General features: G+C 38.7%; 52 protein-coding genes, 1 pseudogene and 3 riboswitches (1 of these 56 cut by a window edge). Of the genes and pseudogenes, 38 read left to right on the top strand and 15 right to left on the bottom strand.

What is annotated here, in order from left to right:
• Positions 1 to 170: 170 nt before the first annotated feature.
• From ACO1DI_RS21465 to sigI, 5 genes are all read left to right on the top strand, one after another.
• Positions 171 to 326, top strand: a complete 156-nt coding sequence (locus tag ACO1DI_RS21465; protein ID WP_423145597.1) for a response regulator — start codon at positions 171 to 173, stop codon at positions 324 to 326.
• A gap of 35 nt (positions 327 to 361) precedes the next feature.
• A complete protein-coding gene (locus tag ACO1DI_RS21460; RefSeq protein WP_423145596.1) occupies positions 362 to 835 on the top strand; it encodes a LytR/AlgR family response regulator transcription factor in 474 nt (157 codons plus the stop codon).
• A 144-nt stretch (positions 836 to 979) separates the two neighbouring features.
• Positions 980 to 4018 (top strand): PAS domain S-box protein, encoded by a 3039-nt coding sequence (locus ACO1DI_RS21455; protein ID WP_042992261.1) that lies wholly within the window; start codon positions 980 to 982, stop codon positions 4016 to 4018.
• Positions 4019 to 4105: 87 nt separating this feature from the next.
• Positions 4106 to 4201, top strand: a riboswitch (yybP-ykoY riboswitch).
• 96 nt (positions 4202 to 4297) lie between these two features.
• Positions 4298 to 5113, top strand: a complete 816-nt coding sequence (locus tag ACO1DI_RS21450; protein WP_014461100.1) for a TerC family protein — start codon at positions 4298 to 4300, stop codon at positions 5111 to 5113.
• 363 nt (positions 5114 to 5476) lie between these two features.
• Positions 5477 to 6187 carry an RNA polymerase sigma factor SigI gene (gene sigI, locus ACO1DI_RS21445; protein WP_042992260.1) on the top strand — a complete coding sequence of 237 codons (711 nt, stop codon included), beginning with the start codon at positions 5477 to 5479 and terminating at the stop codon, positions 6185 to 6187.
• 52 nt (positions 6188 to 6239) lie between these two features.
• On the opposite strand, the gene ACO1DI_RS21440 is transcribed toward sigI, so the two are convergent.
• The 3 genes from ACO1DI_RS21440 to phaQ form a co-directional block, all read right to left on the bottom strand.
• Positions 6240 to 6437 carry an alpha/beta-type small acid-soluble spore protein gene (locus ACO1DI_RS21440; protein ID WP_014461098.1) on the bottom strand — a complete coding sequence of 66 codons (198 nt, stop codon included), beginning with the start codon at positions 6435 to 6437 and terminating at the stop codon, positions 6240 to 6242.
• A 143-nt stretch (positions 6438 to 6580) separates the two neighbouring features.
• Positions 6581 to 7093, bottom strand: coding sequence for a polyhydroxyalkanoic acid inclusion protein PhaP (gene phaP / locus ACO1DI_RS21435; RefSeq protein ID WP_014461097.1), 513 nt, complete (start codon positions 7091 to 7093; stop codon positions 6581 to 6583).
• 168 nt (positions 7094 to 7261) lie between these two features.
• Positions 7262 to 7702 carry a poly-beta-hydroxybutyrate-responsive repressor gene (gene phaQ / locus ACO1DI_RS21430; protein ID WP_013055935.1) on the bottom strand — a complete coding sequence of 147 codons (441 nt, stop codon included), beginning with the start codon at positions 7700 to 7702 and terminating at the stop codon, positions 7262 to 7264.
• Positions 7703 to 8094: 392 nt separating this feature from the next.
• Between phaQ and phaR the strand changes: the two genes are divergently transcribed.
• The 8 genes from phaR to ACO1DI_RS21390 all read left to right on the top strand — a co-directional run bounded on the left by phaR (position 8095) and on the right by ACO1DI_RS21390 (position 13358).
• Positions 8095 to 8694 (top strand): polyhydroxyalkanoic acid synthase subunit PhaR, encoded by a 600-nt coding sequence (gene phaR / locus ACO1DI_RS21425; protein ID WP_013055937.1) that lies wholly within the window; start codon positions 8095 to 8097, stop codon positions 8692 to 8694.
• An 81-nt stretch (positions 8695 to 8775) separates the two neighbouring features.
• Positions 8776 to 9519, top strand: a complete 744-nt coding sequence (gene phbB, locus ACO1DI_RS21420; RefSeq protein ID WP_014461095.1) for an acetoacetyl-CoA reductase — start codon at positions 8776 to 8778, stop codon at positions 9517 to 9519.
• A gap of 76 nt (positions 9520 to 9595) precedes the next feature.
• A complete protein-coding gene (locus tag ACO1DI_RS21415) occupies positions 9596 to 10684 on the top strand; it encodes a class III poly(R)-hydroxyalkanoic acid synthase subunit PhaC (protein WP_013055939.1) in 1089 nt (362 codons plus the stop codon).
• A gap of 120 nt (positions 10685 to 10804) precedes the next feature.
• Positions 10805 to 10984, top strand: coding sequence for a hypothetical protein (locus ACO1DI_RS21410; protein ID WP_014461094.1), 180 nt, complete (start codon positions 10805 to 10807; stop codon positions 10982 to 10984).
• A gap of 223 nt (positions 10985 to 11207) precedes the next feature.
• Positions 11208 to 12587 carry a TrkH family potassium uptake protein gene (locus ACO1DI_RS21405; RefSeq protein ID WP_255256020.1) on the top strand — a complete coding sequence of 460 codons (1380 nt, stop codon included), beginning with the start codon at positions 11208 to 11210 and terminating at the stop codon, positions 12585 to 12587.
• A gap of 131 nt (positions 12588 to 12718) precedes the next feature.
• A complete protein-coding gene (locus ACO1DI_RS21400; RefSeq protein WP_423145602.1) occupies positions 12719 to 12859 on the top strand; it encodes a hypothetical protein in 141 nt (46 codons plus the stop codon).
• A gap of 164 nt (positions 12860 to 13023) precedes the next feature.
• Positions 13024 to 13182 carry a hypothetical protein gene (locus ACO1DI_RS21395; protein WP_025749458.1) on the top strand — a complete coding sequence of 53 codons (159 nt, stop codon included), beginning with the start codon at positions 13024 to 13026 and terminating at the stop codon, positions 13180 to 13182.
• 2 nt (positions 13183 to 13184) lie between these two features.
• Positions 13185 to 13358, top strand: coding sequence for a hypothetical protein (locus ACO1DI_RS21390; RefSeq protein ID WP_014461091.1), 174 nt, complete (start codon positions 13185 to 13187; stop codon positions 13356 to 13358).
• A gap of 27 nt (positions 13359 to 13385) precedes the next feature.
• Here the strand turns inward: ACO1DI_RS21390 and ACO1DI_RS21385 are convergent, their stop codons facing one another.
• Positions 13386 to 15155 (bottom strand): B12-binding domain-containing radical SAM protein, encoded by a 1770-nt coding sequence (locus ACO1DI_RS21385; protein WP_014461090.1) that lies wholly within the window; start codon positions 15153 to 15155, stop codon positions 13386 to 13388.
• Between the two features lie 193 nt (positions 15156 to 15348).
• On the opposite strand from ACO1DI_RS21385, the gene ACO1DI_RS21380 reads away from it, so the two are divergent.
• The 8 genes and pseudogenes from ACO1DI_RS21380 to ACO1DI_RS21345 all read left to right on the top strand — a co-directional run bounded on the left by ACO1DI_RS21380 (position 15349) and on the right by ACO1DI_RS21345 (position 24802).
• The gene (locus ACO1DI_RS21380; protein WP_014461089.1) at positions 15349 to 16068 is read left to right on the top strand and encodes a FadR/GntR family transcriptional regulator; all 720 of its coding nucleotides are present in this window, start codon (positions 15349 to 15351) and stop codon (positions 16066 to 16068) included.
• Positions 16069 to 16206: 138 nt separating this feature from the next.
• Positions 16207 to 17727 (top strand): nicotinate phosphoribosyltransferase, encoded by a 1521-nt coding sequence (locus tag ACO1DI_RS21375; RefSeq protein WP_371905458.1) that lies wholly within the window; start codon positions 16207 to 16209, stop codon positions 17725 to 17727.
• A 35-nt stretch (positions 17728 to 17762) separates the two neighbouring features.
• Positions 17763 to 18592 (top strand): annotated as a pseudogene (gene nadE / locus ACO1DI_RS21370) (ammonia-dependent NAD(+) synthetase).
• Between the two features lie 392 nt (positions 18593 to 18984).
• A complete protein-coding gene (locus ACO1DI_RS21365; protein ID WP_115655129.1) occupies positions 18985 to 19704 on the top strand; it encodes a (Fe-S)-binding protein in 720 nt (239 codons plus the stop codon).
• A gap of 17 nt (positions 19705 to 19721) precedes the next feature.
• A complete protein-coding gene (locus ACO1DI_RS21360) occupies positions 19722 to 21161 on the top strand; it encodes a LutB/LldF family L-lactate oxidation iron-sulfur protein (RefSeq protein ID WP_014461085.1) in 1440 nt (479 codons plus the stop codon).
• Complete coding sequence (locus tag ACO1DI_RS21355; protein WP_042992258.1) at positions 21139 to 21852, top strand: LutC/YkgG family protein; 714 nt, start codon at positions 21139 to 21141, stop codon at positions 21850 to 21852. The genes ACO1DI_RS21360 and ACO1DI_RS21355 overlap by 23 nt, the downstream gene beginning before the upstream one ends.
• A gap of 276 nt (positions 21853 to 22128) precedes the next feature.
• Entirely contained in the window at positions 22129 to 24285 is a 2157-nt protein-coding gene (locus ACO1DI_RS21350) for a PAS domain S-box protein (protein WP_371905459.1), read from the top strand.
• Positions 24286 to 24304: 19 nt separating this feature from the next.
• Complete coding sequence (locus ACO1DI_RS21345; protein ID WP_014461082.1) at positions 24305 to 24802, top strand: methylated-DNA--[protein]-cysteine S-methyltransferase; 498 nt, start codon at positions 24305 to 24307, stop codon at positions 24800 to 24802.
• A 3-nt stretch (positions 24803 to 24805) separates the two neighbouring features.
• Here ACO1DI_RS21345 and ACO1DI_RS21340 read toward each other — a convergent pair whose 3' ends face one another.
• The 5 genes from ACO1DI_RS21340 to ACO1DI_RS21320 form a co-directional block, all read right to left on the bottom strand.
• On the bottom strand, positions 24806 to 24970 hold the full coding sequence (locus ACO1DI_RS21340) for a hypothetical protein (RefSeq protein ID WP_014461081.1): 165 nt from the start codon (positions 24968 to 24970) through the stop codon (positions 24806 to 24808).
• Positions 24971 to 25044: 74 nt separating this feature from the next.
• Complete coding sequence (locus ACO1DI_RS21335) at positions 25045 to 25218, bottom strand: hypothetical protein (protein WP_014461080.1); 174 nt, start codon at positions 25216 to 25218, stop codon at positions 25045 to 25047.
• Positions 25219 to 25412: 194 nt separating this feature from the next.
• The gene (gene mtnA / locus ACO1DI_RS21330; RefSeq protein WP_013055954.1) at positions 25413 to 26471 is read right to left on the bottom strand and encodes an S-methyl-5-thioribose-1-phosphate isomerase; all 1059 of its coding nucleotides are present in this window, start codon (positions 26469 to 26471) and stop codon (positions 25413 to 25415) included.
• Positions 26472 to 26506: 35 nt separating this feature from the next.
• A complete protein-coding gene (gene mtnK / locus ACO1DI_RS21325) occupies positions 26507 to 27679 on the bottom strand; it encodes an S-methyl-5-thioribose kinase (RefSeq protein WP_423145594.1) in 1173 nt (390 codons plus the stop codon).
• Positions 27680 to 27814: 135 nt separating this feature from the next.
• A riboswitch (SAM riboswitch) is annotated at positions 27815 to 27965 on the bottom strand.
• A 91-nt stretch (positions 27966 to 28056) separates the two neighbouring features.
• The gene (locus ACO1DI_RS21320; RefSeq protein WP_014461078.1) at positions 28057 to 28839 is read right to left on the bottom strand and encodes a carbon-nitrogen family hydrolase; all 783 of its coding nucleotides are present in this window, start codon (positions 28837 to 28839) and stop codon (positions 28057 to 28059) included.
• Positions 28840 to 28950: 111 nt separating this feature from the next.
• Between ACO1DI_RS21320 and ACO1DI_RS21315 the strand changes: the two genes are divergently transcribed.
• The 10 genes from ACO1DI_RS21315 (at position 28951) to ACO1DI_RS21270 (ending at position 39171) form a co-directional block, all read left to right on the top strand.
• A complete protein-coding gene (locus ACO1DI_RS21315; protein WP_243550301.1) occupies positions 28951 to 30123 on the top strand; it encodes a pyridoxal phosphate-dependent aminotransferase in 1173 nt (390 codons plus the stop codon).
• 130 nt (positions 30124 to 30253) lie between these two features.
• Positions 30254 to 30360, top strand: a riboswitch (SAM riboswitch).
• A gap of 79 nt (positions 30361 to 30439) precedes the next feature.
• A complete protein-coding gene (mtnW, locus tag ACO1DI_RS21310; protein WP_423145593.1) occupies positions 30440 to 31684 on the top strand; it encodes a 2,3-diketo-5-methylthiopentyl-1-phosphate enolase in 1245 nt (414 codons plus the stop codon).
• Positions 31681 to 32346 (top strand): 2-hydroxy-3-keto-5-methylthiopentenyl-1-phosphate phosphatase, encoded by a 666-nt coding sequence (locus ACO1DI_RS21305; protein WP_014461075.1) that lies wholly within the window; start codon positions 31681 to 31683, stop codon positions 32344 to 32346. The genes mtnW and ACO1DI_RS21305 overlap by 4 nt, the downstream gene beginning before the upstream one ends.
• A complete protein-coding gene (locus ACO1DI_RS21300; RefSeq protein WP_042992255.1) occupies positions 32343 to 32981 on the top strand; it encodes a methylthioribulose 1-phosphate dehydratase in 639 nt (212 codons plus the stop codon). Before ACO1DI_RS21305 ends, ACO1DI_RS21300 begins: the two co-directional genes overlap by 4 nt.
• 15 nt (positions 32982 to 32996) lie before the next feature.
• Complete coding sequence (locus ACO1DI_RS21295) at positions 32997 to 33512, top strand: 1,2-dihydroxy-3-keto-5-methylthiopentene dioxygenase (RefSeq protein ID WP_013055961.1); 516 nt, start codon at positions 32997 to 32999, stop codon at positions 33510 to 33512.
• A 122-nt stretch (positions 33513 to 33634) separates the two neighbouring features.
• A complete protein-coding gene (locus ACO1DI_RS21290; protein WP_014461074.1) occupies positions 33635 to 34711 on the top strand; it encodes a sugar ABC transporter substrate-binding protein in 1077 nt (358 codons plus the stop codon).
• Between the two features lie 16 nt (positions 34712 to 34727).
• Positions 34728 to 36233, top strand: a complete 1506-nt coding sequence (locus ACO1DI_RS21285) for a sugar ABC transporter ATP-binding protein (protein WP_154973293.1) — start codon at positions 34728 to 34730, stop codon at positions 36231 to 36233.
• Positions 36230 to 37264 (top strand): ABC transporter permease, encoded by a 1035-nt coding sequence (locus tag ACO1DI_RS21280; RefSeq protein WP_042992251.1) that lies wholly within the window; start codon positions 36230 to 36232, stop codon positions 37262 to 37264. Before ACO1DI_RS21285 ends, ACO1DI_RS21280 begins: the two co-directional genes overlap by 4 nt.
• Before the next feature lie 86 nt (positions 37265 to 37350).
• Positions 37351 to 38691, top strand: a complete 1341-nt coding sequence (locus ACO1DI_RS21275) for a CoA-disulfide reductase (protein ID WP_140450307.1) — start codon at positions 37351 to 37353, stop codon at positions 38689 to 38691.
• Between the two features lie 240 nt (positions 38692 to 38931).
• Complete coding sequence (locus ACO1DI_RS21270; protein WP_013082228.1) at positions 38932 to 39171, top strand: aspartyl-phosphate phosphatase Spo0E family protein; 240 nt, start codon at positions 38932 to 38934, stop codon at positions 39169 to 39171.
• 64 nt (positions 39172 to 39235) lie between these two features.
• Here the strand turns inward: ACO1DI_RS21270 and ACO1DI_RS21265 are convergent, their stop codons facing one another.
• Both ACO1DI_RS21265 and ACO1DI_RS21260 read right to left on the bottom strand, forming a co-directional pair.
• Complete coding sequence (locus tag ACO1DI_RS21265) at positions 39236 to 39967, bottom strand: ZIP family metal transporter (RefSeq protein ID WP_014461072.1); 732 nt, start codon at positions 39965 to 39967, stop codon at positions 39236 to 39238.
• 156 nt (positions 39968 to 40123) lie between these two features.
• The gene (locus ACO1DI_RS21260; protein WP_014461071.1) at positions 40124 to 40891 is read right to left on the bottom strand and encodes a DUF4931 domain-containing protein; all 768 of its coding nucleotides are present in this window, start codon (positions 40889 to 40891) and stop codon (positions 40124 to 40126) included.
• Positions 40892 to 41090: 199 nt separating this feature from the next.
• Here ACO1DI_RS21260 and ACO1DI_RS21255 point away from each other — a divergent pair, with 199 nt between their 5' ends.
• Together ACO1DI_RS21255 and ACO1DI_RS21250 are read left to right on the top strand one after the other, a co-directional pair.
• Positions 41091 to 41561 carry a MarR family winged helix-turn-helix transcriptional regulator gene (locus ACO1DI_RS21255; protein ID WP_014461070.1) on the top strand — a complete coding sequence of 157 codons (471 nt, stop codon included), beginning with the start codon at positions 41091 to 41093 and terminating at the stop codon, positions 41559 to 41561.
• Positions 41562 to 41731: 170 nt separating this feature from the next.
• Positions 41732 to 43426, top strand: coding sequence for a M3 family oligoendopeptidase (locus ACO1DI_RS21250; RefSeq protein ID WP_042992250.1), 1695 nt, complete (start codon positions 41732 to 41734; stop codon positions 43424 to 43426).
• A gap of 80 nt (positions 43427 to 43506) precedes the next feature.
• On the opposite strand, the gene ACO1DI_RS21245 is transcribed toward ACO1DI_RS21250, so the two are convergent.
• Together ACO1DI_RS21245 and ACO1DI_RS21240 are read right to left on the bottom strand one after the other, a co-directional pair.
• Positions 43507 to 43641 (bottom strand): hypothetical protein, encoded by a 135-nt coding sequence (locus tag ACO1DI_RS21245; RefSeq protein ID WP_014461068.1) that lies wholly within the window; start codon positions 43639 to 43641, stop codon positions 43507 to 43509.
• Between the two features lie 133 nt (positions 43642 to 43774).
• Positions 43775 to 45358 (bottom strand): PAS domain S-box protein, encoded by a 1584-nt coding sequence (locus ACO1DI_RS21240; protein WP_371905461.1) that lies wholly within the window; start codon positions 45356 to 45358, stop codon positions 43775 to 43777.
• A gap of 340 nt (positions 45359 to 45698) precedes the next feature.
• Here ACO1DI_RS21240 and ACO1DI_RS21235 point away from each other — a divergent pair, with 340 nt between their 5' ends.
• Positions 45699 to 45965, top strand: a complete 267-nt coding sequence (locus tag ACO1DI_RS21235; RefSeq protein ID WP_014461066.1) for a hypothetical protein — start codon at positions 45699 to 45701, stop codon at positions 45963 to 45965.
• Between the two features lie 51 nt (positions 45966 to 46016).
• On the opposite strand, the gene ACO1DI_RS21230 is transcribed toward ACO1DI_RS21235, so the two are convergent.
• The gene (locus tag ACO1DI_RS21230; protein ID WP_014461065.1) at positions 46017 to 48131 is read right to left on the bottom strand and encodes an ATP-dependent Clp protease ATP-binding subunit; all 2115 of its coding nucleotides are present in this window, start codon (positions 48129 to 48131) and stop codon (positions 46017 to 46019) included.
• A gap of 419 nt (positions 48132 to 48550) precedes the next feature.
• Between ACO1DI_RS21230 and nhaC the strand changes: the two genes are divergently transcribed.
• The 3 genes from nhaC (at position 48551) to ACO1DI_RS21215 (ending at position 51321) form a co-directional block, all read left to right on the top strand.
• Positions 48551 to 49933: a Na+/H+ antiporter NhaC gene (gene nhaC, locus ACO1DI_RS21225; protein WP_014461063.1), complete on the top strand. Its 1383-nt coding sequence runs from the start codon at positions 48551 to 48553 to the stop codon at positions 49931 to 49933.
• Positions 49934 to 50226: 293 nt separating this feature from the next.
• Complete coding sequence (locus tag ACO1DI_RS21220) at positions 50227 to 51108, top strand: alpha/beta hydrolase family protein (RefSeq protein ID WP_014461062.1); 882 nt, start codon at positions 50227 to 50229, stop codon at positions 51106 to 51108.
• Positions 51109 to 51195: 87 nt separating this feature from the next.
• A complete protein-coding gene (locus ACO1DI_RS21215) occupies positions 51196 to 51321 on the top strand; it encodes a DUF6254 family protein (RefSeq protein ID WP_013082238.1) in 126 nt (41 codons plus the stop codon).
• Positions 51322 to 51386: 65 nt separating this feature from the next.
• Here ACO1DI_RS21215 and ACO1DI_RS21210 read toward each other — a convergent pair whose 3' ends face one another.
• Positions 51387 to 52106: a 3-ketoacyl-ACP reductase gene (locus tag ACO1DI_RS21210; protein ID WP_013082239.1), complete on the bottom strand. Its 720-nt coding sequence runs from the start codon at positions 52104 to 52106 to the stop codon at positions 51387 to 51389.
• 207 nt (positions 52107 to 52313) lie between these two features.
• Here ACO1DI_RS21210 and ACO1DI_RS21205 point away from each other — a divergent pair, with 207 nt between their 5' ends.
• A protein-coding gene (locus ACO1DI_RS21205) for a spore germination protein (protein WP_014461061.1) crosses the window boundary here: on the top strand, positions 52314 to 53384 show its 5' portion. 528 nt of this gene lie beyond the right edge of the window; only the first 1071 of its 1599 coding nucleotides appear in the window; its start codon is at positions 52314 to 52316; its stop codon lies beyond the right edge, outside the window.

The raw sequence follows: 53384 nt of genomic DNA, 5'->3' as shown, positions 1-53384 counted from the left end.
TGTTATGTACTGATCATTATTGGTTGTGAAACCGATATTAACCCTACTTTACGAAGCTGAGGGACTGGTTTTTGGTACGTGAAACGTTTCTGCACATTTTCGTCCGCTCACCGATGATAACGAAGATTCGGTTGAAATTTTTTTTTAGATTACTTTATAGAACAGCTTCCTTGGAATTTGAAGTTATCGGAATCTGTAAAGACGGAGAGCAGCTCGTACAGGAAGTGATGGTTAAAAGTCCAGACCTTTTGCTTGTAGACATTAATATGCCTACGATTAACGGTGTAGATGCAATAAAAAGTGTCTGCGCATTAAGCCGAATTTAAAGTTCATTTTTATTACAGGTTATGATGAATTTGCTGTGAAGGCATTTGAACTGTCGGCACTCGACTACATTGTAAAACCGATTGAAAAAACAAGGCTTTATATGGCTTTAGAGCGGGCTAAAAATTCCATTGGAATTGATAAAAATCAGTTGAAAAAGCCAAGTGATCAATTAAAGAGGCTGCCTGTAAAATTTAATGGGTCTACTTATTACATTCCAATTGATCAAATTATTTTTATCGAAAAATCAGGGAAGAAATGCTTAATTTATACTCAATCACGTGTCTATGAGACATATGAAAATATCAGTGATATCTATATGTATTTGAATCCTTCGGTATTTAGTCAAACACATCGGTCTTATATCGTAAATTTACAGAAAGTTTCACACATAACGCCGAAAAATGAGACATATCTTGTTTATTTTTTAGAAATTGATGAATATGCTCATATCTCAAAATTAAAAATCCAAGACGTTCAAAAACAGCTGCATCAGTTAATGACAAATTAAGAGATGCTGCTGCTTCTAAAATAGTCATGTTGATAAAAGGACGAAGCTTATGTAAGTTTCGTCTATTTTATGTGTCTGCTTTTGGAAAAAATGATAGTAATATAGTTTTTATGAGGAAAGTTAGATAGAAGAAGTAACGTTGAATTGAAAGGAAAGAAAATGATTTCAATTACTGGTCACTATAATGAATTTACCGTATTTCTTGCTGTCATTGTAGGGATTCTTGCCTCTTATACAGCACTTGATATTATGAGCAAAATGATGAAAAAACAGCGGAACAATTATTTATGGCTTACTCTGTCAGCAACTTCAATGGGGATTGGAGTAGGAGCGATGCACTATATTGCGATGCTTGGTTATTATGTTCCTGTTAGCTTTCATTTTGATGTTGTACTTTCTGCACTTGCTTTGATAATAGCGATTAGCGGATCACTAGGTGCGTTTTGGACATTTTGGAAATGGCGCACGTCGGTATGGTCAGGGCTTATTTTGGGAAGCAGTATTGTGGGCACACATTATATTGCCATGGCAGCAATCGAAACAGAAGCACACATTCATTATTCCGTGCTATCTGTTTTGCTTTCTATCATCATCGCTCTGGTCGTTGCATTTTATGCGATGCACTTGTTTTTTCGGTCAAAAAATGTAAAAGCTAATCCATTCCTTAAACTTGTTAGCTCTATTTTGCTGGGTATTGGCATTTCAGCTATGCATTTTATCAGTATGTATGGAATGAAGCTCCATATTGAACACTCAGTTGTTAGAAGGTGGGGCCAGTGGCTGCCGTATCAAGCGCCATTTTCCAATATGATTGCAAGTATCACGATTACGCTACTTATTGTCTTCCTGCTTGTTGCTGCTTTTAAGCGTCAGGAAGAAGTGAGGGACAGTCAATTAAAAGAAGAGTATTATCAATCTCTTTTTAACTACAATCCCAATATTGTGTGTGCAGTTGATTTGTACGGCAATATTCAAACGATTAATCCAAAAGGAATCGAGCTGACAGGATACACGTTAAATAAAATGGAGAAAATTCCGTTTCCCTATATGTTTAGAGAAGCTGAAAAAGCTGAAGAATATATGTGGAAATCCCTGAGTGGAGACTCTGTTTATTATGAGGCAACGCTCATTCGCAAAGATAATCAGCCTGTATATGTTGAAGTAACGCAAATGCCTATTATTGTTCATGGTCAAATTAAAGGCAGTTACGTCATCGCCAAAGATGTAACAGACCGAAAAAAGGCTCAACAGCAGCTTTTGAATTTACAAAAAGATTTAAAACGAACGCTTTCACAGCAAGATGGTACTATTTTTAAGTTTGTGAAGAACAGTAAAGGATATGTCTATACGATGTGCGAAGGCAAAATGATTCGTGAAATGGGATATGAGGAAATAGATGTTGTCGGAAAAACACCTGATGAATTTTTACCTGAATCCTACGCAAGAGATAATAGGAGTTACTATGATAAAGCATGGGCGGGAGAGAAAGTGTCGTATGAAGTGCTTTTGAACGACTTTGCTTACTATACGAAGTTAACGCCTCATATCTACAAAGGAGAAGTACAAGAAGTTATTGGTTCTATAGTAGATATTACTGATCTTCACGAAGCAAGAGAAAAGCTGGCTAAAAGTGAAAGCATGTATCGATCCGTTCTTTCTACAATGTCAGAAGGCGTGGTGTTTCATGACCTTGAAGGTAACTTAATTGCTGCCAATGCGTACGCTGCTAAGATTCTAAACGTGCCTTATGACCAAATGTTATCGGTTAACCCGTTTGGTTTAGACTGGGAAATTATTCATCCTGACGGCACAGCTTTTGCACTCGAAGATATTCCATCAGTCCGCTGTCTTCATACAAAAGAGCCTGTGCGAAATACAGTCATGGGCATTTATTTAAATGAGAAAAAGTTGACGTGGCTTTCGGTGAATGCTGAACCTCTTCAAGAGAGTAAATATTATAAAGGCGTAGTTGTCACATTTTATGATATTACGAAGCAGCAGGAACAAGAAAAAGACCTGCTTCATTCTAATCAGCAAATGATTATAGCAAAAGAAGAAGCCGAAAAAGCAAATCAAGCCAAGTCTGAATTTTTATCAAAAGTCAGCCACGAACTTCGTACGCCTTTAAACAGTATTTTAGGCTACGCGCAGATATTGGAAGAGCAAGGGGAAAAAGATTTAACAGAAAAACAATTGAATCGTATACGGAAGATTTTAAAAGCAGGCAATCATCTTCTTTATTTGATCAATGAAACGCTTGATTTATCAAAAATTGAATCCGGTCACTTAGCGATCAATCTTGAACCAGTGTCAGTAAAAGAGGCTATTGAAGACGCACTTAAAATTATGAAACCATTAGCAAAAGATAAGCATAGTATATTTTATACTCGCTTTCACGCCTACCAAGAAGTCTTTGTTGAAGTAGATGAACTTCGGTTTCAGCAGATCTTATTAAATCTGCTTACAAACGCCATTAAATATTCGCCTGCTTATCGCGATATAACGATCTATACCGACATCACTCAGCATCACGTAACCATATCGATTGAAGATAAGGGCTTTGGAATTCCCCATTCAGAATTGCATCGGATTTTTGAGCCTTTCTACCGTGTAAATAGACTAGAAAAAGACGGAACAGGAATTGGGTTGGCGCTTGTAAAACAGCTTGTTGTATTAATGAATGGAACGTGCGGAGTGCGAAGTGAAGAAGGAAAGGGCAGTACATTTTGGGTTCGTTTTCCTTTAGTACACCCACCTGTTCCTAAACAATTATCCAATGAAGGGGAAGCCGAGCTATTTTTAGGTTTTTCCATGCCGACATCGATTGTATATATTGAGGATAACGATACAAATATTGAGCTTATGCAATCGATTCTTTCTCCATATAAAAACGTTAAGCTCTTAGTTGCCAAAACAGGTGAAAACGGCATCCAGCTGATCAGATCCATTTCACCCGATATGATCTTAATTGATATTGATTTACCGGATATGAATGGTTTTGAGGTATGCAAACAGCTTCAGCTGGAAAAAGAATTGAGGCATATTCCTCGAATTGCCCTGAGTGCAAGCGCGATGCAAAGCGATATCGATCAAGCTTTTTTAGTCGGTTTTAGTGAATACGTAACAAAGCCTATTCATATTTCAACGTTTTTGAACGTATTAAAACGCTTAACAAAAGCTTAACAAAAGCTTAACAAAAGTTTAGAGGGCTTTTCATTGACTTATTAGCGAACCTTTTATAAAATTAAAACAACTTAATACATTTACTTCTTACGGAGTAAAGGGGAGTAGCGTCAGGGAAACCTGAAACAAAGTCGTCATTACATGGAGTATTCCATCGGCTTTGTTGGCATAATGATTATGCTTAGCAAGACCTTTGCCATATTTGGCAAAGGTCTTTTTGTGTTTTATTCCGGTAATGAGGATAAATAAACTTATACAAAGAAACGAGAGGGGATTTTTATGGATGCATCACTTTTGTTAGAGTATGGATGGGTATTGCTAGTGCTGGTTGCATTAGAAGGAATTTTGGCAGCGGATAATGCTCTTGTGATGGCTATTATGGTCAAACATTTACCGGAAGAACAACGCAAGAAGGCATTATTTTACGGATTAGCCGGTGCCTTTATTTTTAGATTTGGTTCATTGTTTTTGATTTCATTTTTGGTAGATGTATGGCAGCTTCAAGCCATAGGAGCCATTTACTTATTGTTCATTTCCATTAATCATATTGTGAAGCGATATGTGAAAAAAGGCGATCATGAAAAAGTAAAAGAAGCGGACGGAAAAAAGGGCTCAGGTTTCTGGATGACGGTTTTAAAAGTAGAAGTAGCGGACATTGCTTTTGCGGTTGATTCAATTTTGGCTGCTGTGGCTCTTGCCGTTACGTTGCCAACAACCACTCTTCCTAAAATTGGCGGACTCGATGGCGGACAATTCTTGGTGATCTTTGCCGGAGGAATTATGGGATTAATTATTATGCGTTTTGCTGCAACTTGGTTCGTCAAGCTATTAAATACGCGCCCGGGTCTAGAAACGGCGGCTTTTGCTATCGTAGGCTGGGTAGGGGTTAAGCTAGCAGTTTACACTCTTGCTCATCCGGAGTTAGGTATTATTAATGAACACTTCCCTGAATCAAAAGTATGGAAAATTACGTTTTGGGTTGTGTTACTTGGCATAGCAGTTTCAGGCTGGTTTCTATCTAAAAACAAAGAACAAACTGATCTTGAAGGCTCAGAGAAAGAAAAAGACTCATTAAAGAAAATTGAAAATCAATAATACAAAAAAACGCGCTTTTAATGCGCGTTTTTTTTGTATTAAGATAAAATACCTAGTTTAAATCGTTTCGAGAAAGGGTAAAAGAACTAACTGGTGTTTAATTACTGTATATCCGAATGTTTTGCTTTTTCGCTCATATTCTGTAAAGAACAGAAGCAGCGTTGGATAATTCAGTTCAATGAAGTTTATTTCAGTTCATAAACATATATTTCAAATGTATGTTAATTGGTAAAATTGAGCTATTATGGGTTATAATAAAGAGAAATTAAAAGGAGCAGAGTGCTTCTCAACCCTGTTCGTCATCAAAAGAATGGATATTAACATGGTATAAAGCAACTGAGTATAGTAAAAGAGGTGAAGCCAATGCTCACAAAAGTTCAAACGCCTCCATCGCTTGAAACGCTTGTACTGACGATTCAGCAAGGGGATAAACAATTACATAACGAAATGATTCAACAATATAAACCGTTTATTGCTAAAGTTGTTTCAGCTGTATGTAAACGTTATATAAGTGAAGCTGACGATGAATTTAGCATTGGTCTGATTGCGTTTAATGAAGCCATCGAAAATTACACAATCCAAAAAGGACGATCCCTTCTTGCGTTTGCGGAACTGATTATTAAAAGAAGAGTCATCGACTATATTCGAAAAGAGAAGCGAAACCAAACGCTGCTCTATAACCGGATTGAAAATGAAGATTTTATTCAAGGTAAGATAGAAAGGGATATATCGCTTTCTAACTATAAAAGGCAAAGTGAAACTTCATATATTCAAGAGGAAATGACTTATTTTTGTCAGACGCTAAAATTGTTTAAATTAACTCTTGAAGACATTATTAACACGTCTCCTAAACATAAGGATGCAAGGGGAAATGCTGTGGAAGTTGCATCTTTTATCGTCAATGAAAAAGAATTAAAAGATAAGCTGTTTTTAAAGCGGCAGCTTCCTATTCGCTTGATTGAAAAACATGTTAAAGTGAGCCGAAAAACAATTGAAAGAAACCGTAAATATATTATCGCGATGGTTATTATATTAGCGGGGGACTACGTGTATTTAAAAGACTATATTATGTAAGAAAAAGGCACACGCAGGTGCCTTTTTTTTAGCCATGTTATGAAGTTATGTTTTATTTTTGTGTGCTGCCGTTTAAGTGAGCTTGAGCTTGTTGCACCAAGCGTTTTGTGATTTCTCCGCCTACTGAACCGTTGCTGCGTGCAGCAGTGTCAGAACCTAGAGTTACCCCAAATTCTTGAGCGATTTCGTATTTATATTGATCTAAAAATTGTTCTACGCCTGGTGTTAATAGTTTATTTGTTCTAGCCATGATTAGTCATCTCCTTTTTTAGTTGTACAGCAGTTCACTGCTGTACCTGTATTATTTGCTGTTTACTATTTTGCATACTGGTAATGGTTTGCAAGAAAGTATAAAAAAGCCCAGCTTTCAAAGAAGCTGGGCTTTTTTATATATTATTTTACAACCGCATATTGCTCAAGAGACTGAGCAAATGACTTTTGAAGAGATTTTACTTGTTCTACGTATGCATCAGATACGTGTTGGAATTCTTGGCGCGTTTTCTTTTGCTCTTCTACTAATTGTGTTACTACTTGATGATATTGTTCTTGAGCTTGCTTTACTAAAGAATAGCTTGATTTGCTTTGGTTAAGAGAAAGCTCTTGTAATTTATTTAATGCTTCATGCGTGCGGTTTGTCCATTCTTCATAAGAATCGGCAACAGCGTTTCCAGCTGTTTTACGTAAGTTTTCAACTGTTTTTTGTTGAAGATCTTCTAATTCAGCTTTCCATTGTTTGTCTGTTGCTTGAAGCTGTTCTACTGCTTTTGTTACAAATTCTTGCTGTTGCTCAAGTGCTTTTAACGTCCATTGCTCAATTTGTTTGTTTCCGTCTGCAATGTTTTGTAACCCCTTTGTCCATTGTTCCCACATTGCATCAATTACTGTATCATACTTTACTGTTGACATAATCAAATTCCTCCTTGAATAATTTGGTCTGGCGAACAGTTATTGTAATGAACAAAACGTTAAAGAAGAAATTCGTAGTTGTGTGATAAACCTAACATTCCGCGCTCGCTGGTTGACCGTGAAATTTAACATTATATTAGGAAACGCAGATGTACTGCGTGAATCCCTTTAATCGTTTTCTTCCTCTTTTGATTCTTTTGACTTTTTAGAAGAAGAAGAGCTAAAAGGGAACAACATGTCGGTATACATGTGAAAAAATGAATCTAACATGTTTTGATACTGTTCAAGTGAATTAGCCCACATGCTTAAATATTGTTCACCGGCATCTGTTAATGAATAAATCCGGCGTGCAGGTCCTTCAGCTGACGTATCCCATTGCGATGTAATCAAGTTGTCTTTTTCAAGCTGTCTCAGCGTGCGGTAGACGTTTCCTTGATCAACTGATGTGAATCCAAAGCTCATTAGTTGCTGAATGAGCTTGTAACCATGTAGATTCCAACCTCTTAAACTTAAAAGAAGAAAAGGAACCATCAAGTTTTTTGGTGCACCGCTAATCGATTTTTCTAAGTTGTTTGAATTAGAGGTGTTATCTTTTTCACTTGATCCCAAGGTAATCACCCCTTCGAAAAAAGAGAATTTGTTTTCTATATGTGTAATTTACACCTAGATGAAAAAATTGTCAACACTTTAAAACATGTCTTTCAAATACAGGAAAAAAGAACGATTTTTTGGATTTCGACAAAAAGCGTCAAAAAAATTCAAAAATAAACAAAGATTTAGAATTGTTTATTTTGGGAAACGAATTTATAATAGTACATGTAGGTAATTTTTATAACATTTATAATTTGTTGGTAAGTGAATTGTGAAAAGATTTACATTATCCAATAAATAAACGCAAAATTGGTTGCGTTTACTTAGAGCTTCTAATATGTCGCTTGTCACATTAAGTGTCCATATTGAAAGCCATCACTTTTAACGTACACAAGAAAGGAGATGGAGTTTTGGAACAGCAAAAAGTATTTGATCCGTTTCAAGCATGGAAAGACGTATATGACAAAACCGAATCTTACTGGGGTAAAGTTATTGGGGACAATATGAATCGTGAAGAATTTTCCCAGCTAATGGGAAATGTGCTAAATATGAACCTTCAATATCAACAAGCAGTAAATGAAGTAACGGGGCGCTATCTGCACCAAGTAAATGTACCAACAAAAGAAGATGTAGCAAACGTTGCGTCATTAGTCATCAATGTGGAAGAAAAAGTAGAATTATTAGAAGAGCAATTTGACGATCGTTTCGATGAATTAGAAGCGCAGCAAGAAAGTGCATCCGCTTTGAAAAAAGATGTAACTAAGCTGAAATCTGATGTCAAATCGTTAGACAAAAAACTCGACAAAGTTTTGTCTCTTCTTGAAGGGCAGCAAAAAACACAAGACGAGTTAAAAGAAACTATCCAAAAACAAATTAAAACTCAAGGTGAGCAGCTTCAGGCTCAGCTGTTAGAAAAACAAGAAAAATTAGCTGAAAAGCCAAAGGCAGAAGCTAAATCTGAAGCAAAACCATCAAACGCTCAAAAAACTGAGCAGCCAGCTCGCAAGTAAGGTATAGGGGATTTTATAACAACATTAACTGCTGTATTTACAGTAAAAATCATCGCTGAAGAAGCAAGGGGGAAATTTTTCATGACAACATTACAAGGTAAAGTAGCAATCGTAACAGGCGGATCTAAAGGTATCGGGGCAGCAATTACACGTGAGCTTGCTTCTAATGGAGTAAAAGTAGCAGTAAACTATAACAGCAGTAAAGAATCTGCAGAAGCAATTGTAAAAGAAATTAAAGACAACGGCGGAGAAGCTATTGCGGTTCAAGCTGACGTGTCTTATGTAGATCAAGCAAAACACCTAATCGAAGAAACAAAAGCTGCGTTTGGTCAATTAGACATTCTAGTAAACAATGCTGGAATTACGCGCGACCGTTCATTCAAGAAGTTAGGTGAAGAAGATTGGAAAAAAGTAATTGATGTAAACTTACATAGCGTATACAACACAACATCAGCTGCGCTAACGCACCTTTTAGAATCTGAAGGCGGTCGTGTTATCAATATTTCATCAATTATTGGTCAAGCGGGCGGATTTGGTCAAACAAACTACTCAGCTGCTAAAGCAGGTATGCTAGGATTCACTAAATCATTAGCTCTTGAGCTAGCTAAAAGTGGCGTAACGGTTAATGCAATTTGCCCAGGATTTATTGAAACAGAAATGGTAATGGCAATGCCGGAAGAAGTACGTGCAAAAGTTGTAGCAAAAATCCCAACTCGTCGCTTAGGCCACGCTGAAGAAATTGCACGTGGAGTTGTTTACTTAGCAAAAGACGGCGCGTACATTACAGGACAACAGTTAAACATTAACGGCGGCTTATACATGTAATAAATGCTGGCCCTGACTTTTGTCGGGGCTGTGCTTGTTAACTAACTACTAATGAAATGAAAGGGTGTGTATATTCGTGGCAATTCCTTACGTGCAAGAGTGGGAAAAATTAATCAAATCAATGCCAAGTGAATATAAAAGTTCTGCAAGACGTTTTAAGCGTGCATATGAAATTATGACAACAGAAGCGGAACCGGAAGTTGGATTAACACCAAAAGAGGTTATTTGGAAAAAGAATAAGGCAAAATTATATCGCTATACGCCAGTAAAAGATAACCTGCATAAAACACCAATCTTACTCGTATATGCACTGATCAATAAACCGTATATTTTGGATTTAACACCTGGAAACAGCCTTGTTGAATACTTATTAAACCGCGGTTTTGACGTGTATTTGCTTGACTGGGGAACTCCTGGGCTTGAAGACAGCAATATGAAGCTAGATGATTATATTGTAGATTATATTCCAAAAGCGGCGAAAAAGGTGCTTCGCACTTCTAAATCTCCTGATTTGTCTGTTCTTGGTTACTGCATGGGCGGAACTATGACATCTATTTTTGCTGCATTAAATGAAGACTTGCCGATTAAAAACTTAATTTTTATGACAAGTCCATTTGATTTTTCGGATACAGGTTTATACGGAGCATTTTTAGACGATCGCTACTTTAATTTAGATAAAGCAGTAGATACATTCGGAAACATCCCTCCAGAGATGATTGACTTTGGAAACAAGATGTTAAAGCCAATCACGAATTTTTACGGCCCGTATGTAACGTTGGTGGACCGTTCGGAAAATCAGCGTTTTGTCGAAAGCTGGAAGCTAATGCAAAAGTGGGTTGCTGACGGAATCCCATTTGCTGGCGAAGCTTATCGTCAGTGGATTCGTGACTTCTATCAACAAAACAAACTAATCAATGGTGAACTTGAAGTTCGCGGACGCAAAGTAGATTTAAAAAATATTAAAGCTAATATTTTAAACATTGCTGCTAGCCGTGATCATATTGCGATGCCGCATCAAGTGGCAGCTTTAATGGACGCTGTTTCAAGTGAAGATAAAGAGTATAAATTGTTGCAAACAGGTCACGTATCTGTTGTATTTGGTCCAAAAGCAGTGAAGGAAACATATCCTTCAATCGGCGATTGGCTAGAAAAACGCTCTAAATAAAATAAAGACGAGGCTGAGACAAAAATATTTTAGCCGAAGTAAAAAACGAACCACTAATATCAGTGGTTCGTTTTTTGTTATGGTGAACGCAGGTTTCAAGTATGTGGTTGCTTCTAGCTGTTGATTGGAGGGCAAGACGAAGACTCCTGCGGGAAAAGCGGAACAGGTGAGACCCCGCAGGAGCGTCAGCGACGAGGAGGCTCACGGGCCGCCCGCGGAAAGCGAAGTCTTGCACGGAAATCAACAGCGGTGTCACAAGCGGTTCAGCTCATGTATCCCATTTGTTCGTCTTTAGATTGATTCATTTAATGATGTCTCAATCTCGTTTTTTTGTGTAAACAGACCATATTGAGTGACGGTTCTTTATGCAGGCTGCTGGGATTTATGATATCTAATGACAAGTGAGGTGACTTCTTTTATACTAATGTAGTCACCTTCTTGAACATGGGATTTTTTACGTGGATATTTTGATTCATGTAACAATGAGTATGCTTTGGGAAGAAAGAAGAAAACTATTAGTATTATAACAAAAAAGGAATGTCAGATTATGCCGCAACCATGGAAACGACGAGTAAGGCAGATGTCTTCAGCTCAAATTATTGTTACATTTTACATAGTGGCTGTTACGCTTGGATTTCTATTACTTAGTATTCCAGAAGCTTTAAAGCCTGGAGTGAAGTTAGCATTTATTGATCGCTTATTCATTGCCGTTAGTGCGGTAAGTGTAACAGGGCTGACACCTGTCTCTACTCCGGATACATTTAGTACGACGGGCTATTTTTTGCTCGCTTTTATTTTTCAAATCGGTGGTATTGGTGTAATGACACTCAGTACATTTATTTGGATGATTTTGGGTAAAAAAATCGGTTTAAAGGAACGTCAGCTCATTATGACAGACCATAACCAATCCCGCTTATCAGGATTAGTTGACTTGATGAGAAATATTTTATTTATTATTTTTGCCATTGAACTAGTTGGCGCCATTATTTTAGGATTACATTTTCTCCGTTATTATTCGAGTTGGACAGATGCGTTTCTGCATGGTTTCTTTGCTTCTGTCAGCGCTACAACAAATGCTGGCTTCGATATTACAGGATCTTCATTTATTCCGTATGCCCATGATTATTTTGTACAAGTGGTAACCGTTATTTTAATTACGCTTGGAGCGATTGGATTCCCTGTATTAATTGAAATTAAGCACTATTTTTTAACATTTAAAGATAAGCGTAAATTTCAATTTTCGCTATTTACGAAGCTAACGACCATTATGTTTTTTCTGCTGTTAGCAGGAGGAACAATCTTGATTCTTGTGCTAGAGCATTCAGGATTTTTAGCAGATAAGTCTTGGGATGAATCGTTTTTTTATGCGTTTTTCCAATCCGCTGCCACAAGGAGCGGAGGAGTGGCGACCATGAATATTAATGAGTTTTCGCTTCCTACGTTAATTATGATGAGCGCGATGATGTTTATCGGGGCTTCACCGAGCTCAGTAGGGGGAGGAATTCGTACGACGACGTTTGCATTAAATATTCTTTTCCTGTTTTATTACGTAAGAGGAAATAAGACGATTAAAATCTTTCGCCGCGAAATTCATGAAGATGACATTATTAAATCAGTAGCTGTATCGATGTTAGCCGTAATCATTTGCTCGATTTCTCTTCTTATTTTAAGTATTACAGAACATTTTTCTCTCATTGAGCTTATTTTTGAAGTGTGTTCAGCTTTTGGGACAACAGGTTTATCAATGGGAATTACAGGAGGGCTTTCTGATATCGGTAAATGCGTTATTATGATTTTAATGTTCATTGGCCGAATCGGCATGTTTTCATTTATCTTAATGCTTCGCCGTCCAACGTCTGGACCGGATTATCACTATCCGAAAGAACGTATTATTATTGGGTAAAAAAGGCTTGGACAAAGTATGTTAGTTTAAGGAAAATCCGAGCGAGTTTGATTCTTAGTCAAGAATTAAACTCGCTCGGATTTTTTTGTGGTGGTGAACATAAGTCTCATGTGTTTAGCTGCTTCCAGCTGTTGATTGGAGGGGGAGGGCAAGGCGAAGACTCCTGCGGGGAAAGCGGAACAGATGAGACCCCGCAGGAGCGTAATCGGCGAGGAGGCTCACCGCCCGCCCGCGGAAAGCGAAGCCTTGCACGGAAATCAACAGCGGTGTAACAAGCGGTTCAACTCATTTATCCCATTTGTTCGTCTTTAGATTAAAGTAATTTCGTTATGTTTCAACTGCTTTTTTACAGCTTTTTCTGCTTATATTGCTCATGAGAAGGCGCATTCTAAGAAAAGGAAGTTCAATGGACTTCCAAGTATAGGAGGGATACATGATGGCAAAGCGTAAAGTAGGGTACAAATCAGCACTAACTAACAACAATACACCAAAAGAGAGCCTTTCAGATGCAGAATTCGCTGCTGAATATGCTGGCGGCGAGGAGCCGGCTAAAGGCGCGAATCGTAATTCTAAAAAAGGAAAGCAAGGTAAGTAACGATGAGCAAACATAAACAAAATAATAAGCACATCGCGAGCACTGAAGCAAAACAAAAACAATTACTGCAAGAAGAGTTTGGAACGGAAATGGGCGATCCGAACGCAGCTAAAATATATGAATCCCTAGGAAAGACAAAGTCTGATAAAGAGCATGAAAAGAAAAAAGAATGTTAAAGAAAAAAACCTCGGATATCCGAGGTTTTAGCTTACAACTGGAAGACCAAATGCTTCTACAGGTGCTGAATAAAGTTTTGTATCATTTGCTTTTTGATCATAATAAGCAAGAAGAACAGACGGTTGTTCATTGATTTGGCCCGTTTGTTTATAATACATATAGTCAAATGGAAGAATCTCTAAAACAGTGTGCTTGTATAATTCTTTTTCAGCAAGCTGTTCAGCTTCAAAAGCCTGTCCCATGATAGAAGGATTAGCAAGCATTTGCTGATAGTAATGAGAGCGGACTTGTTTTTCTACTTTATCGTCCCACCAAGGTTTACGAGGCTTATGCTTTTGGTTTTGTAAATAATCAATTTTCATAAACCCTTCAATTACTTCTTCATTTGAAAAATTCTCTGTTTCAATATACTGTCTAAGGCGTCTGAATAAATCTTCAAGCTGATGACCGATTCGAACCCAGCCCATTTCATCCCAATACGTCCCGAAGTTTTGGAAGAAATCAAAAGGTGTATCATAGCAGTGCTCTACTAAAAACTCGATCGTTTCATCCATTCGGTGGTCATTCCAAAACTTTTCTAAAATATCTTCTACATGTTTAATACGTACGACATCTGAAAATGGCAGGACGTTATTGCTTAAAATTTCATAAGGCGACTGATCCATGTATTGATAATTATAGCGAGGCGCACTTAAGCGTAAGCCGGTGCCGCGAAGCATTTTTAAAAAGCCTAGCTGAAGCTCTTCAGGGCGAAGTGCAAATACATCATTAAACGTATTCTTAAATGAGTTATAATCTTCGTCTGGCAGTCCTGCGATTAAGTCTAAATGCTGGTCGATCTTTCCGCCTTCTTTTACCATTGTTACGGTACGTGTTAATTTTTTAAAGTTTTGTTTGCGTTTGACCAGTTCATTGACAGCATCATTTGTAGATTGAACGCCAATTTCAAAGCGGAATAATCCTTTTGGCGCATTGTCATTTAAGAACTGAATAACTTCTGGGCGCATAATATCGGCAGTAATTTCAAATTGAAATACCGTACCTTCGCGGTGTTCATCAATTAAAAATTGGAACATTTCCATGGCGTAGCTGCGGCTGATGTTGAACGTGCGGTCTACGAACTTAATCGTGCGCGCTCCGTTATCCATCAAATAGCGAATATCTTCTTTTACTTTTTCTCGGTCGAAATAACGAACGCCTACTTCAATAGAAGAGAGACAGAACTGACAGCTAAACGGACAGCCGCGGCTCGTTTCAATATACACAACGCGTTTTGAAAGTTCTTGGCGGTCTTCTTCAAAACGAAAAGGAGAAGGCATTTCGCGCAGATCAATTTTATTGCGCTGCGGGTTAACAACTGGTGTTCCCTCTTTTCGGAAAGCCACGCCGCTTACGTTTTCAAACTGACGAGCGCCGTGAAGTTCGTCTAACAGCTGCTTGAATGTTTCTTCTCCTTCACCGATCGCGATAAAGTCTGCTTCAGGAATACGCTCTAGCCAGTGAGTTACATCATAGGTTACTTCTGGTCCACCGAATATAATGATGAGCTCGGGATTGATCTTTTTAAGCATTTGTGCGACTTTAATCGTTTCTTCAATATTCCAAATGTAACAGCTGAAACCAATAATATCTGGGTTGCGTTTATATAAATCCGTGACAATGTTCATAGCAGGATCTTTAATCGTATATTCGGCCATATCCACTTTATAGTCAGGCTCGGCATAGGCTTTTAAACATCGAAGGGCTAAAGAAGTATGAATATACTTCGCATTCAATGTACTGACAACAATGTTCATTCAAAAAGCTCCTTTTAACTCGTAATATGAAATCAATTTACTATTTTAGCACATTTGAGAAATAAAGTATAAATACCTTGGCACTTTTGTTGTGGAGGGGAAAAGATTTCGGTAAAATGTAACAGAAACGTAAAAGAAGAAAGAGTCTCGGTTAATATGAACCTTGGTGAACGAAAAAAATGAGGTGGAAAACGTGGAATATAAGCGAATTAAGCCAAAAAAAATATACGAAGAAGTAGCCGAAACGCTTCTTGAAAATATAAAAGAAGGCAGTTTAAAGCCTGGAGACCGTTTGGATTCAGTGCAGCAGCTGGCGGAAAACTTTCAGGTAGGACGCTCAGCTATCCGTGAAGCTCTTAGCGCTTTGCGAGCGATGGGGCTTCTGGAGATGAAGCAAGGAGAAGGCACATTTGTACGCGAATTTAACTCAGATATGCTGTCTTTGCCTGTAACTAGCGCTGTATTAATGAATAAAAACGATATTGAGCATTTGCTTGAAGTGAGAAAAGTATTGGAAATTGGAGCTGTTCGAGCGGCAGCTCAAAAGAGAACGGATGCGGATCTCAACCAGCTGTCCGATAGTCTGGAACAAATGAAAGGAGCGTTTGGCAATGAAGAACTGGGAGAGAAAGCAGATTTTGCTTTTCATTTAGCCATTGCCAAAGCCTCACAAAACCCTCTTTTAGTGAAGCTTATGAATAACGTATCAGAAATGATGATTGAAACGATGAAAGAGACAAGACGCATCTGGCTTTATGCAGAAGAAAAAACGGCTGAACGAATTTATAAAGAGCATCAGCAAATTTATGAAGCTATTCTCTCTCAGCATGCAGAAGATGCTCAGCATTTTATGATGAGTCACCTTGACAATGTTGAACACGTATTAATGAAATACATACCGGAAGAAAAATAGCGCCATTTCAGGTATAAAAGTGCGCCCTAAATAACAGAAAAACTAAAATTCAAGCACCTTCCGATAATTTATGCTTGCTCTATTGTGAAAAGATTTACATAATAGAAACTAGGATTGTCAAATGGAGGGTTACAAAGTATGAAAAAGCAATATAGAGATGATAGTTTAGCTTTGCATACAGATTTATACGAACTGAATATGGCGCATACGTATTTTAAAGACCACATTCATAAACGTCGTTCTGTGTTTGAAGCTTACTTTCGTCGGATGCCGTTTGAAAGCGGTTATGCGGTGTTTGCAGGGCTAGAAAGAGTAATTGATTTTATTGCTAATTTCAGATTTAGCGAAACGGACTTAGATTATTTATATGAAGAACTGCATTATGAAGCGGAGTTTATCGACTATCTAAAACAGGTTCGATTTAGCGGTAATATTCGTTCGGTCGTAGAAGGCGAAATGATTTTTGCTAATGAACCGATGCTGCAAATTGACGCTCCTTTAGCAGAAGCGCAGCTTATTGAAACACCGCTTTTAAACATTTTAAATTTCCATCCGCTGATTGCAACAAAAGCATCGCGTATTCGCTTGGCGGCGGGAGAAGATAATTTATATGAGCATACGGGTACGAATCAGCTTATGGAATTTGGTTCAAGAAGAGCACATGAGCTGGATGCTGCTTTTTACGGGGCAAGAGCTGCTTATATTGGAGGTTTTGATGCAACCAGTAATGTCAGAGCGGGAAAAGTGTTTGGAATTCCTGTGTCCGGTACTCATGCCCACGCGCTTGTTCAAGTCTATCGCGACGAGTACAGCGCGTTTAAAAAATATGCGGAATCACACCGCAACTGTATCTTTTTAGTAGATACATATAATACGTTAAAGTCAGGTATTCCAAATGCTATTAAAGTAGCAAATGAAATGGGAGATCGCATTAATTTTATCGGTATTCGATTAGACAGCGGAAGACTTCCATATCTTTCTCAAGAGGCAAGAAAAATGCTTGATGAAGCTGGCTATCATGATGTGAAAATTTTCGCTTCGAATGACCTTGATGAGTACAGCATTCTGGATTTGAAAGCGCAAGGTGCCAAAATTGATGGATGGGGAGTTGGAACAAAACTCATGACTTCCTTTGATCAGCCGGCGCTAGGAGCGGTGTACAAGCTGGTTTCGATTGAAGATGATCATGGAAACATGGTGGATACAATTAAGCTATCAGAAAACCCAGAGAAAATTTCAACTCCCGGCTTAAAAGAAGTATATCGAATTGTAAATCAAGTGAATCACAAATGGGAAGGCGATTATATTACGATGCAAGACGAAGTGCCGAATGAAGAGCAGCACTTAAAAATGTTTCATCCTATTCATACGCACGTCAGCAAGTTTGTCACGAACTTTAACGCACGTAAAATTCACCAGCCAATCTTTGTACAGGGAAAGCTTGTGTATGAGCAGCCTACCATTGAAGAAATGAGAGCCTACTGCTTACAGAACTTAAAGCATCTATGGGATGACTACAAAGTCATTACAAAATCGAACGAAGATGTATTTCGTCCTACAGAGTATCCGGTAGACTTGAGTACAAACTGCTGGGATAACAAAATGCAAAATATCGAAGAGACTAGAAGCAAGTTACTATCTGATACCGTACTTGTGTAGATTCCGTCAGCTAGTAATGAGAGGAGAGTTTTTTTATGAAAGAGCTACAAAAGCAAATTATTGAAGAAATGCACGTCCAAAAAGAAATTAATCCCGCGGAAGAAATTCGCCGCAGCGTTGATTTTCTGAAATCCTACATGAACAAATATCCTTTTTTACGTTCGTTTGTACTAGGTATTTCTGGCGGCCAAGATTCTACGTTAACTGGAAAGCTGGCGCAGCTAGCGGTTAATGAGTTGAACGAGAAGCGGGAGAAGAGCGCTATCAGTTTATTGCTGTTCGTCTTCCATACGGTGTTCAGGCAGATGAAGCAGACTGTCAAGATGCACTAGGTTTTATTCAACCAACAAAATCTATTTCTATTAACGTAAAACCAGCAGTAGATGCTATGCTTTCTGCTGTTGAAGAAGCGGCAGACGATAAAGTTTCCGACTTCAACAAAGGAAATGTAAAAGCACGTGAACGAATGATTGCGCAATATACGGTAGCAGGCATGTACAGTGGAGTCGTACTTGGAACGGATCACTCTGCTGAAGCTGTTACAGGATTTTATACAAAATTCGGCGACGGAGGAGCTGACTTAGTTCCTATCTTCCGTCTGAACAAGCGACAAGGAAAACAAATGCTAAAAGAATTAGGCTGTCCCGAGCATCTATATATGAAAAAACCAACGGCTGATTTGGAAGAAGATCGTCCACAGCTTCCGGATGAAGAAGCGCTTGGCGTAACGTACGAGCAAATCGACGATTATTTAGAAGGCAAAGATGTAGGTGAACATGCAAGTAACGTCATTGAAGGTCACTTCTTAAAAACGCAGCATAAACGCCAATTGCCAATCACAGTATTTGATGATTTTTGGAAATAAATAAGTAAGAAGCTAATACAAACGTAGTTTAGTTGAAGGAAGATCCGAACGATGAAGATTCTTGATGGAGAATCTTCACCGTTCGGATTTTTTTAATGATATGGCAAACGTAGGTTTCAAGTGTTTCGTTTCTTCTAGCGGTTGCCCGGAAATCAACCGCGGTCTAACAAGTAATCCACATTAAATCATTTATCCAATTTGTTCATCTTTAGATTGAAATGATTTAGTTATGTCTCAACTTCCTATTTTTTATGAAAAAAAGATAGCAAACAAAGAAAGGTATTTTTGAAAAACTAGTGAAATTAGAAAAACATAGGAGTATAATAGCATTAAGTCATCTGATGACCTGTTAACTAAAAGAAGTAAAATGATCAGCTTGGAGGGAGCAAATGATGAAAGTATCTTTATTTGCGACATGTTTGATTGATATGTTTCAAACAAATGTAGGAAAAGCGACGGTAGAATTGTTAGAACGACTAGGATGCGAAGTGGATTTTCCAAAGAGTCAAGTTTGCTGCGGACAACCTGCATATAACAGCGGTTACGTAAAAGAATCAAAAGAAGCGATGAAAAACATGATAAAAGCGTTTGAGCATGCAGAGTACGTTGTATCTCCATCCGGCTCGTGTGTGACAATGTTCAAAGAGTATCCCCATATTTTTAAAGGTGATGCTGCATGGTATGAACCTGCCGTGAAGCTTGCTAATAAAACGTATGAGCTAACGGATTTTATTGTAAACGTTTTAAAAGTTGAAGACGTAGGCGCCAGCTTAAATGGGAAAGCCACTTATCATTCTTCTTGTCATATGACGCGTCTGCTAAACGTAAAAAAAGAACCTTTTACACTATTAAACAATGTAAAGGGTCTTGAAATGGAGAACCTTGAAAACAGTCATAACTGCTGTGGATTCGGCGGGACGTTTTCGGTTAAAATGGGGCAAATCTCTGAACAAATGGTCGATGAAAAAGTGGGCTGTATAGCTAAGACAAACGCAGAGTACTTAATTGGAGCCGATTGCGGCTGTCTTATGAATATTGGAGGAAGAATTGAACGAAAAGGACAGCCTGTAAAAGTGATGCATATCGCTGAAGTGTTAAATAGCAGAATGTAAAGAAAGGAGAATACCGAATGTCCATGAAAATAGGGAACGATCAGTTTAAAAAACGCGTCGATGACGGAGTCAATAATGCGTTTATGCGCTTTGCGGTTTCAGGTGCTCAAGAGCGCTTAAGAAGCCGTAGACTAGATGCGGCGGAAGAGTTAGGGAATTGGGAAGAATGGCGAGCGCTTGGCGAAGAAATTCGTCAGCATACGCTTGAAAATTTAGATTACTATTTAGAGCAGCTCACTGATAATGTAGCTAAACGCGGAGGCCATGTTTTTTTCGCTCAAACAGCTGAAGAAGCGAATGAGTACATAAAAAATGTAGCGAGGCAAAAGCAGGCAAAGAAAGTCGTTAAATCCAAGTCAATGGTTACAGAAGAAATTCATATGAACGCTGCTTTAGAAGAACTGGGCTGTGAAGTTATTGAAACGGACTTAGGAGAATATATCCTGCAAGTAGATGATCACGATCCGCCTTCTCATATCGTCGCTCCTGCACTTCATAAAAATAAAGAACAAATTAGAGATGTATTTCAACAAAAGCTTTCTTATAAAAAAACAGAAAAACCTGAAGAACTAGCTCTTCACGCCCGGGAAATGCTGAGAAAAGAATTTTTATCAGCAGATATTGGCATCACGGGATGTAATTTTGCGATTGCGGAATCTGGATCTATTTCACTTGTAACCAATGAAGGAAATGCAAGGTTAACAACTGCCCTTCCTAAAACACAAATTACGGTTATGGGAATGGAAAGAATTGTGCCAACTTTTGAAGAGTTTGAAGTGTTGGTAAGCCTGTTAACTAGAAGTGCAGTAGGTCAGCGGCTTACAAGTTATGTAACGGCGCTTACGGGACCTAGACTTCCAGGGGAAGTAGACGGACCGGAAGAATTTCACCTAGTGATTGTGGACAACGGACGATCTGCGATTTTAGGAACTGAGTTTCAATCTGTTTTACAGTGTATTCGCTGCGCGGCATGTGTGAATGTATGTCCCGTGTATCGCCACATTGGAGGGCATTCATATGGATCTATTTATTCAGGTCCGATTGGAGCTGTATTATCTCCTTTGCTTGGAGGCTATGAAGACTACAAAGAGCTTCCATATGCTTCAACGCTATGCGCAGCCTGTACAGATGCCTGTCCAGTCAAAATTCCGCTGCATGAGCTATTACACAAGCATCGTCAGCGAATTGTCGAAAAAGAAGGAAAAGCACCTATTTCGGAAAAGCTAGCGATGAAAGCATTTGGCCTGGGGGCAGCTTCTTCTTCTCTATATACAGTGGGCGCTAAAGTAGCACCGGCAGCTCTTACTCCTTTTATGTCAGGAAGCAGTATTTCCAAAGGACCTGGTCCATTAAAAGCGTGGACGGAAAGCAGAGAGTTTCCAGCGCCTACAAAAGAGCGCTTACGAGATTGGTTTGATAAAAGGAGTGATGATGATGAACGGAAGCATTCAAAATAGAGACAGTTTTTTAGACAATATTGCAGCTAATCTTAAGCGAAGCAGGCGAACAAGCGGCGTAGTAAAGCCACAATGGAAGCATGCTCCTCAGCATGAGGTCTACCGCAGCTATTCGCCAGACCAATTAAAGAAAGAGCTTGAAAACCATTGCGAACGTATTCATACTCGCTATGTAGAAACATCATCACAACACTTACCAGCTGTCCTTGAGGAAGCCGTAGCCAACTATGGAAATGGTCTTGTGAGCACGTGGAATGATCCTAGGTTTTCCGAGTATGGACTGAATCTGCTGATGGAGAAATGGGAAACAAGCAGTAGCCTTCATGTATGGAATTCTGCAAAAGGCGATGAGAATATTAAACTAGCTGAACAAGCAAATGTTGGCATTACCTTCAGTGATTTGACGCTAGCAGAATCCGGCACAGTTGTTTTGTTCAGCAGCGCTGAAAAAGGACGATCGGTCAGTTTGCTGCCCGCCACTTATATTGCGATCATTCCTCAAAGCTCCATTGTCCCTCGAATGACACAAGCTGCTGAAATGATTCATGAAAAAGTAGAGCGAGGAGAAACGATTGCTTCTTGCATTAACTTTATTACGGGACCGAGCAATTCAGCTGATATTGAAATGAATTTAGTAGTTGGCGTGCATGGACCTATTCAAGCAACTTATATTGTAGTGAATGATCGATGAGGCTGGGGCAAAAGTAGTTTAGTTGAAGGAAAATCCGAACGATGAATCGAGATTCTTGATGAAGAATCAAATTCGTTCGGATTTTTTTATTGGTAGGGTGAACGTAGATTTCTTTTATTCACGATTTCTTTCTAAATAGCGGGAGAATGCGAAGAAATGTCGCATTTTGAATAAACGTGGCTAATTTTAAAAAGGTAAAAAGCAAATCTTGTAGAATACTAAGTCTATAGATAAAAGGTGGGGAAATGGGAAGTGCAAAAGAAAGGAGCAATGAGCATGTCACCACACAGAGAATTAACATCTGAAGCTGCGCAAAAGCAGCAAGGTGAATTACAGCAGCTACGAGCTATTTTTAATGACGTATTAGATGCCATTGTCGTATTCGATGAGTATTTTCAAGTTATAAATGCAAATGAATCAGCCTGCGGGCTGTTTGAAAAAACAAAGGATGAGCTATTAACGTATCAAATGAAAGATTTTCTAATGTATTTTCCGTATGACATGATTGAAGCGTATTATCCAGCACTCTTAGAAGAAAGCTATTTCAAATACGAAGGCGCGATGACGCTTCGGAGCGGCATGATGAAACATGTTGAATTTACTTCACACAAACATAGCCACATGTCGGGCATTATTGTGTGTACATTTCGAGATATTACGCAGCACAAAATGATGGAAAATGAACGGTTTATTAGTCATCATATGTTTATGGATGTATTTAATGAAGCGGTAGACGGAATTGTCATTTTTGATCGAACGGGTCAGCTTATCGACGCGAACCCTTCATTTTGCGAACGATTAAATTATACAAGAGCACAGCTTCTAACCAAAACATTAGAAGAACTTGTAGAACCTACTTATCATTATAAGGTGAAAAAATTATGGAGAACTCTTCATCAAGAAGGAAAGACAAGCGGTGAGCTGCCGATTAGGCTCGAAAATGGAGACGTTACTTTTTTTGAATTTACCACAACGGCTAATATATACAGTCAATACTATATGTCCATTATGAGAGACGTGACGGAAAAACGGCTGATGGAGCAGCAGCTGTTGAGAAGCGAAAAAAATTTCAGAGCTATTTTTGAAAATGCGATTGAAGCGATCTTGATTTGGAGAGATGATGGTGAAATCTTGAACGCTAATCTTGCTTCTTCGCGTACCTTTGAGCTGCCGTTAAACAAATTAATTGGAAGCAATTTGTATACGTTTATCGATACAAAAAGCTTTAGTGCGTTAAAGGTGCTCCAAACGTTTCAAACAAAAGGAGAAATTCGCAATCAGCTTCCTTTTTACATGCCAAATGGAGAAATCAAACAGTTGGAATTCACAGGGAAAAAAGGCATTATAGAAGGAGACCATTTAACGATTTTTCGAAACATCAGTGAACGTACAAAAATCGAACAGGAGCTTCGGAATAACGAAGAGAAATTCAGACAGATTTTTAATGGTTCGATTGATGGGTTAGTTTTATGGGACGGTAAGCGAAATATTATTGATGTGAATTCTTCTCTTTGTGATATTTTAGAACTCAGCAAAGAGGAGATTTGTGCGCACTCCATGGAGGATTTTATTTCTTCAGCGAATTTAGATGCGGTCATTGAGCATAAAGAAACGATTGAGCAAAAAGGGGAAGCTGAAGGAGAGATTACGTACGTTACGGGGAACGGAAAAGTTAAAAATATCGAATTTTCTACGAAAAAAGATATCTTGCCAGGTCTATATATGACGCTTTTAAGAGACGTAACGGAACGAAATCAAATGCAGGAGCAGATTCGGAAGTCAGATACGCTTCAAGTAGTCGGACAGTTAGCAGCTGGGATTGCGCATGAAATCCGCAACCCGATGACAGCTTTAAAAGGGTTTGTTCAGCTGTTAGAAAGCAGTATTCAAGAAGATCACTCTCTTTATTTTGATATTATTAAATCCGAATTAAAAAGAATTGAAACCATTATTACAGAGTTTCTAGTACTCGCTAAGCCACAGGCCGTAAAGTTTGAAAAGAAAAATCTAGATGCGGTTGTTAAAGAAACGATTGATTTATTAAATGCTCAAGCGCTTTTAGAAAATATTCAGTTTGAACTAAGTGTGTCCCCTCAGCTGCCAATGGTATACTGCGAGCCGAACCAAATTAAACAAGTACTAATAAATGTAATTAAAAATGCAATTGAAGTCACATCAAACGGGGGAAGAATTTTTGTTGAAGTCTACTCTACAGAGCCGCACTACGTGACGGTCTCCATTCGAGATCAAGGAGACGGAATGCCCGAAGAGCGCATCAAGCGCTTAGGAGAACCATTTTATACGACAAAAGAAAAAGGAACGGGACTCGGTTTGATGGTCTCATATAAAATTATCGAAGAACACAAAGGGCGAATTGAAGTGGAAAGCAAAATAGGAGAAGGAACAGCTTTTCATGTTATTCTTCCAGCCTAAATAGAAAGGATAAGCGAGTATGTACTATGGAGAAATGAATTTATTTTCTGATTTGAAAATTTATATTGTAGCCTCGGAAAAAGGGGTTCAACATATTTGGTTTGATAGCGATGATCATAACGAGCAGCTTAAAAAACTTGTCCATGACGAGAATTATCACCATGTGAAAGAAGCGAAGCGACAGCTGCAGGATTATGCTGAAGGGCGCACGCTAACATTTGATTTGCCTTTGGATATAAAAGGAACAGACTTTCAAAAAGAAGTGTGGTTAACGCTTAAAGGTATACCTTATGGACAAACGTGGTCTTATAGTGATGTAGCGGAGTCTGTTAATCGCTCTAAAGCCGTAAGGGCTGTGGGACAAGCGAATCGTCGAAATCCACTGCCTATTATTTTACCTTGTCACCGTGTGATTGGAAAAAATGGAGCTTTAACGGGTTATGCAGGCTCCCAAACTCATATAAAAGAAAAACTATTAATGCTTGAAAGAAATGTAGCAAAAGGCGCTTATAGTTAATAGCTATTCACCGTCTAATTTCCAGCCTTCTCCTTGCACAAACACACCGTCAATTTGCTGAGGAGAAGGGAGGGAATTTAGTTCTTCATCTTTGGATAAATCGAATAGCTGATATTGCTGCTTGCGATTCAACGCTTTGTTTTTATCCGTTTTTTGCTCTGCACTCATATTTACTCCTCCTTATTCAAAAAGAATCCCCTATAATATATGTAGAAAAAGCAGAGAGTACTGTTACAATTGTGTTACAAATGCAGCCGAAAAGCACTGTTTAATAACAGAGGTTGAGACATAACAAAATTAATGCCATCTAAAGACGAACAACTCGTACACATGAGCTGAATCGCTTGTGACACCGACGTTGATTTCCGTGCAAGACTTCGCTTTCCGCGGGCGGCCGCTGAGCCTCCTCGTCGCATACGCTCCTGTGGGGTCTCACCTGTTCCGCTTTTCCCGCAGGAGTCTTCGCCTTGCCCTCCAATCCACTGTTAGAAGGAACGAAACAGATGAAACTACATTCACCATAACAAAAAAAAAACGAACCATTAATCAAACATGTTGATTAATGGTTCGTTTTGCAGTGAGGCTAAAATACTTTTGTCTCAGCCTCTTGTTATTGAGCGGATTGCAGCAAAACTTTTTGAATGGATTCAAAAGACGGGGAATGGATAATTCCATGCTCTGTAATAATGGCCGTAATCAGTTCGCTTGGCGTCACATCAAAAGCTGGATTGTACACAGAGATTCCGTCTGGAGCAATTTGCGTATCTCCAATGTGCGTTACTTCTTTAGGTGAACGTTCTTCAATAGGGATGCTGCTTCCGTCTTGAATAGATAAATCAAATGTGGACTGCGGCGCTGCTACGTAAAATGGAATACCGAATGCTTTCGCTAAAAGAGCAAGTCCGTACGTTCCAATTTTGTTAGCCGTATCGCCATTCGCTGCAATACGATCAGCTCCTACAATAATTCCATTGATTCCTTTTGTTTTAATCGTATGAGCGGCCATATTATCCGTAATCAGCGTAACGTCTACTCCCGACTGCTGAAGTTCCCATGCGGTTAAGCGGGAACCTTGAAGTACGGGTCTTGTTTCACAGGCAAACACTTCAAGCGGAATATCCCGCTGTTTAGACAAGTGAAAAGGTGCTAATGCTGTTCCGTAATAAGCGGTAGCAATTGAACCAGCATTACATATGGTCATGATTTTATCTTTCTTTTTGAATAAAGATAGAGCATGATCGCCAATTCGGTAGCACGTTTCTTCATCTTCTACTTGAATTTGAATAGCTTCATGAACAACTTTTGTTTTAGCTTCATTAACGGACGAAGCGGATTCAGCGCTTTTCGCTACGCGTTCTAGTGCCCAAAATAAATTGACGGCAGTGGGGCGTGAACTAGCTAAATACTGTTGGTCAAGAGCTAGCTTTTTGTTAAATTCCTTGACTGAATCTGTGTCATAGCTAAGCGCAGAAAGAGCAAGACCAAAAGCCGCCGTAATGCCAATTGCAGGAGCTCCGCGTACTTTCAAGGTAGTGATAGCATCCCATACGTCTTTAATGGTTTGCAGCTTAATATACTCGACTTTGCCAGGAAGCTGCTGCTGATCTAATAAAGTAATATATGATTCATTCCATTCCACTGAGCGCGGAAGTGATAGTGTATTTGTCATGCTGATACCGATCCTTTCATTGTGTACATTATTCGTTATCGAAGTAAATGTTCGAATTCATTTGGTGAAACGTCTTGTTGGTGCAGAAGCAAATAGCGTCCAATTTTTAACGCAGTACGTTTAGCGTTAATTTTTCTTTCTTCAGAAGAAATTTCGTCTAAGTCCGCCACGTGAGCTAAGCCAATCGTACGTCGAATGATTTCACATCCTGCATATCCAACAGCATCCTGCCACGTTTGCGTTAAAATTTCATGTAATAAGCGCTCATCTTTAGCAAAAGGTTCAGTGTTTTCAGAATGCCAAAGCGCAGTAAAGGTATCTTTGAATACGTTCCATGTGTTTGTAATGTGTGCGAATAGCGGTTCGCGATTTGTTTCTCGAGAAAGAGCATTTAAAAATAAATTCGCAACAAATTGCCCTAAATCGAATCCAAACGGACCGTAAAAAGCAAACTCTGGATCAATCACTTTCGTTTCTTGACTGCTAGCAAAGATGCTGCCTGTATGTAAATCACCGTGAATGAGCGTTTGGGCATTTGTTAAAAATTTATATTTTAATTTCGCTGCTTGTAATTTTACATCACTATCATTCCACAATTCTTCTACATCAGGACGCAGCGCTTTTTCAAATTCATTTGTATCAATATCAAAAAAAGGATCTGTAAAAACTAAATCTTCCGTAATATTGCATAAGTCTGGGTTGCTATACTTGACAACTTCTTCTTTTTTATCCTGAGGCTTTAAGGCAAAATCAGACGTTTTGAACGCAATATGTCCCAAAAAAGAACCGATATGCTGTGAGAGCAGAGGGTAACTTTCACCTTGAATAAGTCCGGCGCGAGAAATCGTTAAATGAGACAGATCTTCCATGACCGTAACAGCAAGCGTTTCATTGTGGTAATGAACAGCGGGCACAAGTTCTGGCGTAAATGCACCGAATTGCTTGAGCGCATTGCTTTCAATTGTGGCACGGTTCAAGGATAGAGGCCAGCTCTCGCCTACAACTTTTGCATAAGGAAGTGCTTGTTTGACGATAATGGATTTATTCGTTTGATCATTTATGATGTGAAAGACGAGATTTAAGTTGCCGTCACCGATTTCACGGGCAGTCAGTGCTTCTGTGGCATCAAAAAGACCTAGCTTTTTCACAAGTTTGATTGCTGAAATTTCTGTTAATGGCTGATATTTCTCTGTTTTTATTGTTGACATCGGAATCCCTCCATAGTTTATTAAACTGATTTGTTTACTAAGTTAATAGGTTTAAGAATATATGGAGGCTTTTATAATTTTAGAAAATATAAAAGCCTCTTTCGTTGGAAAGAGGCTTGATTGTAGTGTTCAAACCTCTTATCTGCCAGAAAGAATTACTTTCTGTTGGAATTAGCACCGTGCCTTTGTAAAACATGTTTTACGGGTGTGATCCACCTTAGGATGGAATGACGGTCGGTTGCTGGGCTTCACAGGGCCAAATCCCTCAGCCAACTCTTGATAAGAGTACGATTACTTATTCAATTTTGATTTGTTTGAATATTTTATGATATCTGGTGAAAATCGTATCATGCAAAAAAACGGCTGTCAATACATAATTAATAAAATTCTGTGCGGCGATCTGTAAAGACAGGAATTTGTTTGCGAATTTCTTTTACAAGTTCCAGGTTAACGTCAGCACTTAAAAGTTCTTCGCTATCGCCAGCTTCAGCGATTATTTCTCCCCAAGGATCGATGACTAAGGAATGTCCGGCAAATGTATTATTAGGATCTTGGCCTACACGATTACACGCGACTACATAGCATTGATTTTCGATTGCGCGGCTAATGAGCAGTGCTTTCCAATGGGCAAGTCTTGGAGCCGGCCACTGAGCGACAACAAACAAGACTTCTGCTCCGCTGCTAGTATGAACCCGAATCCATTCTGGAAAACGAATATCGTAACAAATAACTCCTGCGCATAAAGACTGTTCAAGTGTAAAAAGATTTTTTGCCGTTCCTGCTTCTAGATAGAGGTGCTCATCCATTAATTTAAACAAGTGCAGTTTACTGTATTGTGATACTTCACGACCTTTTCGGTCAAAAATATACATTGTATTCGTGACGCCTTGCTCTGTTTTTTTCGCGATCGAACCTGCCACAATATTTACTTCGTTCGTTTTGGCAAACTGAGAGATTAATTGCTTGGCCTGCTGTCCTTCATCATCTGCAATTTCGTCTAGTCGCGTCAAATCATAAGCTGTATCCCATAGCTCAGGAAGCACCAGGATATCAGGTTTTTCTTGCAGCGCTTCTGTCATTTTTTGTTGAATATATTTTCGGTTTTTAGTTGGGTTTCCAAACGCAATATCAAGTTGCAAACACGTAATTTTTACACTCACTTTATCATCCGTCCTTTTTTAGTAGTTGAAAAAAATGACTTTACAAGTTGAGTATTACAATATATTATTTGTGACTAGAATTTCAAGAATTTTTTGAGAAGGTGTGCGATGATGAAACAATTTGAGCAATCGGAACTATTGAAAAGTTTACCAAAACAATTTTTTGCATCACTTGTAGGCAAGGTAGGAAAAGTAATGGCCCAAGGGCACGACGTTATTAACTTAGGGCAGGGAAATCCTGATCAGCCTACTCCTTCACATATTGTAGAAACACTGCAAAAAGCAAGTGCTAATCCTATGCATCATAAATATTCTCCATTTCGGGGGCATCAGTTTTTGAAAGAGGCCGTTGCGACTTTTTATAAGCGAGAATACGGGGTTGATGTGGATCCCGAAAAAGAAGTAGCTATTTTGTTTGGCGGGAAGGGTGGACTTGTTGAAATCCCGCAGTGCTTATTAAACCCTGGAGATACAGTGCTGGTTCCGGATCCTGGATATCCTGATTACTGGTCTGGAGTAGAGCTTGCAAAAGCCAAGATGGAAGTGATGCCGCTCACGGCTGAAAATCATTTTCTACCCGTATACGAAGAGATAAGTGAAAGTGCTAAAGAACAGGCAAAGCTCATGTTTTTAAACTATCCGAATAATCCTACTGGTGCAGTGGCAACGGCAGAATTTTTTGAAAACACCGTGGCGTTTGCTGCCAAGCACGATATTTGTGTGGTACACGACTTTGCCTACGGAGCAATTGGATTTGATGGTAAAAAGCCAATCAGCTTTTTACAGACTCCTGGTGCAAAAGAGACGGGAATTGAAATTTATACTCTTTCTAAAACGTATAACATGGCGGGATGGCGAGTTGGATTTGCTGTAGGAAATGAAAGTGTAGTAGAAGCTATTAATCTTCTTCAAGATCATATGTATGTCAGTCTCTTTGGGGCGATTCAAGAGGCAGCCGCCGCAGCTCTGTTAGAATCTCAACAATGTGTGAATGATTTAGTTAAGCGCTATGAATCTAGACGCAATACATTTATTCAAGGGCTTCAAGAAATTGGTTGGAACGTTACAACTCCAGCGGGCTCCTTTTTTGCATGGCTAAAAGTTCCTGGAGGATATACTTCTGAACAATTTTCAGATTTACTTCTTGAAAAAGCCCACGTTGTAGTGGCACCTGGAGTAGGATTCGGAACATATGGTGAAGGCTATGTGCGCGTAGGACTGCTGACGGATGAAGAGCGCATGAGAGAAGCTGTATCTCGAATAAAAAAATTAAATTTATTTTAAAAACGCATTGACAATCCTTTTTGAGTTGGCTTAATATGTAAGAAGTTAACGAGATTAATAACCGATAAATCCTAGCGGTATTTTTTATTTAGTATATAATCTACGAATTCAATTTAAATAAATAGCAACTTTCTTATTAAGAGTAGGTGGAGGGACTAGCCCGATGAAGCCCGGCAACCGACTTAACGCATGTTAAGCACGGTGCTAATTCTTGCAGCAGCAGCTGAGAGATAAGAAGAGCAACGAAAGCCTCTTCTTAATCACAGAAGAGGTTTTTTTATTAACGATATTAAACAGCAAGGGAGTTTTTAGCATAATGAGTGAAATCGTTGCAAGCTACTTACTACATGACAATAAAGGAAATTTTCATAAAAAAGCGGAAGGAATCGCTTTAGGACTAACCATCGGCTCATGGACAGATCTGCCGCTTTTAGATCAGCAGCAGCTTCAAAAGCATAAAGGGCGCGTCGTATCCGTAACTGAGCTTCAAGATTGCGAACGTGTTAACGGATACTTAGGCGGAGAGGTTAAGCAGGCTATTGTCAAAATTGCTTATCCAACTGCCAATTTTTCAAGAGATTTACCGGCTATTTTAGTTACGGTTTTCGGAAAACTATCACTTGATGGAAAAGTGAAATTATTAGACTTGGATTTTCCTGATGAATTATTAGCTGAATTCCCAGGACCGCGCTTTGGAATAGAAGGTATCCGAGAGAAACTAGGCGTTTATGACCGTCCGCTTGTGATGAGTATTTTTAAAGGCGTGATTGGAAGAGATATGACGTACTTAACAACTCAGCTGCGTGAGCAAGCGCTTGGCGGAGTGGATTTGGTTAAAGACGACGAGATTTTGTTTGATAATGAACGAACACCTTTTGAAGCTCGCGTTACAGAAGGGAAAAAAGTACTGAATGAAGTATACGAAAAAACGGGACACCGCACGCTGTATGCTGTTAATTTAACGGGACGAACGTTTGAATTAAAAGAAAAAGCGAGAAAAGCAGCTGAGCTAGGAGCCGATGCTCTTTTATTCAACGTATTTGCTTACGGATTAGACGTACTGCAGGCACTTCGAGAAGATGATGAAATTAACTTGCCGATTATGGCTCACCCAGCTGTTAGCGGAGCGCTTACGCCATCAGAGTTTTACGGTTTTTCAAATTCATTACTTCTTGGAAAGCTATTACGCTTAGCCGGAGCAGATTTTTCGCTATTTCCATCACCATACGGAAGCGTAGCGCTTTCTCTTGAAGACACGACAGGCATTGCCTACGAATTAACGCGTCCTGTGTACAAATATAAGCAGACTTTCCCGGTTCCTTCAGCAGGAATTCATCCTGGAATGGTACCGCAGCTTGTGAAGGACTTTGGAATCGACAGCATTATTAATGCAGGAGGCGGAGTTCACGGTCATCCAGACGGCGCTATCGGAGGAGGAAAAGCATTCCGTGCGGCGATAGATGCAGCACTCTCTCATCAAACACTAGCCGAAAAAGCTGAAGAATCAAAAGAGTTGCAAAAAGCTTTGCAACTATGGGGAACAGTAGAGGTGAAAGCATGACATCGTTAAAAATCTTTTGTGACTTTGATGGAACAATCACAAATAGCGATAACATTATTGCTATTATGAAACAATTTGCTCCTCCGGAGTGGGAAAGTATTAAAGACGACGTGCTAGCACAGCGCGTTTCTATTCAAGAAGGAGTAGGGCAAATGTTTGCCTTACTCCCCGTGGAATTAAAGGAAGATATTATTTCTTATATTTTAAGGACGTCTGCTATTCGAGATGGATTTGATGATTTTATTGCCTATACAAAAGAGCATCATATTCCGCTTTATATTGTAAGCGGAGGAATTGACTTTTTTGTAAAACCGCTTTTGGGAAATCGAGTTGCAGAGGAAATGCTCTACTGCAACGGATCTGATTTTTCTGGTGAGCATATTTCCATTACGTGGCCTCATACATGTGATAAACAGTGTACAAATGACTGCGGCTGCTGTAAGCCAACGATTATTCGCAATTTTGCAGATGAAAGAGATCATACGGTTGTTATTGGCGATTCAATTACGGATTTGCAGGCTGCCAAATTAGCTGACACTGTCATTGCACGTGACTTTTTAATTGAAAAATGCGAAGAGCTATCTCTACCGTATCGTCCTTTTTCTACTTTTTATGATGTCATTCATCATTTACAAGAATTAACAGAAGAGGTGAAAGCATGAGTATCATGGCTCAGCAAAGGTTGCATGAGCTTGCAGATATAAAAGATGAGTTGGCAGAACGCGATTGGTTCTTCGGTACAAGCGGAAACTTAGCAATTAAAGTGGACCAAAATCCGACAACTTTCTTTGTATCAGCAAGTGGAAAAGACAAAAGAAAACGTACAAATGAAGATTTTTTATTAGTTGATCAACATGGAAAACCTGCAGAAGAAACGCATTTAAAGCCTTCTGCTGAAACGCTTTTACACGTTAAGATTTACGAGTTAACGAATGCTGGGTGCAGTCTTCATGTACATACAATCGACAACAACGTGATCTCTGAACTGTACGGAGATGAAGGGCTTATTTCATTCAAAGGCCAAGAAATTATTAAGGCACTGGGTATTTGGGAGGAAGATGCGGAAATTACTGTTCCGATTATTCCGAATTACTCGGATATTCCGACACTAGCAGAAGAGTTTTCTCACCATATAAAAGGCGATCAAGGCGCGATTTTAATTCGTAACCACGGGATTACGGTATGGGGGAAAAATGCGTTTGAAACAAAAAAAGCGCTAGAAGCCTATGAATTTCTATTTAGCTACCATGTGAAATTACTATCACTTAAAGGCATTAAGCCAAAGGTGCATTTATAAAAGGAGGAAACAACAATGGCGCAAATTCGCTTACATGTAAACAATAAAAGAATTGAAACTCAAGAGGAAGTATCAGCTTTTCTGGCAAACAATGAAGTTATTTATGAAAATTGGGACATTACAAAACTTCCAGAAAATCTTCGTGAAAAATATGATTTAACTGATGAAGAAAAAACAGAAATTTTAAACGCTTTTGGTGAGGATATTAAAGATATTTCTGAACGCCGCGGCTATAAAGCGCAAGATGTTATCTCGCTATCGGAATCTACACCAAATATTGATGAATTGTTAAAAAACTTTCAGCGCAAGCATATTCATACAGATGACGAAGTTCGCTTTATTGTAAGCGGTCATGGAATCTTTGTGATTCAAGGAAAAGACGGCGAATTTTTTGATGTTGAATTAGAGCCGGGCGATTTAATTTCAGTACCAGAAAACATTCTTCATTACTTTACATTAATGGAAGATCGTAAAGTAGTCGCTGTCCGAATTTTCGTGACAACTGAAGGATGGGTACCTATTTACGCATAACAACTACTTGTAAAGCATAGGTCATGATCACCCCGCTTTTACATCTAAAAGCGGGGTATTCTTTGGATTATTATAAAACTAACTATTTTTATATGAATAATAAGTTTAATGGGAGGAACACCATGAAAAAGAGTAAAAAAATGCTGTGGCCACTTACTTTGCTCGTGCTTCTAGTTTTTGCGCTGGCTGCCTGCACGAAAGAACAGCCAAGTCTAAACGAGAAAGCACAGGCAGCTCCAGAGCAGCAAGCGGCTTCTGCTAAGCCTGTACAGCAAGAAGGAAAAAAGGTTACGAAAGATACAAAAATTGCGCTTATTTCTGAATTTACATCAGGCACTCACGCTGCTCAGTACATAACAGGTGTGACAAAAGCGGCTAAAAAAGCAGGAGTACAGCTATCCGTTTCTGATTCAAACAATGATCAATCTAAAATGGCGGCTTATTTAGACACGGCTATTAACCAAAATGTTGACGGCATTATGATTGACCACGGCCGGGCTGAAACCCTTGAACCTGGCGTGAAGCGCGCGATTGCAAAAGGAATTCCCGTTATTGCAACAGACGTAGAATTAAAAGTAGAAGGCGTTACAACCATTGATCAAGACGATTATATGCTTGCGCTGCAGGGTCTGAAACAAATGATGCAGGACATTAATGGAAAAGGAAATATTGTATATGCATTTGTTGGAGGCTTTGCACCGATGGAAAAGCGCGACAGCATTTATAAAATTATGATGAATCGCTATCCAGATGTAAAACAAATTGCCACGTTCGGAAGCGCAACGGACAACACCTCTCTAGACACCCAAAATAAAATGGCAGCCGTATTGAAGCAGTATCCAAATAAAGGAGACATTGCAGCTGTTTGGGCGCCATGGGACGAATTTGCAAAAGGAGTCACAAGAGCGATTAAAGAAGCAGGACGAGACGAGATTAAAGTATACGGAGTAGACTTATCTGATGAAGATCTGCAAATGATGCAGGCAAAAAACAGCCCCTGGAAAGCGTCTGCTGCCGTAAATCCAGCTTCAGTAGGAGAAAAGCAAGTTGATCTGCTTCTTAAAAAGATTTCCGGTCAAGAGATTCCTCGTTATTATTCCTTTGATCCGGTTTTAGTCAAACAAACTGACTTGCCTAATCAAACGATTAATATGGATCAGCTTAGTCAGTACGTAGAAGAATGGGGCAAAAAAGAGTAGAAGTGGAGGGACAGACATGACGAACGAGCTTTCAATGAAGAACATTACAAAAAACTTTGGTTCTTTTCAAGCGCTGAACAAAGTTGATTTTACTGTTCAAAAAGGGGAAATTCATGCTTTATTGGGAGCCAATGGTGCCGGTAAAAGTACGTTGATGAAAATATTGTGCGGAGCTTACGACGAGTACGAGGGAAAGATCTACAAAGACGGAGGAGAAATCTCTATTTCTTCTCCTAAAGAAGCGAAGAGTCACGGCATCGGCATTGTACACCAAGAAGTCGATGTAGCGCTGATTCCTTCGCTGTCAGTAGCTGAAAACATTGTGTTAGACGTACAGGCTTCTAATAAAAGTAAGGCATTTGTAAACTGGAAATCTATTTATAAGAAAGCGGAAGAAGCTCTTTCTTTACTTGGTTCTTCTTTATCCGTTAAAAAAAATGTCGTTGATCTAACTCTATCAGAAAAACAGCAGGTGCTTATTGCACGTGCAATTGTACAGAATGTTGATTATTTAATTTTGGATGAACCAACCGCACCTCTTAGTGTGGAAGAGACGAAACAATTGTTTTCTGTGATGAGAGAGCTGAAGAAAAGCGGAGTAGGCATTATTTATATTTCACATCGCCTTCAAGAAGTGGTTGATATTTGCGACCGCTTAACGGTTTTAAAGGACGGACGCTATGTAGCTACAAAAGAAACTTCACATACATCAATTGAAAACGTGATTACGCTTATGCTAGGAACGTCTTCTGTAAAGCAGTGGGTCAAAAAATCAATAGAAGTTGGAAACGAACTTTTACACGTAGAAGCATTATCTCTTCCAGGGCGTCTTTCGAATATCTCTTTTCATGTAAAAGAAGGAGAGGTAGTCGGTATTGCAGGGCTTGTGGGAGCAGGAAAAACGGAGCTTTGCCGAAGTCTATTTGGTTTAGAGCAATATGTGAGCGGCAGCGTTCGGTTAAAAGGCAAGAAATTAAAGTTGAATAAGCAGCCGTATTATTATATTGCACAAGGTCTTTCTCTTGTTCCTGAAGAACGAAGAAAAGAAGGGATTTTTGTTCATGAATCGATTGCGGATAACTTAGTTTTGCCAAGTCTGTCCCGCTTTACAAATTATTCGTTTCTAAAGCGAGGAAAGATCAAAGAAAAAGCGCAGAAAACGACTGGGCAAGTTGGCGTAAAGTCTCATTCTATCGAGCAGTCAGTTGGAACGTTAAGCGGTGGAAATCAGCAGAAAGTAGCAATCGGAAAATGGCTTGTTACGGACTCTGACGTACTGTTGTTCGATGAGCCAACTAAAGGGGTCGATGTAGGCTCCAAGCGAGAGATATTTGATTTAATTACAAATCTTGTGTCACAGCAAAAAGGAGTTGTTTATGCAACCTGTGAATTCGAGGAGCTGCTAGGGGTAGCGGATCGAATTTATGTTATGTACAACGGAAAAATCGTGAAAGAATTATCCAAAAAAGAAGCAACTAGTGAAAAATTATTTTATTATACAGCAGGAGGAGTAAAAGGATGAGTGCGGAGTATGTAACAGAACCTGTAGCGAAACCAAAGAGAAAAATAAGCGTTTTCGACTTTTTTTATAAATATGGGACAGTCTTAATGATTTTTGTTATTATGATTATTTTTTCCATTGCCACACCTAACTTTTTAACAGGAGAAAACATTAGTGATATCCTGCGCTCTATTTCCATTGTTACCTTAATCGCGCTTGGTGTAACGATATCGTTAACCGTCAACGGACTCGATTTATCTGTAGGGTCTACGGCTGGATTAGCCACTATTTTATCAGCCTCTATGCTTGTTTTACACAGACAAGAAATTGCAGTCGCTATCATTGTTCCGATTATTGCATCGCTTCTTATCGGGTTAGTAAATGCTTTTTTAGTAGTGAAAGTAAAGATTCCTGATATTTTAGCTACTCTTTCAATGATGTTCATCGTACAGGGGATTTTATTAACGTATACAAAAGGCTCAGCTATTTATACCAATATGCCTTTACCAAGCGGAGACAGAGCTCCGGGAATTTTTATTCCTTCTTTCCTTGCGCTGGGGCAAGGTCACTTTCTAGGTATTCCTGTTCCTGTGATCATTATGCTGCTGACTGTGCTGCTTGTTCATATCGTTTTTTCCTATACGAAGTTTGGGCGTTTTTTCTACGTAACAGGAGGTAACATAGAAGCAGCAAGACTTTCGGGTGTACCGGTTAATCGTTACCGCATGTATGCCTATATGTTTTCAGGTTTGCTTGCTGGAATTGGAGGAGTCGTTTTAGCTGCCCGTATTGGAGTAGGAGAAGTGAACGCGGGCTCACCATTTTTAATGGATGCCGTAGCTGCTACATACATTGGTTTTTCCGTATTTGGAGCAGGGAAACCGAATGTATTCGGGACGCTGATTGGCTCTATTTTAATCGGTGTGCTGTTAAATGGATTAACGATGCTGAATGTTCCGTATTATATGCAAGACATTATTAAAGGAGCTGTATTAGCAGGAGCCTTGGCTTTAACGTATTACCGCTCGAAACAAACATCTACGGCTGTGTAAACAGCCGTTTTTTTTCGTTTGAAATCGGGAAGAATAAGGAAAAACAATAGTATAATCTATTATTTATGTAGAAAGAGGGAGTATAAATGAAACGTGTCGTCATTATAGGAGGAGTAGCCGCCGGAATGAGCGCAGCTTCACAGCTTCGCCGGATGAAAGAAAAAGAAGAAGTAGAAATCCTTGTACTTGAAAAAGGTGGAGATATCTCTTACAGCGCATGTGGCATGCCTTACTATCTGTCAGGTGTTGTAAAAGAAAAAGACGATTTGATTGCTCGTACGAAACAAGAGTTTGAAGAGCGAAATATCTCTGTCCATCTTTTTCACGAAGTTAAAGAAGTAAATCATACAAAAAAATACATAGTAGTGCAAAATGTAAAGACGCAAGCGGAAAAAGAGATAACATATGATGAACTCATCATTGCAACTGGAACAGCGGCTGTTAAACCCAATTTTATGAGTGATAATATGCCGAATGTATGCACATTAAAGTCATTAGAAGACAGCGAAAGAATCTATACATATCTACAGGCTCACTCCGTAGAGAAAGTCACCATTATCGGCGGAGGATATGTCGGAATGGAAGTAGCTGAAGCAATGAAGGCTTTGGGAAAAGAAGTACGGGTTATTGAGCAGGGAAAGCAGATTCTATCTATTTTAGATCAAGAAATGGCAGAACATTTACAAAAGCAGTTAGATGACGATATTTTATTTCATTTCGAAGAAGAAGTGGAAGCATTGCTGCATTCAGATGGTTCCGTCACTCACGTTCAAACAAACCGTCAAACGTATCAAACAGATTTAGTGATTGTAAATGTAGGAGTTCGTCCGAATACGCAATTCTTAGAAAGAAACGGACTAAGGATGCTTGAAAATGGAGCTATTTTAGTAAACGAGAAGTTGGAAACCAACGTGCCTCATATCTACGCAGCAGGAGATTGTGCAACGAGCTATCACCGCGTATTAAAAAAAGATGTTCATATTGCTCTTGGAACCATTGCCAATAAGCAGGGAAGGGTTCTTGGTTACCGATTAGGGGGAGAAAATAGAGAATTTCCGGGTGTTGTAGGTACAAGTATTGTCAAAGTGATGGATTATGAAATTGGGAAAACCGGCATTTCAGAAAGAGAAGCAAGAGAAAATTCTCTTTTATACAAAGCCATCACGGCCGAAGCTCCGAGTCATGCGTCTTACTATCCAGGAGCTGAAAAGATTGTAATAAAACTTGTTTATCATCCTGAAACAAAAGAGATTTTGGGGGTTCAAATGATTGGTAAAGAAGGAGTAGCAAAACGAATCGATGTACTTGCGACAGCTATTACTTGTCGCCTCACAACAGATGAAATAACCATGTTAGATCTTTCGTATGCTCCTCCTTTTGCTACGGTATGGGATGCTGTACAAATTGCTGCTCAGAAAGCCGAATAAAAAAGTCACCGTCTTACAAAAGACGGTGACTTTTTTATTCGACAAGCAGCATCTTTTGTCGAAAAACAACTTGTCAAAAAAAGATAAACGGTATTCCTATAGTAATGTAAGCGTTTGTAAATTCCGACAAAATAATTTTTTCGCGAAAAAAATGTCTATTATTGCGACTCTATTTACATATTTAGTAGAATTTGTAATAATGCGTTATAAGCTAATTTCTTTGTCATAGGAGAGGATTTTGTGTTTGGAGTGAGAAATAGAACGAAATCAGAGAGATTATTAGTGGAAATCGTCCAAAAAAGACAAAAAATGGTGCAGCTCGGAGAAGAAAAAGGTCTGACTAATGAAGAAACCGTTACCTGTAGTCAAGAGCTTGATCAGCTCTTACTCGTTTATCAAAAGCAGCGTTTAAAAGAAGAGGAAGAAAAGACATCGTTTGCCACACTGATTAGCCGCTTTTTATCTTTTTCAAAGCTGTAATGCAGGACAAGCATTCGGAATCGGGCAGTAAAACAATTACGCTGCCCGTGGCCTCTCTTCAGCTTTAAAAAATGTTAATTAAAAAAATCATAAACAGCATACCAAAAATAAACGAATAAGTAGCAAACCTTTCGTTTCCATCGCCGTGACTTTCCGGAATCAACTCTTTATAAATAATAAAAAGCATGGCGCCAGCAGCAAAAGCTAATCCATATGAAACGAGAGAATCAACAAAATTAGTTAAATAAAAACCGAGTAAAGACGTTACAATCTCAACGGAGCCTGTAAGGGTAGCAATTAAAAATGCTTTTATTTTACTAATATTTTGCTGAGCTAAAAATAGCGCGACCAACAGTCCTTCAGGTGCATTTTGAAGACCGATTGCAAGGGCAATTAAGTTCCCTGTATTTTCAACATTTGAAGCGTAGCTAACACCAACAGACAGGCCTTCAGGAAGGTTGTGCAACGTAATAGCGGAAACAATTAAAAGTGCTTTTTCATCAAATTGTATGCCGGTTTTAGAATGCTCAAGATCAATGTGAGGAATATTCTGCTCCAAGAGTGTTAATGTTACCACGCCAAGCAGTAAGCCAATCGCTAAGGAAAAAAAACCGCCGCTTTGAAGAGATTCTGGAATCAAGCTCATAGTAGAAGCTGCTGTCATAATACCTGCAGTGAGCGCAAGAAGAACATCTTTCCACCGATGAGTGAGTTCTTGATTCAAAAACAGAATAGGCAAAGCACCTACTCCAGTCGATAGCGCAGAAAGAATGCTTCCAATTAGTACCTCAGTCATAAACCGTCTCCTTTTACGTATTCTTCTTTTTATCCTCAATTCACATCGTTCTTTTAGTGTATGTTTTTTTGTTTTATATGAGCATGACTATTTTAAAAGTGAATAGCTTTATGCAATAACCTTACAAAAAAGTTGAACCAGTGAAGGTTCAACTTTTTAGGTGAAGTACAGCTCCTGAACCTGGTTAGCAATGTGCTCAAGTTTATTGGAAACTTGAGGAATGCCATATCCTACATACAAAGGAGATGTGGCAAAGCGAGGAATGATTTTCGCTGCAATTTTGCCGTTCTTAAGATTATAAAAAAATAAGTTGTAGCTCGTGCAGCTACGATGAAAATGATTTAATAAATAGTGAGCAGCCGTTTGAAGATAATCTGCAAACGCGTGCAGCTCTTTGTCAAGCTGATCCGTTATCACGTTAAATTCAAAAAAGCCCATTCTAGGTTTTGCAGATAAATTAAATGTGACGTGTTCATTTTGAGCAATTGTGACTCCTTCAAACTGCTCTAGCTTCACGTTTTCATTTACATCCATCTCATTTAAACCAATAATTTGCATATGAGGATGTCGTAACGATCCTCCGGACATAGGTCCATGGTTTTTGAAGAAAAGAACAGAAGCATATTCACCGCTGTTCATCATAGATATCCATCGTTCAGTAGCGAAGCTCAGCAAGGTGTACAGATGTTCTTTTGGATAAATAGACAGTTCTGAAGAACATTCATCGGTCTCAATAATAACCGTCTGATAAGCATCTTGCAGAACAGGAAATTTATTCTTTAGCCAAATGATAGGTCCTTGTTTTTCAATGATGCCTGTGAGAGATTCAACGTCACAAAATGGACAGGGATTTTGCCGGTTAACGATTGTTTCAGGCTTTTGCGAACCAATCGCGGAATTAAATAATAAATGGGTTGGTTTCATAATCATTCACCTTTTTATGTAATGGTCATATGTTTATTGTATTAAAAGCATATGTATAAATCCACTTATATACATTTTTTATCAAAAAAATTGTACAAGCGGAGAGAATAACCGATGAAATAAGCCTGCTTTGATTGACTTTGAAGGGAAATTTTAGTATTATCTTGATATCAAGATAATACTAAAGGAACTGATTAAAATGACGAATGATGTAACTAGAGAAGAGTTAGACCAATCTCTTAAATTATTTATTGTACTATCTCGTGCCAATCGTTCAATCAATGATCATGTGCATAAATTTATTCAACAGCATGGAATGAATCCAACCGAATTTGCTGTCCTAGAGTTATTGTACCACAAAGGCCAGCAGCCCCTTCAGCAAATTGGCGGAAAAATTCTGTTGGCAAGCGGCAGTATTACGTATGTAGTAGACAAGCTTGAGAAAAAAGGCTTCTTGGAGCGCGTTGCTTGTCCGAGCGATCGTCGCGTAACCTATGCAGCTATCACCAAGCAAGGCAAGGAAATGATTGAAAGCATGTTTCCGAGTCACGAAAAAAGAATTCATGATATTTTATCCGTTTTATCTAGCGAAGAAAAGGAAGTTGCCATTTCGATGCTTAAGAAACTAGGGCACTATGCAGATGAATTTTTGCCGGAATCGACTAATTAATTAAGGAAAGCTCGTTTGTTTCTGTTGAACAAACGAGTTTTTTCTATGACTTCTTTCATGGCCAATCGACATCAAAAATAAAAAGTGACAAAAAATTGAAATTAACAGGAATACAGCTGGATAAAAACGAATTAGGTTACATACAGACAATAGAGGAAGGGGAACAAATGATGAAATTTGAGAATTATACATATACGCGACCTGATATGAATGAAATTGAAAAGCAGTTTGAAAAGGCCATTACACATTTTACGGAAGCAGCGTCAGTCAGTCAGCAAAATGAGGCAATTCGTCTAGCAAACGATGCGTATTCTCAGTACAGTACAATGGGGAACATCTGCTATATTCGTCATTCTATCGACACAGCGAATGAATTTTATAAAGAAGAACAAGACTATTTTGATGAAACACAGCCGCTTTTAGAAGGATATGTAGAGAAATTTTACAAAGCCTTAATCTCTTCGCCTTTTAAACAGCAACTAGAAGAAAAGTGGGGAAAGCAGCTGTTTTCTCTTGCTGAAATGCAGTTAAAAACGTTCTCTCCTGAAATAGTAAAAGAGCTGCAGGAAGAAAATAAGCTATCATCTCAATATACGAAACTAGTGGCATCAGCTAAAATTGTATTTGAAGGAGAAGAAAGAACGCTAGCTCAGCTCGATCCGTTTATGGAGTCACCTGATCGAGAAATGAGAAAAAAAGCAGCAGAAGCGAAGTTTCAATTTTTCACCGATCACGAAGAGGAATTTGATGATATTTACGACAAACTTGTAAAAGTAAGGACCAAGCTTGCTGAAAAATTAGGCTATAAAAATTTCGTAGAAGTGGGCTATGCTCGTATGTCTAGAATAGGCTATGATGCTGAAATGGTTGCTGCTTTTCGCAAACAAGTAAAAGAGTATATAGTTCCCCTTACTGAAAAACTAAAAAAGCGTCAGCAGGAAAGAATTCAAGTAGAGAGCTTAACTTATTATGATGAACCGTTTCAGTTTGAAACAGGAAACGCAGTGCCAAAAGGTGATGAAAAGTGGATTATTGAAAATGGACGGGTTATGTATAAGGAGCTTTCTAAAGAGACAGATGAATTCTTTTCATTTATGCTTGAAAATAATTTAATGGATTTAGTCGCTAAAAAGGGCAAAGCAGGCGGAGGCTACTGTACGTTTATTGAAGAATACAAAGCGCCGTTTATTTTTTCAAATTTTAATGGAACATCAGGCGATATCGATGTGTTAACACATGAAGCAGGGCATGCTTTTCAAGTGTATTCCAGCCGAGATATGGAAACCAATGAGTATCACTGGCCTACGCATGAAGGAGCTGAAATTCATTCGATGAGCATGGAGTATTTTACATGGCCTTGGATGGAGTTGTTCTTTAAAGAAGACAAAGATAAATACCAGTTTTCTCATTTAAGCTCAGGCTTAACTTTCTTGCCTTACGGGGTAGCAGTAGATGAATTTCAGCATGCTGTATACGAACGCCCTGAGATGACGCCTTCGGAACGAAAACAAACGTGGCGAGAAATTGAAAAAAAATATATGCCTTCTAAAAACTATGATGGCCATCATTATCTAGAAAGCGGGGGTTTCTGGCAGCGCCAGCTTCATATTTACACGTCTCCGTTTTATTATATTGATTATACGCTCGCTCAAATTTGTGCATTTCAATTTTGGAAAAAGGATCGAGAAAATCATGAACAAGCATGGCAAGATTACGTTCATTTGTGTAAGCTTGGCGGAAGTAAGCCGTTTTTAGAATTAGTAGAGGAAGCGAATTTGATCTCTCCATTCGAAGAGGGCTGCGTGCAGTCTGTAGTAGATGAAATTGAAAACTATTTAAATAGTATTGATGATAAAAAGCTATAAAAAAAGAGATTGAGACATAACAAAATCAATCGAATCTAAAGACGAACAAATCGAATAAACAATCTAATATGAATCGCTTGTTACACCGCCGTTGATTTCCGTGCAAGGCTTCGCTTTCCGCGGGCGGCCGGTGAGCCTCCTCGGCGCTTATGCTCCTGCGGGGTCTCACCTATTCCGCTTTTCCCGCAGGAGTCTTCGCCTTGCCCTCCAATCAACAGCTAGAAGCACCTAGATTAAACCTACGCTCACCCTCATAATAAAAAATCCGAATGAGTTTGATTCTTATTCAAAAAACAAACTCGTTCGGATCTTCCTTCAACTAACATACTTTTGTTCCAGCCTCTTTTTTTAATGGTTCATTCCTTGTTCCCATAAAGGAATCGTAAGGGTAACGCTGGTTCCTTCGCCCACAGTGCTTTTAATTTCAAATGTTCCTTTATGCTGATACAAAATGTTTTTAATCACAACAAGCCCAAGACCAGTACCTGATGGCTTTGTGGTAAAGAAGGGCTTTTGAATATGCGTAAGTAAATTTGAGGGAATGCCGACTCCTGTATCTTTAATGAATATAGTAAGGTCTTTAGTATGCTGAGTAACGTTTAAATGAATTTCTCCACCGCTAGGCATAGCTTCAAGCGCATTTTTTAATAAATTAATGAGTACTTGCTTAATTTGATTTGCATCACAGCAGATGTATGTATGCCGGGCTTCCGTCTGCGTTTTAACGACAACATTTTTTAATACACATTCTGATTCAAACAAAAGAATAACGTCATTTAAAATAGTAGAGAAAGCATGCTTTTGCATAATCGTATCATGAGGTTTAGCGAGCAATAAAAATTCTCCAACAATTGAGTTAATTCGATTCAGTTCGCTCAGCATAATGGTTGTATAAGAATGATAGCGGCTGCTGTCTTCATGAATCAGCTGAATAAATCCATTTAGAGAAGTAAGTGGATTTCGAATTTCATGAGCAATACCCGCAGCCATTTCCCCAGCTAAAGATAGCTTATCCTTTTGGCGAAGAAATTTTTCAGTTTCTTTCTCTTCGGTAAGGTCACGTGAAATACCAAAAAGAGCAACCACCTGTTGATCACGATTAAAAATAGGTGAAACCGTAATTTCTACGTCAATTATTTTTCCGTCTTTTCGCTTGTCTTGAGTTTCAAAGGCAACCAGCTTTTCTCCTTTTTTAACCCTTTCTAATCGGCTTTCAGCGTCGCCTTTTAAGCCAGCAGGAATAAATGGAATGGCTTTTCCGACAATTTCTTCCGCTTTCCATCCGTATATTTGCTCAAAAGCATCGTTTACTTTAATCACTTTGCCGTCTAGACTGAACACGGCAATGGCGTCGCGGTTATATGTAAAAAAAGATTGTAAATACTCTTGAGCTGAGTACAGTTCATCTTCGGTTTTGTTCATTTTGACCGTCGTAATAGCAATCAGTTTTTTAGAGAAATGAGCACAGTATAACAAAATAATCATTGTGATCAGCGTAAACAAAATGAAATAAACGATATCTAATTTCACGAAAGTCACAGATGTAAAAAGAGTGTTGCTTACATAAAAGTACAAAACAATTGTTATGGACATTAATGTAGAAATTACAATAGCGATATAGCTATAATAAATAAAGCTAACAATTATTCCAAGAAACAAAAACAAATAATTAATAACAGCAGGTTCAATAGATGTTATGTACGCAATATAGGCATAATAGCATATAAAAAAAGAATACATAATGATAGCAGGATGAAAACGAAAGTAGTACATAACTGTCACTGCCAGTAATAAAATTCCTCCGCTTATAAAAACAATCAGATGAGGATCAGCTGCAATAAAGTGGTATAACACAATGTGGACAAAATACAGCAGCCAAAAAATAAGTAAAAGAATAAAATTCCGTTTTTTTATGAGGTTGTGTGATTCCATAAAAAATCCCTTTCTTAAATGGTGAATAATTTTATAGGAGAATAACTTTATAGTCAGCTAGTCGCACGATATAGTAATATATCACTCATATTAGCATAGTTACAACTATGTGAATAGCCGAATTGAGCACTTAGACCAAGGAAGATAGATCTAGAATGTGGCTGTTCATAAATTATTAAGGAAATATGAGGGGAATATGAACGAAATGAAGGGGATGTAAAGCTTTTGTGATAACCTTGTAAAAGCGAACTTTTTTCCAATCGGATAGGCTATACTGCCAGTAGAGCCATATGAATAGTGACTACATAGAGGCTCAGATGATTCGAAAGGAGACGGTAAAATGAACAAAAGTTTATTAGTCAAGTTATTTGGATCACTTCTAGCAATTATGTTAATCACAGCATGCAACTCACAAACGGATGAAAAAGATGCCACAGAACCGCAAACAGAACAGTCGGGTGATACTCAAGCGGAGGATACAACTACAGATGATTCACAGGAAACAATGAAGCAAGACGAAGCAGATGATTCATCTGGGGATGAAGCAGCTGATGATCAAGAAGAATCAACGGATAGTGCTGACGGAAAAACAGACGAAAGTAAATAAACGTAAGTATTTCTATAAAAAAAAGCGACTCAAGTAGAGTCGCTTTTTCTATTAGTTTTGTACGGTGATTTCGCTTGCTTCATTTAACGTTACGTTCACTGTAGATACGTCTCCGTCATCTAACAGTAAATCTGTAATTCGATCTTCAAGCTGTTCTTGAATTGCTCGGCGGAGCGGTCTAGCACCGAATGCAGGGTGATAGCCAAGTTCAGCCAGTTTTTCTTTTACCTCATCCGCTACGCTCAGCGTGATGTTTTGTTCTTGTAATGTTTCTTTTAATTCAGCAAGCATAAGGTCAACGATTTTAATCAAGTTATCTTTTTCAAGGTGATTAAACTCAATGATTGTATCAAATCGATTTAAAAACTCTGGTTTGAAATAAGATGAAAGTGAATCTAAAACGGATGCCTGTTTAAGAGCGTCATTTTCTGCGTCAAACCCAACCGTAATTTTCTTTTCACCTACACCAGCGTTACTTGTCATAATGATAACTGTGTCTTTAAAGCTTACTGTGCGACCTTGACTATCTGTTAGACGTCCGTCTTCTAGAATTTGCAGAAACATATGCTGAACGTCTGGATGAGCTTTTTCAATTTCATCTAGTAAGATGATGGAATAAGGGTTGCGGCGTACTTTCTCTGTTAATTGTCCTGCCTCTTCGTGACCTACGTAGCCAGGAGGGGAACCGATTAATTTAGACACCGCGTGTTTTTCCATATATTCACTCATATCTAGACGAACCATAGCATCTTTTGAGCCGAATAGTTCTTCAGCTAATGTTTTGGTTAACTCTGTTTTACCGACACCTGTTGGACCGACAAATAAGAATGAACCAATTGGGCGATGCTTCGCTTTTAATCCAGCGCGAGAACGTCGAATCGCTTTTGCTACTTTTTCTACAGCTTCCTGCTGTCCGATTACTTTTTGAGCTAAGTGCTCTGCTAAATGTTTCATTTTTGCTGATTCATTTTCTTGAAGTTTACCAACAGGGATACCCGTTTTCTTTTCAATAATTGCTTGAATGTCAGCAATATCCACATTCATTTTTTTCTGTTCTTCGTTCAATTGTTTTTCAAGAGCAGCTTCTTCATCGCGCAGTTTTGCCGCTACTTCATATTTTTCATTCTTTAACGCCTGCTCTTTTTCTTTTGTAATTTCTTTTAAGCGAGCGGCCGCGTCGTCTTTATTTGTAATGCCTGCCTGTAAGTTCATTTTTGAACCTGCTTCATCTAGCAAGTCAATTGCTTTATCAGGCAAGAAGCGATCTTGAATGTAGCGGTGTGATAAATTTACACAAGCGCGGATCGCTTCATCTGTATAGCTAACGCCGTGATAATCTTCATATTTACTTTGAATTCCTTTTAGAATTTCAACGGCTTCTTCTACAGACGGTTCGTGAACCATAACCGGCTGGAAGCGTCGTTCAAGAGCCGCATCTTTTTCAATGGAACGATACTCTTTTAAAGTTGTAGCTCCGACTACTTGAAGTTCGCCTCGTGCAAGAGCTGGTTTTAAAATATTGCTTGCGTCCATTGAACCTTCCGCTGAACCAGCTCCTACAAGAAGGTGAATTTCATCGATAAATAAAATCACGTTTTTTCGCTGTTGAAGCTCAGAAATCAACTGCTTCATGCGCTCTTCAAATTGACCGCGAACGCCCGTATTAGCTACGAGAGATGCTACGTCTAACAGATATACATCTTTATTTAACAGCTTGGCAGGAACTTTTCCTTCTGCGATTTTTAAAGCTAACCCTTCAACAACAGCTGTTTTACCAACGCCAGGTTCTCCAATTAGTACCGGGTTGTTTTTGTTTCTTCTATTTAAAATTTCAATGACACGCTCTACTTCTTCTTCGCGGCCAATAACAGGGTCAATTAATCCCGTTTTCGCAATTTGAGTTAAGTTTCGACCGAACTGGTCTAAAAATCCGCTGCCGCCATTTCCTTGCTGCGGCTGTTCCGGTGCAGCTTGTTCTTGTGACATTTGCTTGAATAAATCATCGATGTTCATAAAGCCGCCACCTCCAAAACCTGATGGGATTTTATGTTCTTTCATTAGCGCTTGGTAACATGTATGACATAAACGATATTGAGATTTTTGATTATTTGTTTGTACGTTTAATTGAATAGACGCTTCACGTTTATTACAGTTTTGACAAATCATTTAATTAGCCTCCCTAAATGATTTTAATCGAAGATCAGTAGGTGTTTGACCTTTCTTGACCTTTCGTAATTTCATTATACTTTGACCTTTTTTGACTTTCAAGTCTTTTGCTTAAAAAAATTTTGAGGGAAGTTCCTCGCTTATGTACAAGAGGTAGTACATTAAAAAAAGATGTGTTTTATGTGTACCCGTTCTATACATGTAAAAACATAAGAGGCATTTTGTACAATGATCTGCTTGGAGAGGGAATTAATATTAATAAGAAGAAAAGTGGAAACATGAGTGCAGAGCTTACCGTTGGATAAAATAAGTTATTGACAGCAAGAAGGATAAAAATTATACTCAAGAAGGTTTGCACTTAACTGCGTAAAAGCATAAAAGCGTTTAAGTGAAAAAGAAAGATAGAAAGGGAATACCTCATGAAAAAAGAAATTTCATTTATACAATCAATAGCGGTGGTTTTGGTGCTATTAGCTATTATTTTTGTTTCATTATTTATGTTAAAGCTGCCGCCTCATATTCCGCTAATATTTGGTGTAGCATTTATTAGTGTGATTGGCTTTTTGTTGAAATATAAGTGGCCAGAAATGGAGAAAGGAATTTTGGACGGTGTTAGACTTGGCATTAAGCCTATCCTTATTTTAATGCTGATCGGGATGCTCATTGCGATTTGGATGGTAGGAGGAACGATACCGACGATTTTATCCTACGGCTTCCACTGGATTTCACCGCAGTACTTTTTAATTAGTGCTTTGGTTATTACCGTATTAGTTTCAACATTTACAGGAAGTTCATTAACAACCGTCAGTACGGTAGGGGTCGCTTTATTTGGCGTAGGAACTGCTATTGGTGTACATCCAGGTCTAGCAGCGGGAATGATTGTTTCAGGAGCTGTGTTTGGAGATAAGATGTCTCCATTGTCTGATACAACAAATTTTGCCTCTGGTATCGTTGAAGTGCCGCTTCCTAAACATATTCAGCATATTACGTGGACGACGGTTCCAAGTATTGTCATTACCGCAATCATTGCATTGGTCATTGGGATGAACGGAAATCATGAAAGCGTCAATTACGGAGAAATTCAAGGAATTCAAGAAGCATTAAAGCATACGTTTAATTTACACGTGTTAACGTTGCTTTCTCCACTCTTAGTTCTTATTTTTTCGATGAGAAGAGTCGATGTATTGCCAACGTTAGTTTTAGGGATTGTAACGGCCATTATTACAGGAATGATTACACAGCATGAATTTACGCTGAGTCAATTGTTAGGGGTTCTTCAAAGCGGGCCGGCAATCGAGTCAGGAAATAAAGTAGTCGATGCGATTGTAAACAAAGGCGGATTACAGTCCATGATGTTTTCTATTTCTCTTATCATGATTGCCTTATCGCTAGGGGGATTGATGAGAGCAGTTGGAATTATTGATGCTTTATTAGAAGGATTAGCAAAACAAATCCGCCGCAGCGGAGACGTTATTTTTGCTACGCTTCTATCTTCAATTGGAGTGAACGTTATTACAGGAGAACAGTATTTATCAATTCTTCTGCCTGGGCAAACGTTTAAGCCGCTGTATGAAAAGTGGAACTTAGACCCAAAAAACTTATCACGAACGCTTGAAGACGGCGGAACGGTTATTAATGCTATCATTCCGTGGGGTGTCAGCGGCGCTTTTATTTCAACAGCATTAAATATTCCAGCAGCTGACTACGTTCCATTTACATTCTTTAGTATTTTATGTCCGATCTTTTCGGTTATTTTAGCATATACGGGCATTGGTATTGCCAAGAAAAAAGCTCAGTCTTAACTGGGCTTTTTTCTTTTTGAAAAAGGACAGGTAAAAAACGACAAAAAAAGTATGATTCCACTTTTCAAATCTATAATTTAATAATACAATTTACTATACGTCTTTCTTGTTCATGTGTTTGTATGAATTCTTATTTCTTTACAGATGAAGAAATTTTGGTTTTGCGTTATGATAAATAAGCTGTGTTGGCGATGGGATGAATGCCCTTTTTAGCAAACATTTAAGAAGGGTAAAGCCACATAAAAACACTCATTATAAAAGAGAAAAGATATTTATCGAGGAGAGGGTTTCTGTTGAAAAAATGGGGCATCATTGCATTAATCACTGTAGCTGTGCTCGGTGTGACAGCGGTTTTCAACCGAGCTGAAAGTGATGATGTAAATAAAGAAAAATTGAATTTATTATCGCCTTATTCAAATAAAGTAGATGTATATAGCATTACGTATCCTAGTGATAATTTAAAGATAAAAGGGTTTTTAGTACAGCCTAAAGACATTGCAGACAAACACTATCCGCTTTTAGTATATAATCGCGGAGGAAATCGCGAACATGGCATGATTCGCGCAAAAACACTTCAGTATTTGTCATACTGGGCAAGTAAAGGCTACGTCGTTGTTGCGACTCAATACAGGGGAAATGGCGGAAGTGAAGGAACAGAGACGTACGGCGGTAAAGATATTGACGACGTATTAAACCTTATTAAATGGGGAGAACAGCTTCCTTATGTAAATCACCAGCAAAAGGTAGCGCTAGGATATTCACGCGGCGGTATGATGACGTATTTAACGATGAAAAACGGCGTTAAATTTGATGCAGTTGTCGTACAATCAGGTATTACAGACATGTTTCAATTCTATGATCAAAGAGGGCCTGAAATGAAACAAGTGCTGCGGACAATTGTAGGAGATCCGGCGCAGTATCCAGAGAGGTATAAAAGTCGTTCTGTTGTCTATTGGAGCGATAAAGTAAATTCACCTCTTTTGATTTTACAGGGTGATCATGATCGTAAAGTTCATCACACTCAGGCTGAAAAGCTTGTGAAACAACTAGATGAGCAGGGAAAAGAATACAAATATGTACTGTACAAAAACGGAGACCATCCGCTAACTGCTTATTATGATCAATATAACGCGGAAATTGATAAATGGTTTAAAATACATTTAGCTAAGCAGTAAAGAAATTGGAAACAGTTTTGATGAATGGAAAAGAGCAGCTTGTTTTATCCTACTACATGTAAGCATATAAAAAGGGGATGAAGCAAAATGACTCAGTCTAAAAGTCAAAAAGAGCGTCAGTGGAACGTACGAAAACAATCACAAAACCCATCGCATGGAAAAGTAAAATCTTTTGAAGAGCTATCAGAAGAAATCACGCCTAAACGTAAATAAGGTAACCACCATATAAAGGAAGACACAAAAAAGGAGAGCTGAAGCTCTCCTTTTTCTATGTTTGTTTATGGATTTGTGGACCACATGCCCGCAGATTTGATAAAAATACGCGGATGCAGTTTTAATTGTGCTACCATAATTTCAGCTAGGTCTTCAGGCTGCATCACTTTATCAGGATTGCCATCCGTTAAGTTTTCTTTATATGCTAATTCCGTTGCTACTGTACTTGGTGTTAGCGCTGTTACACGAATATTGTGTTTGCGCACTTCTAGCGCTAGAGATTCGGTTAAGCCAAGCACGCCAAATTTTGAAGCGCTGTAAGCACTTGTAACGGGAGCGCCTTTTTGACCAGCAGTGGATGAAATATTGATGATGTCTCCACCATTTTTTTCGATTAATTGAGGTAGAACGGCGCGCGTTACGTAGTAAACGCCCATTAAATTTACATCAATGATTTGTTTCCACTCAGCTGGGTCTAGCTCTAAAAAGCTTCCGAATTTACCGATTCCCGCATTGTTGATTAAGATATCCGTTGCCCCTAATTTTGTATGTAGATGCTCAACTGCTGCGTTTACTTCTTCCATAGAAGAAACATCTGCTGTTGCATAAGCAACTTGTACATCAAATGCTTCTAGTTCAGAAGCAACAGCCTTTAAATCTGCCTCTGTACGAGCAATTAAACCGATATTTACGCCTTCCTTTGCTAATTCAATCGCAGTTGAACGACCGATGCCTTTTCCTGCTCCTGTAATAAGAGCTACTTTGCCTTTAAGTGATTGTGCCATGTATAGACTCCTTTCAATGTTCCGCATAAACATTCTTCATAATAACAAAGAATTATCCATTACTATCCTATAGAAATGCACAAATGATGTCAAAAATAAAGATTATTAAAGTGGCTTCAAGTATAAATTTCCTTTTCATACAAAAACTATAGAGACTAAAAAGAAGAAATTCCGTTTCTTTTCGTTCAATGTAGTGGAGGATGAGCAATGCGTATAAAAAAACTATCTGAGTTAACGAATAAATCCAAACAGCGGAAAGAAAAAGCTGATGAATCGAAGGACTCTAAGAAAACGAGTGCTTCTTCTACACAGGAAGAGCAGAGATTATCGGAGAGGGTGGGAGATAATTTATCCCGCATGAAAAAAGCACTGGGACAGAGCACGGACTTAGTTGTGCGAGAGTTTCGAATTTCGATTGAAGAAAAATTCACTTTAGGCGTTGCTTACATCGACGGATTAGTAAATAAAGACGAAGTTGAACACTATGCGCTGGACTCCATTATGCACTATCACGATGAACATTTAACACATGATGATGGCATCGTTAATATGTACGAATTGATTAAAAGCTATAGTTTGGCAGCGGGTGAAATCATGGAAGCAAAGACATTGGATGATGCTCTTCTTCATGTGTTATCAGGAGATACCGTGCTGTTTTTAGAAGGGTATCAAACGTGTATTGTGGCAAGTACAAGAGGGTGGAGAGACAGGGCTGTTTCTGAACCACAATCTCAGACCGTTGTAAGAGGGCCTCGAGACAGCTTCACAGAAACACTGCGAACGAATACCGCATTGATTCGGCGCCGAATAAAATCTCCAAAACTTTGGATTGAATCTCAGCAAATAGGAGAGTTTACAAAAACGGATATTGCGCTCGTTTATATAGACGGCATTGCGGATGAACAGGTTATTCAAGAGGTAAAGGAGCGTCTTTCTAAAATTGATATAGACGGTATTTTGGAGAGCGGATATATCGAAGAGTTGATTCAAGATGAAGATTATACACCTTTTCCTACTATGCATAACACGGAGCGTCCAGACTCCGTGGCAGCAGGTCTTTTAGAGGGGCGAATAGCGATTCTAGTAGACGGTACACCTTTTGTATTGATGGTTCCTGCCCTATTTATTCAATTTTTTCAAGCGGCCGAAGATTATTACCAGCGCGCAGATATTAGTACATTGATTCGCTTAATGCGCTACATGGCATTTTTCTTAGCCCTTTTAACACCTTCTGCTTATATTGCTTTAACTACTTTTCATCAAGAGATGCTTCCTTTT

Origin of the sequence: Priestia sp. 40 (assembly GCF_049368575.1) — a bacterium.
Lineage (GTDB): Bacteria > Bacillota > Bacilli > Bacillales > Bacillaceae_H > Priestia > Priestia zanthoxyli.
Note: the sequence above shows the minus strand (reverse complement) of the source record. Positions and strands in the feature narration are given on the sequence as shown.

Coding starts and splice junctions, on each gene's coding strand:
- ACO1DI_RS21365 (WP_115655129.1), top strand. CDS start 18,985: ATGAAAGTATCTTTATTTGCGACATGTTTGATTGATATGTTTCAAACA.
- ACO1DI_RS21335 (WP_014461080.1), bottom strand. CDS start 25,218: ATGCGACGAGGAGGCTCAGCGGCCGCCCGCGGAAAGCGAAGTCTTGCA.
- mtnK (WP_423145594.1), bottom strand. CDS start 27,679: ATGTCAACAATAAAAACAGAGAAATATCAGCCATTAACAGAAATTTCA.
- ACO1DI_RS21390 (WP_014461091.1), top strand. CDS start 13,185: ATGAGCAAACATAAACAAAATAATAAGCACATCGCGAGCACTGAAGCA.
- ACO1DI_RS21450 (WP_014461100.1), top strand. CDS start 4,298: ATGGATGCATCACTTTTGTTAGAGTATGGATGGGTATTGCTAGTGCTG.
- ACO1DI_RS21375 (WP_371905458.1), top strand. CDS start 16,207: ATGAAAAAGCAATATAGAGATGATAGTTTAGCTTTGCATACAGATTTA.
- ACO1DI_RS21290 (WP_014461074.1), top strand. CDS start 33,635: ATGAAAAAGAGTAAAAAAATGCTGTGGCCACTTACTTTGCTCGTGCTT.
- nhaC (WP_014461063.1), top strand. CDS start 48,551: ATGAAAAAAGAAATTTCATTTATACAATCAATAGCGGTGGTTTTGGTG.
- ACO1DI_RS21345 (WP_014461082.1), top strand. CDS start 24,305: ATGTACTATGGAGAAATGAATTTATTTTCTGATTTGAAAATTTATATT.
- ACO1DI_RS21265 (WP_014461072.1), bottom strand. CDS start 39,967: ATGACTGAGGTACTAATTGGAAGCATTCTTTCTGCGCTATCGACTGGA.
- ACO1DI_RS21280 (WP_042992251.1), top strand. CDS start 36,230: ATGAGTGCGGAGTATGTAACAGAACCTGTAGCGAAACCAAAGAGAAAA.
- ACO1DI_RS21240 (WP_371905461.1), bottom strand. CDS start 45,358: ATGGAATCACACAACCTCATAAAAAAACGGAATTTTATTCTTTTACTT.
- sigI (WP_042992260.1), top strand. CDS start 5,477: ATGCTCACAAAAGTTCAAACGCCTCCATCGCTTGAAACGCTTGTACTG.
- ACO1DI_RS21340 (WP_014461081.1), bottom strand. CDS start 24,970: ATGAGTGCAGAGCAAAAAACGGATAAAAACAAAGCGTTGAATCGCAAG.
- ACO1DI_RS21305 (WP_014461075.1), top strand. CDS start 31,681: ATGACATCGTTAAAAATCTTTTGTGACTTTGATGGAACAATCACAAAT.
- ACO1DI_RS21360 (WP_014461085.1), top strand. CDS start 19,722: ATGTCCATGAAAATAGGGAACGATCAGTTTAAAAAACGCGTCGATGAC.
- ACO1DI_RS21210 (WP_013082239.1), bottom strand. CDS start 52,106: ATGGCACAATCACTTAAAGGCAAAGTAGCTCTTATTACAGGAGCAGGA.
- ACO1DI_RS21350 (WP_371905459.1), top strand. CDS start 22,129: ATGTCACCACACAGAGAATTAACATCTGAAGCTGCGCAAAAGCAGCAA.
- mtnW (WP_423145593.1), top strand. CDS start 30,440: ATGAGTGAAATCGTTGCAAGCTACTTACTACATGACAATAAAGGAAAT.
- ACO1DI_RS21255 (WP_014461070.1), top strand. CDS start 41,091: ATGACGAATGATGTAACTAGAGAAGAGTTAGACCAATCTCTTAAATTA.
- ACO1DI_RS21285 (WP_154973293.1), top strand. CDS start 34,728: ATGACGAACGAGCTTTCAATGAAGAACATTACAAAAAACTTTGGTTCT.
- ACO1DI_RS21440 (WP_014461098.1), bottom strand. CDS start 6,437: ATGGCTAGAACAAATAAACTATTAACACCAGGCGTAGAACAATTTTTA.
- ACO1DI_RS21395 (WP_025749458.1), top strand. CDS start 13,024: ATGGCAAAGCGTAAAGTAGGGTACAAATCAGCACTAACTAACAACAAT.
- ACO1DI_RS21250 (WP_042992250.1), top strand. CDS start 41,732: ATGAAATTTGAGAATTATACATATACGCGACCTGATATGAATGAAATT.
- ACO1DI_RS21315 (WP_243550301.1), top strand. CDS start 28,951: ATGAAACAATTTGAGCAATCGGAACTATTGAAAAGTTTACCAAAACAA.
- phaP (WP_014461097.1), bottom strand. CDS start 7,093: ATGTCAACAGTAAAGTATGATACAGTAATTGATGCAATGTGGGAACAA.
- mtnA (WP_013055954.1), bottom strand. CDS start 26,471: ATGACAAATACACTATCACTTCCGCGCTCAGTGGAATGGAATGAATCA.
- ACO1DI_RS21355 (WP_042992258.1), top strand. CDS start 21,139: ATGAACGGAAGCATTCAAAATAGAGACAGTTTTTTAGACAATATTGCA.
- ACO1DI_RS21260 (WP_014461071.1), bottom strand. CDS start 40,891: ATGAAACCAACCCATTTATTATTTAATTCCGCGATTGGTTCGCAAAAG.
- ACO1DI_RS21275 (WP_140450307.1), top strand. CDS start 37,351: ATGAAACGTGTCGTCATTATAGGAGGAGTAGCCGCCGGAATGAGCGCA.
- ACO1DI_RS21230 (WP_014461065.1), bottom strand. CDS start 48,131: ATGATTTGTCAAAACTGTAATAAACGTGAAGCGTCTATTCAATTAAAC.
- ACO1DI_RS21215 (WP_013082238.1), top strand. CDS start 51,196: ATGACTCAGTCTAAAAGTCAAAAAGAGCGTCAGTGGAACGTACGAAAA.
- ACO1DI_RS21385 (WP_014461090.1), bottom strand. CDS start 15,155: ATGAACATTGTTGTCAGTACATTGAATGCGAAGTATATTCATACTTCT.
- ACO1DI_RS21300 (WP_042992255.1), top strand. CDS start 32,343: ATGAGTATCATGGCTCAGCAAAGGTTGCATGAGCTTGCAGATATAAAA.
- ACO1DI_RS21235 (WP_014461066.1), top strand. CDS start 45,699: ATGAACAAAAGTTTATTAGTCAAGTTATTTGGATCACTTCTAGCAATT.
- ACO1DI_RS21295 (WP_013055961.1), top strand. CDS start 32,997: ATGGCGCAAATTCGCTTACATGTAAACAATAAAAGAATTGAAACTCAA.
- phbB (WP_014461095.1), top strand. CDS start 8,776: ATGACAACATTACAAGGTAAAGTAGCAATCGTAACAGGCGGATCTAAA.